41 protein-coding genes and 2 pseudogenes (1 of these 43 running past the window's edge) are annotated in these 57,671 nt (G+C 69.7%); 10 read left to right on the forward strand and 33 right to left on the reverse strand.

Features of this window, described 5'->3' with window-relative positions; genetic code table 11:
- From COA07_RS14285 to COA07_RS18725, 4 genes and pseudogenes are all read left to right on the forward strand, one after another.
- Positions 1 to 524, forward strand: a pseudogene (locus tag COA07_RS14285) (IS3 family transposase); the annotation flags it as partial.
- A gap of 10 nt (positions 525 to 534) precedes the next feature.
- A protein-coding gene (locus COA07_RS14290; protein WP_425442609.1) for an IS5 family transposase occupies positions 535 to 1,289 on the forward strand; the annotation gives its coding sequence in 2 pieces (ribosomal slippage) (positions 535 to 849 and positions 852 to 1,289; 753 coding nt in all).
- Between the two features lie 329 nt (positions 1,290 to 1,618).
- Positions 1,619 to 2,229: pseudogene (locus COA07_RS14295) on the forward strand (VWA domain-containing protein); the annotation flags it as partial.
- Positions 2,230 to 2,235: 6 nt separating this feature from the next.
- Entirely contained in the window at positions 2,236 to 2,361 is a 126-nt protein-coding gene (locus tag COA07_RS18725; RefSeq protein ID WP_281254095.1) for a hypothetical protein, read from the forward strand.
- A 43-nt stretch (positions 2,362 to 2,404) separates the two neighbouring features.
- Here COA07_RS18725 and COA07_RS14300 read toward each other — a convergent pair whose 3' ends face one another.
- The 16 genes from COA07_RS14300 to COA07_RS14370 all read right to left on the reverse strand — a co-directional run bounded on the left by COA07_RS14300 (position 2,405) and on the right by COA07_RS14370 (position 18,465).
- A complete protein-coding gene (locus COA07_RS14300; RefSeq protein ID WP_066712341.1) occupies positions 2,405 to 3,118 on the reverse strand; it encodes a hypothetical protein in 714 nt (237 codons plus the stop codon).
- On the reverse strand, positions 3,115 to 4,944 hold the full coding sequence (locus COA07_RS14305) for a hypothetical protein (RefSeq protein WP_066712339.1): 1,830 nt from the start codon (positions 4,942 to 4,944) through the stop codon (positions 3,115 to 3,117). The genes COA07_RS14300 and COA07_RS14305 overlap by 4 nt, the downstream gene beginning before the upstream one ends.
- Positions 4,941 to 5,720, reverse strand: a complete 780-nt coding sequence (locus COA07_RS14310) for a DUF4123 domain-containing protein (protein WP_169803569.1) — start codon at positions 5,718 to 5,720, stop codon at positions 4,941 to 4,943. Before COA07_RS14310 ends, COA07_RS14305 begins: the two co-directional genes overlap by 4 nt.
- Before the next feature lie 10 nt (positions 5,721 to 5,730).
- Complete coding sequence (locus COA07_RS14315) at positions 5,731 to 6,267, reverse strand: PAAR domain-containing protein (protein WP_096641272.1); 537 nt, start codon at positions 6,265 to 6,267, stop codon at positions 5,731 to 5,733.
- Positions 6,267 to 6,746, reverse strand: a complete 480-nt coding sequence (locus tag COA07_RS14320; RefSeq protein WP_096641274.1) for a hypothetical protein — start codon at positions 6,744 to 6,746, stop codon at positions 6,267 to 6,269. Before COA07_RS14320 ends, COA07_RS14315 begins: the two co-directional genes overlap by 1 nt.
- A gap of 19 nt (positions 6,747 to 6,765) precedes the next feature.
- Positions 6,766 to 7,059: a hypothetical protein gene (locus tag COA07_RS18010; RefSeq protein ID WP_141396545.1), complete on the reverse strand. Its 294-nt coding sequence runs from the start codon at positions 7,057 to 7,059 to the stop codon at positions 6,766 to 6,768.
- Positions 7,060 to 7,134: 75 nt separating this feature from the next.
- A complete protein-coding gene (gene tssH / locus COA07_RS14325; RefSeq protein WP_066711669.1) occupies positions 7,135 to 9,783 on the reverse strand; it encodes a type VI secretion system ATPase TssH in 2,649 nt (882 codons plus the stop codon).
- Positions 9,780 to 10,802, reverse strand: coding sequence for a type VI secretion system baseplate subunit TssG (gene tssG, locus COA07_RS14330; protein ID WP_083956917.1), 1,023 nt, complete (start codon positions 10,800 to 10,802; stop codon positions 9,780 to 9,782). Before tssG ends, tssH begins: the two co-directional genes overlap by 4 nt.
- Positions 10,766 to 12,631, reverse strand: coding sequence for a type VI secretion system baseplate subunit TssF (gene tssF, locus COA07_RS14335; RefSeq protein ID WP_066711670.1), 1,866 nt, complete (start codon positions 12,629 to 12,631; stop codon positions 10,766 to 10,768). Before tssF ends, tssG begins: the two co-directional genes overlap by 37 nt.
- Before the next feature lie 7 nt (positions 12,632 to 12,638).
- Positions 12,639 to 13,142, reverse strand: a complete 504-nt coding sequence (tssE, locus tag COA07_RS14340; protein WP_066711671.1) for a type VI secretion system baseplate subunit TssE — start codon at positions 13,140 to 13,142, stop codon at positions 12,639 to 12,641.
- A gap of 2 nt (positions 13,143 to 13,144) precedes the next feature.
- Entirely contained in the window at positions 13,145 to 13,963 is an 819-nt protein-coding gene (locus COA07_RS14345; protein WP_096641278.1) for a type VI secretion system accessory protein TagJ, read from the reverse strand.
- Positions 13,964 to 14,039: 76 nt separating this feature from the next.
- On the reverse strand, positions 14,040 to 14,507 hold the full coding sequence (locus COA07_RS14350; protein ID WP_211280972.1) for an Hcp family type VI secretion system effector: 468 nt from the start codon (positions 14,505 to 14,507) through the stop codon (positions 14,040 to 14,042).
- A 74-nt stretch (positions 14,508 to 14,581) separates the two neighbouring features.
- The gene (tssC, locus tag COA07_RS14355) at positions 14,582 to 16,072 is read right to left on the reverse strand and encodes a type VI secretion system contractile sheath large subunit (protein WP_211280973.1); all 1,491 of its coding nucleotides are present in this window, start codon (positions 16,070 to 16,072) and stop codon (positions 14,582 to 14,584) included.
- A gap of 26 nt (positions 16,073 to 16,098) precedes the next feature.
- Positions 16,099 to 16,635 (reverse strand): type VI secretion system contractile sheath small subunit, encoded by a 537-nt coding sequence (gene tssB / locus COA07_RS14360; RefSeq protein WP_066712629.1) that lies wholly within the window; start codon positions 16,633 to 16,635, stop codon positions 16,099 to 16,101.
- Between the two features lie 44 nt (positions 16,636 to 16,679).
- Positions 16,680 to 17,696, reverse strand: coding sequence for a type VI secretion system protein TssA (locus tag COA07_RS14365; RefSeq protein ID WP_066712632.1), 1,017 nt, complete (start codon positions 17,694 to 17,696; stop codon positions 16,680 to 16,682).
- A 61-nt stretch (positions 17,697 to 17,757) separates the two neighbouring features.
- Positions 17,758 to 18,465 carry an OmpA family protein gene (locus COA07_RS14370; protein WP_096641280.1) on the reverse strand — a complete coding sequence of 236 codons (708 nt, stop codon included), beginning with the start codon at positions 18,463 to 18,465 and terminating at the stop codon, positions 17,758 to 17,760.
- Between the two features lie 322 nt (positions 18,466 to 18,787).
- Here COA07_RS14370 and COA07_RS14375 point away from each other — a divergent pair, with 322 nt between their 5' ends.
- Genes COA07_RS14375 through COA07_RS14390 form a run of 4 tightly spaced genes read left to right on the forward strand, consistent with a single transcriptional unit; the run spans position 18,788 to position 23,009 of the window.
- The gene (locus COA07_RS14375) at positions 18,788 to 20,728 is read left to right on the forward strand and encodes a type VI secretion system Vgr family protein (RefSeq protein WP_169803587.1); all 1,941 of its coding nucleotides are present in this window, start codon (positions 18,788 to 18,790) and stop codon (positions 20,726 to 20,728) included.
- Positions 20,725 to 21,294, forward strand: coding sequence for a DUF6931 family protein (locus COA07_RS14380; protein WP_066712965.1), 570 nt, complete (start codon positions 20,725 to 20,727; stop codon positions 21,292 to 21,294). Before COA07_RS14375 ends, COA07_RS14380 begins: the two co-directional genes overlap by 4 nt.
- 4 nt (positions 21,295 to 21,298) lie before the next feature.
- Positions 21,299 to 22,657: a type VI secretion system-associated FHA domain protein TagH gene (gene tagH, locus COA07_RS14385; RefSeq protein ID WP_096641281.1), complete on the forward strand. Its 1,359-nt coding sequence runs from the start codon at positions 21,299 to 21,301 to the stop codon at positions 22,655 to 22,657.
- A 19-nt stretch (positions 22,658 to 22,676) separates the two neighbouring features.
- Positions 22,677 to 23,009, forward strand: a complete 333-nt coding sequence (locus COA07_RS14390; RefSeq protein ID WP_141396546.1) for a hypothetical protein — start codon at positions 22,677 to 22,679, stop codon at positions 23,007 to 23,009.
- Positions 23,010 to 23,015: 6 nt separating this feature from the next.
- Here COA07_RS14390 and COA07_RS14395 read toward each other — a convergent pair whose 3' ends face one another.
- From COA07_RS14395 to tssK, 6 genes are read right to left on the reverse strand one after another with little or no spacing between them, the layout of a single operon-like run.
- On the reverse strand, positions 23,016 to 25,004 hold the full coding sequence (locus COA07_RS14395; RefSeq protein WP_096641283.1) for a serine/threonine-protein kinase: 1,989 nt from the start codon (positions 25,002 to 25,004) through the stop codon (positions 23,016 to 23,018).
- Positions 25,001 to 25,753 (reverse strand): PP2C family protein-serine/threonine phosphatase, encoded by a 753-nt coding sequence (locus tag COA07_RS14400; protein WP_211280974.1) that lies wholly within the window; start codon positions 25,751 to 25,753, stop codon positions 25,001 to 25,003. Before COA07_RS14400 ends, COA07_RS14395 begins: the two co-directional genes overlap by 4 nt.
- Entirely contained in the window at positions 25,750 to 26,283 is a 534-nt protein-coding gene (gene tagF, locus COA07_RS14405) for a type VI secretion system-associated protein TagF (protein ID WP_066712705.1), read from the reverse strand. The genes COA07_RS14400 and tagF overlap by 4 nt, the downstream gene beginning before the upstream one ends.
- Positions 26,265 to 29,732 (reverse strand): type VI secretion system membrane subunit TssM, encoded by a 3,468-nt coding sequence (gene tssM, locus COA07_RS14410; protein WP_245842172.1) that lies wholly within the window; start codon positions 29,730 to 29,732, stop codon positions 26,265 to 26,267. Before tssM ends, tagF begins: the two co-directional genes overlap by 19 nt.
- Positions 29,733 to 29,746: 14 nt before the next feature.
- On the reverse strand, positions 29,747 to 31,087 hold the full coding sequence (gene icmH, locus COA07_RS14415) for a type IVB secretion system protein IcmH/DotU (protein WP_066709549.1): 1,341 nt from the start codon (positions 31,085 to 31,087) through the stop codon (positions 29,747 to 29,749).
- Positions 31,084 to 32,358, reverse strand: coding sequence for a type VI secretion system baseplate subunit TssK (tssK, locus tag COA07_RS14420; protein ID WP_245842173.1), 1,275 nt, complete (start codon positions 32,356 to 32,358; stop codon positions 31,084 to 31,086). The genes icmH and tssK overlap by 4 nt, the downstream gene beginning before the upstream one ends.
- 180 nt (positions 32,359 to 32,538) lie before the next feature.
- Between tssK and COA07_RS14425 the strand changes: the two genes are divergently transcribed.
- A complete protein-coding gene (locus COA07_RS14425; RefSeq protein ID WP_066709555.1) occupies positions 32,539 to 33,879 on the forward strand; it encodes a peptidoglycan DD-metalloendopeptidase family protein in 1,341 nt (446 codons plus the stop codon).
- Between the two features lie 20 nt (positions 33,880 to 33,899).
- Here COA07_RS14425 and COA07_RS14430 read toward each other — a convergent pair whose 3' ends face one another.
- Genes COA07_RS14430 through COA07_RS14445 form a run of 4 tightly spaced genes read right to left on the reverse strand, consistent with a single transcriptional unit; the run spans position 33,900 to position 49,611 of the window.
- Positions 33,900 to 34,781: a CPBP family intramembrane glutamic endopeptidase gene (locus tag COA07_RS14430; RefSeq protein WP_066709558.1), complete on the reverse strand. Its 882-nt coding sequence runs from the start codon at positions 34,779 to 34,781 to the stop codon at positions 33,900 to 33,902.
- Between the two features lie 15 nt (positions 34,782 to 34,796).
- Complete coding sequence (locus COA07_RS14435) at positions 34,797 to 37,925, reverse strand: CHAT domain-containing protein (protein WP_066709561.1); 3,129 nt, start codon at positions 37,923 to 37,925, stop codon at positions 34,797 to 34,799.
- Positions 37,922 to 47,989, reverse strand: a complete 10,068-nt coding sequence (locus tag COA07_RS14440; RefSeq protein WP_096641285.1) for a filamentous hemagglutinin N-terminal domain-containing protein — start codon at positions 47,987 to 47,989, stop codon at positions 37,922 to 37,924. The genes COA07_RS14435 and COA07_RS14440 overlap by 4 nt, the downstream gene beginning before the upstream one ends.
- Positions 47,986 to 49,611, reverse strand: coding sequence for a ShlB/FhaC/HecB family hemolysin secretion/activation protein (locus tag COA07_RS14445; RefSeq protein ID WP_066711540.1), 1,626 nt, complete (start codon positions 49,609 to 49,611; stop codon positions 47,986 to 47,988). Before COA07_RS14445 ends, COA07_RS14440 begins: the two co-directional genes overlap by 4 nt.
- Positions 49,612 to 49,938: 327 nt before the next feature.
- On the opposite strand from COA07_RS14445, the gene COA07_RS14450 reads away from it, so the two are divergent.
- Complete coding sequence (locus COA07_RS14450) at positions 49,939 to 51,279, forward strand: helix-turn-helix transcriptional regulator (RefSeq protein ID WP_083956906.1); 1,341 nt, start codon at positions 49,939 to 49,941, stop codon at positions 51,277 to 51,279.
- Positions 51,280 to 51,370: 91 nt separating this feature from the next.
- On the opposite strand, the gene COA07_RS18785 is transcribed toward COA07_RS14450, so the two are convergent.
- The 7 genes from COA07_RS18785 to COA07_RS14480 form a co-directional block, all read right to left on the reverse strand.
- Complete coding sequence (locus COA07_RS18785) at positions 51,371 to 51,730, reverse strand: hypothetical protein (protein WP_211280976.1); 360 nt, start codon at positions 51,728 to 51,730, stop codon at positions 51,371 to 51,373.
- A gap of 49 nt (positions 51,731 to 51,779) precedes the next feature.
- Positions 51,780 to 52,952, reverse strand: coding sequence for a copper resistance protein B (locus COA07_RS14455; protein ID WP_096641287.1), 1,173 nt, complete (start codon positions 52,950 to 52,952; stop codon positions 51,780 to 51,782).
- Positions 52,949 to 54,688 (reverse strand): copper resistance system multicopper oxidase, encoded by a 1,740-nt coding sequence (locus COA07_RS14460; RefSeq protein ID WP_066711301.1) that lies wholly within the window; start codon positions 54,686 to 54,688, stop codon positions 52,949 to 52,951. Before COA07_RS14460 ends, COA07_RS14455 begins: the two co-directional genes overlap by 4 nt.
- Before the next feature lie 169 nt (positions 54,689 to 54,857).
- Positions 54,858 to 55,493 carry a 3-oxoacid CoA-transferase subunit B gene (locus COA07_RS14465; RefSeq protein ID WP_066711302.1) on the reverse strand — a complete coding sequence of 212 codons (636 nt, stop codon included), beginning with the start codon at positions 55,491 to 55,493 and terminating at the stop codon, positions 54,858 to 54,860.
- Positions 55,493 to 56,464 (reverse strand): 5'-nucleotidase, lipoprotein e(P4) family, encoded by a 972-nt coding sequence (locus tag COA07_RS14470; RefSeq protein WP_066711303.1) that lies wholly within the window; start codon positions 56,462 to 56,464, stop codon positions 55,493 to 55,495. Before COA07_RS14470 ends, COA07_RS14465 begins: the two co-directional genes overlap by 1 nt.
- Positions 56,464 to 57,174, reverse strand: a complete 711-nt coding sequence (locus COA07_RS14475; protein ID WP_066711304.1) for a CoA transferase subunit A — start codon at positions 57,172 to 57,174, stop codon at positions 56,464 to 56,466. Before COA07_RS14475 ends, COA07_RS14470 begins: the two co-directional genes overlap by 1 nt.
- Positions 57,175 to 57,258: 84 nt before the next feature.
- Positions 57,259 to 57,671 carry the 3' portion of an HAD-IA family hydrolase gene (locus COA07_RS14480; RefSeq protein ID WP_066711305.1) on the reverse strand. The gene runs 238 nt beyond the window's last position, so only the last 413 of its 651 coding nucleotides appear in the window; its start codon lies beyond the right edge, outside the window — the gene reads right to left on this strand; its stop codon occupies positions 57,259 to 57,261.

Below are 57,671 nucleotides of genomic sequence, written 5' to 3' on the forward strand. Positions count from 1 at the left end.
GGCGCCGAACATGCTGTGGGTGTCGGACTTTACCTACGTGACGACCTGGGCGGGGTTCGTCTACGTGGCGTTCGTCATCGACACCTATGCGCGTCGGATCGTCGGCTGGCGTGTCAGCCGGAGCGCCCATGCCGGCTTCGTCCCTTAATGCGCTCGAGCAGGCGTTGCACGATCGTCGTCCTGCGCGAGGTGCTGGCCTTGTCCACCACTCGGACCGCGGCAGCCAGTACGTCTCCATCAAATACACCGAACGCCTCGCACAAGCAGGCATCGAGCCCTCGGTCGGCAGCGTCGGAGACAGCTATGACAATGCCTTGGCCGAGACGATCAACGGCCTGTACAAGGCTGAAGTCATCCATCGACGCGGGCCATGGCGTAGCTTCGAAGCCGTCAAATACGCCACTCTCGAATGGGTCGACTGGTTCAACCATCGCCGGCTCCTCGAGCCCATCGGCAACATCCCGCCTGCCGAAGCCGAAGCGAACTACTATGCTGCCGCCGAGCAGATCGATATGGCGGCGTGACTAACATCCAATGGCCTCCGGCAAACCCGGCACGGTTCAGATTGAGCGGCTGCGGCCGTTCTTTCCCAAGAGCCATGGGAAGCCACGGGTGAACGATCAGCGGGTGCTGAGCGGCATCGTGTTCGTCAACAAGAACGGGCTGCGCTGGCGTGATGCACCGAGCGCCTACGGCCCGCACAAGACGCTATACAATCGGTGGAAGCGTTGGGGCGAGGCCGGCGTGTTCACACGCATGATGGAGGGGTTGGAGACCGCAAGCGCGGAGCCGGGAACGGTAATGATCGACGCTACCTACTTGAAGGCGCACCGGACGGCATCGAGCCTGCGGGTTGCAAAGGGGGTTTTGGCCGCCTGATTGGCCGCACCAAAGGCGCCATGAACACCAAGCTCCATGCCGTCGCCGATGCGAACGGACGCCCGCTGAGCTTCTTCATGACCGCAGGCCAGGTCAGCGACTACACCGGCCCGGCAGCGTTGCTCGATGACCTACCCAAAGCACAATGGCTGCTTGGCGACCGAGGCTATGACGCGGATTGGTTCAGGGACGCTCTCCAGGCCAAAGGCATCCAGCCCTGCATCCCAGGCCGCAAATCGCGCAACGAACCAATCCGCTACGACAAGCGCCGCTATCGGCGCCGCAGTCGCATCGAGATCATGTTCGGCCGTCTGAAGGACTGGCGTCGCGTCGCTACGCGCTACGACCGCTGCCCCACCGCCTTCTTCTCCGCCATCGCCCTCGCAGCCACCGTCATCCTCTGGCTGTAATCAACGAGTCCTGACCCTAAGCAGGACTGCCAGCCGGCGATGGCGAGCCGGAGAAGAAGGGCCGGGGCGGGCTCGGCCAGTCCGCGCCGCGCGTCGCCAAATGGCTGGGCGATATCCGCGATTTCTTTCCCGCGCCCGTGGTGCAGGTGATCCAGAAGGACGCCTTCGAGCGCAAGGGGCTGCGCCAGATGCTGCTGGAGCCCGAGTTCCTGGCGACGATCGAGGCGGACGTGAACCTGGTCGCCGATCTGGTCGCGCTGCACGGGGTAATGCCGGAGGAGACCAGGGACACCGCGCGGGCGGTGATCGCCAGGGTCGTCGCCGAGTTGATGGCGCGGCTGGAGGTGCGGACGGCGGATGCGATCCGGTGGGCGCTCGACCGCTCGCGACGGACCAGCCGGCCGCCGTTCGCCGATATCGACTGGCCCCGCACGATCCGCGCGAACCTTGCCCATTACCAGCCCGCGCACCGCACCATCGTCCCCGAACGGTTGATCGGCTTCCTGCGTCAGCAGCGCCGCATCGTCGATCTGGACGAGGTGATCCTGTGCATCGACCAGTCGGGATCGATGGCCACTTCGGCCCTCTATGCCTCGATCTTCACGGCCGTCGTGGCGTCGCTTCCGGTCGTCGCGACGAAACTCGTCTGCTTCGACACCGTGATCGTCGACCTGACCGAGGAGTTGGCCGATCCGGTCGAGGTGCTGTTCGGCATCCAGCCGGATGGCGGCACCGATATCGACCATGCCGTCGCCTATTGCGAGGATCGGATCAACGGCCAGGCAAGGCGCATCTGGTGCTCATCATCGACTTTTACGAAGGCGGAGATGCAGAGGCGTTGGTCGACCGGCTTGCACGGCTGGAGGTGCCGGGCGTCAACGTGATAGTGCTGCTCGCGCTAACCGATACGGGGCACCCATCCTATGATCCGGATCTTGCGGGGCCGATGTCGGCGCTGGGCATCCTCGTGTTCGCCTGCACCCCAGACCTGATGGCGGCCGCGCTTCGCCGCGAGGACGTCCATGGCTGGGCCGCCGATCGCGACATCAGGCTGGTTCGTTCGGATGCGTAAGCCCGCAGGAGCCGAGGCGAAGCGGACGTCACGCCGCCCCCGATCAGCGGATCACCGTCCAGCGTCCATCGATTTCCCCGATCAGAGCGCGCCAACTGAACGGTCCGTCCTGATCCTGGCCGCGAATCAGGTCGTTGCCGTCGCCCGCCAGCAAGTGCAGCAAGCGACCATCGGCGCACAGCACCGAACCGTCCGGACGCAATGGCAGCAGCGTTGCGCGCTGCGATAGATGCTCCATCATCTGCTGCGCGTAGAACCCCGCTGGCCGGTTCGGAAATGCCGACGCCAGATCGGCGAGATAGGGTGCGCACGCCGCGACGATCGTTGCCGCATCGCCGCGCGTGAATGCGGCAGTCAGCGTCGCGACGAACGGCGCGGCCGACGCCAGAGCCTCTGCTGCGCTTGCCCAGCGGCGACACGAATGCCACGCCCACGCCGCCGGTCCGATCGGGCAATCGAATGTCACCTGCACCCGCCCGGTTGTGGGGGGAGCGTCGATGCGCGCGAGCGTACGACCAGCCCCGGTGAAGAATTCCTCCCCATCGTCAAACAGCGCGACGCGTGCCGACAGCCGGGCTTCCGGCGCATTCGCACGCACCTGCGCCGACAGGCTGTTGGCGCCGCGCACCAACAGCGCAGGCACCGGGACGTAGGCGCGCATCCCCTCCGCGATCAACGCGACCACAGGCAGGTCGTTGATCCTGATCGCTCCCGTCACGCCGGCGCCATCGACCTCCAGATAGGTCAGCGGCGTCATTCCGGATTGCTCCCGTCAGCGGGGTCGCTGCCCTTCCACAACACGAACGAGCCGGTACGGCGCTTCATCAGCGGGATGTCGTAATAATAGCTGCCCGCGATCGGATCGCCGAGAAGCCGATTCTTCCATCCGCCGTCCAGCATCTCCGACGCCGCGCAGGTCGCCAGGAAACGCACGCCACCGGAGACCGAACCGCCACCGGTGGCGACGTCGTAGTAAAGGAAGCTGGCGCGCCCGATCAGCGCGCTGCTCAGCGTCAGCACGCCGATTCCCTTGACTTCATTTTCCGACGTGCTGTTCGACAGTATGTCTCCGCCGCGTCCCTTGCGCTCGAATTCCGCACTGACCGCCCCGGTCGTTGACACGATCAATTCGACCGTCGCGCCTGTCCCGATCAAGCTTTTGCCTACCGTCACGCCCAGGCTGCCGGTGATCTCCAGGATCTTGGCCGCGATTTCGATATCCCAATACGGCTCCAGCGCGCGCCAGCGCGGCCCGTCCAGCCCATTGCCGCTGGTCAGCTTGCGTCCGGCGAACAGGTCCAGCGCCAGCGCCTCGATCCCGATCGACGCGGACGGACGCACCAGTGACGGCGAATAAATGGCGATGAAATCCAACGCGAGCATCAGCTTGTCCTTGATGCTCTCCGCGCTCGCCAGGAGGCTGCGGACGCAGGACAGGAAGTGTTTCGCCTGCCGCCCGTTCTGCGACACCTCCTCCCACGACAATTGCCGGTCGTTCAGGATGACGGTGATGTCGAGGCCGTCGTCGTCGTCGTCATTGCCCCAATAGTCACCCGCGAGCCGTGACGTCGGCGGCGGGCGCAGTCCCTTGAGCGCCGCGCGCGCCCCATCGCGCGCCTTGTTGGCATCCGCCCGCGCCTGTTTGAAGCGCGCCCGCACTGCGCGACTGGCCCCCTTGCCGGGCTTGCGCGGGCGCGATCCGGCACCCGTTCCGTCCGCGATCGCGGCGAGCCGGGCGCGCTCCGCTTCGTCCGCCTCGATCGCCGTCGTGCGCGCGTCGCCCGCGGCATGATAGCCCCAGCCAATGTCCCATCCCCATGGACCCAGCCCCAGTTCAAGGCCGGTCGTCCCCGGGGTCAGCGCGATGACCAGCACCTTGAGGTCGGTGGTCGCCGCGCCGCTGGCGGGATACCCACAGCTTTCGCCCGCCACGATATAGCAATTGCCCTGCCGGTGCGGGTCCAGCACGCTGTCGTAGATGCCCTTCAGATCCAGCGCATTCCGCGTCGCGGGCAGGGAAAACAGCGACTGACGGATGGCCTTGCCCATAACCGGCCAGTCACCGCTCAGTTCATGGTGAACGGTATCGGTGCACGTCAGCGACAGCCGGTCGTGCGCCGGATCGCCGCACGCCGCCTTTCCCTGATGCTCCAGCCGCAACAAAGTGGTTGGCTGCGCGTCCATCCCGGGTAGCTCGTCGCGATCCTTCTTGCGGGTCGTCCAGTCGTTCGCCCGTGCCGTTACCGCTCCCGCGGGCCGCCCTGCCTCGGGCGCCAGCACTTCGATCACCAGGTCGTAGTACGCCAACAATTTGCGGATGCGCTGGGGCGGATTCCCGTAAACCCCCACGTCGCGCGGTCGCAGGCTTGGCGCGGTGCCCGCAGCCTTGATGGTCGAAAGGGCGATGACCGCCTGCGATCCTCCCTCTACCTCGTTGAAGCGCAGCGCGATATTCCTGATGTCGCAGGGCCGCGCATCGGGCGGCGGGGCCGCACCCGCGTCACAGGCGAGTGTTTGGTTGGCAAGGCTCGCGGTCGGCGCTGGCGACATCGGCGCGGCCGGCGTGAACAGCGGCTCGCTCATCGCCCAGCCTCCTCCAGCGCGTGGCGCACCTGGAACACCTTCAGCGCGCCCGGCACGGCGCGATCGGCCAGCAGCCCCTCTACGGCCGCCGGGCGGCCGCGACGATCGGCCGCCGCCAACAGCAGCGACAGCGCGGCCGCATCGCGCTCCATCGTCACCCCAGCCTGGATCGCCTCCGCGATATAGCCGGCGAAACGATCCGCGCGGGTCTGCCCCCCGGTCTCCGCCTCCAGCCGCGCGGCCAGCGCCTGTTGCTGGCGGCGCGCCAGCGCCGCCTGTTGTGCCGGCGTGACGGTCAGGATGCCGCGCGTACGGTGGCGCCCGTGCGCGGGCTGCGCGGCGGGCCAGCGGACCATCTGCGCCCCCTCCTCGATCCAGTAAGCGGCGACATCGCGGAACAGTGCGTCGCGCCACACGCCATCCGCCTGCTCCAGCATCGGGTGCAGCACGCGCGGATCCCACAGCCGCAACAGCACCGGGCCGGAGCCGTCGGGCAGCCTCACCTGCAACAGCCGCCGGACATGCCGACGCGCCAGATGCGCCGGCAACGCGCTGTCGAACATCACGCCCCAGGCGCCCCCCCTGCCCTCGTCACGCCAGTGCACGCGAAGCTCGGGCGCCGCTGCCATGTCGACGATATGGGGGGACACCTGCCGGAGCGCCGGATCGAGCGGCCCCTCGAACAGGCAATGCGCAACTCCGCTGCGCGCCAGTTGCGCGACCAGGGGCACCAGCGGCGCGGCCGCCGCCAGATCGATCAGGCCCCAACTGCGCACGCCCGCCGCCTCAGCCATAGCGGCGTCCGATCCCCTGCGCGGCGTCCTCGCTCAGTCCGCGCGCCTTGGCCTTGCGATAGCACAGTTCGCAGAAGGGCGTGCCGTGGCGCGCGGCGGCGATCAGGTTCTGCGTCATGCGCGACACCTCGGTCGATGCGATCGAGGCGAAGCCGTGCCATTCGCTCATGTCCGCGCTGGCAGTACGCCCGGCCCCGCCCCCGCCGCCCCCGCCGCCGCCGGACGCATCGCCGACGATCACGGTGGGGCAGCCCGCAACGATCTTGCCGCCATGGGCGCAGGTGTCGGAAATACGCGCCTGCGGCATCCCGCTGGTGATGACGGTCGCCGATCCCATCGCGATCGTATCCGGCGGACCGACGCACACCGCCATGTCCCCCACCCGCGCCGCCGGCAGCCCGCCGATGATGACGGTGGGCGCACAGAGACCCGAAATCGGCCCGCCGACATGCGGGATCGGCGGTGTGCCCGGGGTGACCATTGGGCAGACGTGCATGTCGGTCAAGCGCGCGGCGGGGGTGGCGGGCATCAGTCCAATCCCTCGAATACCGAACGAGGAATACCACCCAGGCCATGCCGAAAGGCATTCGGGCTGGAGTAGATGATCGGGTCATCTAAATCCAACGTTGCATGCCAATCAAAGACGTAGCGGCTGGACCCAAATTGCAGCAGCGTGGCAGTATGGGCCACGCCGCGCAGGTTCCGATCGATTGCGCCCGCATCTCCAAGCTGCATGAGCGCCGCACGACATCCGATCTGTCGACGCAATGCCCTAGCGGTCTGCTCGGCGATCCCGACACAGACCATCGCCGTGCCCTCCGGGCTGGTCACGTCGAACAACCGGGTGGCGCTGCCTAACTCCAAGGCGACGTAACCGACATTACGGATGCTTCCGGCGACGCCCCAGCTCGACGGGATGAAGGACAGCAGCGAAGATATTCTGCGTCGACACTCTGGATCGGCCGCAACGACGGCACAGACATCGTCAGCCTCCGCACGAGTCAACATGTCGCAATACGCCGGTCCATTAGCGGCCCGGCACCTCTGCTTCGTCACGACCAATCTCACGGATCGTATCGCGGGCGGCATAACTCAGGCCAATGCAGGTCGCGGTGCCCGTGATGAAGCCCGAAAGAAAGCCGGCGACTGCACCGGGAGCCATCGCTGGCGCGCCTAGAACCATCCATCCAGTTCCTGTTATCACGCCGGTCTTCGCACACCGCCGCGCAACATGAATAACCCGATCTTGCTCCTCTATCTCGACGATCCCAATACCGTGCAACTGGCGCCGTAGTCCAGTGATGAACTCCAAATCACTCATCGCTCAACCTCAATCGCTCGTATAATTCTACCGTCCCAAAACAAGCACGCCTACTTGCTGTTGATTTTCATCTTTTCAATCTATTTTGTATTGAAAGTTGGTATCGACGATAGTCACAGCAATTCCCGCCACCTCTTCCCCGCGCATCTGCCGTTCCAGCAGCGCGATTGACATGTCGGGCAGCATCGTGTTGGTCAGGATCGCGTCGATCATGCGCCCGCCGCTCGCCACTTCGGTGCACCGCGCGACGATATGGTCGACGACGTCCTGGCCATAGGTCAGCGTGAGCGCGTGGTTCTCGCGCACGCGCTTCACCACGCGGTTCAGTTGCAGGCGGACGATACCCTGCAACATCGTCGGCGACAGCGGGTAATAAGGCAGCACCAGCAACCGCCCCAGCAATGCGGGCGGGAAGACCTTGAGCAGCTCGGGGCGCAGCGCGCCTGCCAGCCCCTCCGGCTCGGGCGCCAGTTCCTCGTCCTCGGTCAGGCTCATCACCATGTCGGTGCCGACGTTGCTGGTCAGAAGGATGAGGGTGTTCTTGAAATCGATGAACCGCCCCTCGCTGTCGTTCATGAATCCCTTGTCGAACACCTGGAAGAACATCTCATGGACGTCGGGGTGCGCCTTTTCCACTTCGTCCAGCAGCACCACCGAATAGGGCCGCCGCCGCACCGCCTCGGTCAGCACGCCGCCCTGGCCGTAGCCGACATAGCCAGCCGGCGCGCCTTTCAGCGTGGAGACGGTGTGCGCCTCCTGAAATTCGCTCATGTTGATGACGATCAGGCTGTCGTCGCCTGAATAGAGCAGCTCCGCCAGCGCGTGCGCGGTTTCGGTCTTGCCGACGCCCGACGGGCCGCACAGCATGAACACGCCGACCGGCTTGTTGGGATTGTCGAGCTTCGCGCGGCTGGTCTGAATCCGCTTGGCGATCGCATCCATCGCGTGATCCTGCCCGATCACGCGCGCCTTCAGCTGGTCGGCGATCGTCAGGACGCTGGCGATCTCATCCTTGACCATCCGGCCGACGGGTATGCCGGTCCAGTCGCCGACGACGCTGGCCACCGCATCGGCATCGGCGACGCCGAACACCATCGGCGCATCGCCGCCCGCCTCGCGCATCGCCGCCACCGCCAGCGCCAGCGCCGTCTCGGCACCCTGCGCGGCGGTCGCCTCATCCGCTTCGCGCGCGGCTACCAGCGCGTCGCGTGCTTCGCGCACCGTGACGAACGCAGCCATTTCCGCCCGCCATTTCGCCTCCACCCCGGCCAGCGTCTCGCGCGCGGCGGCGATCTCGCCGTCCAGCTTCGCGATCCGGTCGGCGCCGGCATATTGGTTCGCGGCCTCGCGCGTGGCGATATCGCGCTCCACCTCCAGCAGTTCGACGCGGCGCCGGCGGTCCTCCACCGGCGCGGGCACCGCGTGCTGCGACACCGCGACACGCGCGCACGCGGTATCGAGAAGGCTGACCGCCTTGTCCGGCAGCTGCCGCGCCGGGATGTAGCGCTGCGACAGTCTCACCGCCGCGTCCACCGCCTCGTCCAGCACGACGACGGCGTGATGCGCCTCCATCATCGGCGCGACCGAGCGGATCATCGCCACCGCCACCTCGGTTTCCGGCTCGCCCACGTCCACCGTCTGGAACCGCCGGGTCAGCGCCGGATCCTTCTCGAAATACTGGCGATATTCGGCATAGGTGGTCGCCGCGATCGTACGCAGCCGCCCGCGCGCGAGCGCCGGCTTGAGCAGGTTGGCGGCATCGCCCGTCCCCGCCTGTCCGCCGGCGCCGACCAGCGTATGCGCCTCGTCGATGAACAGGATGATCGGCTCGGGCAATTGCTCGACCGCGTCGATCACGTCGCGCAACCGCTTCTCGAACTCACCCTTCACGCTCGCGCCGGCCTGGAGCAGCCCGATGTCGAGCGCGCGCAGCGTGACATTGCGCAGCGACGGCGGCACGTCGCCATCCGCGACGCGGCGTGCGAAGCCCTCCACTACCGCGGTCTTGCCGACACCCGCCTCACCCACAAGGATCGGGTTGTTCTGCCGCCGGCGCAGCAGGATGTCGACGACCTGCCGGATTTCCGCATCGCGCCCGACGATGCGGTCGATCTCGCCGGACTTCGCCTTGGCGGTGAGGTCGATCGAAAAACGCTCCAGCGCGTCGTTGCCGGTGACGCCGGTGCTACCCGGCCCCGGCTCCTCTCCCGCACTGCGCGCCACCGCGGCGGCGGCAGTTTCGGTCGTCTCGCTGGAGGCATGGCATACGGTCTCCAGTCCGTCGCCCAGCTTGTCAGCGTTGACCTTGCGCCATTCGGGCGAGATCGCGAACAGCGCGTTGCGCAGCGTTGACGTCTTCAGCATGGCATAGATCAGATGCGCGCCGCGCACCTTCGCCGCGCCGAATTGCAGCGACGCGAACAGCCAGCCCTTTTCCACCGCTTCCTCGACCTGTGGCGAGAAGTCCGACACCGCGGTCGCCCCGCGCGGCAGCGCGTCCAGTGCGGCCAGCACATCCTTGGCCAGCCGCGCCTCGTCCAGGCCAAACGCGATGCGCAGGCGGCCCACGTCATTGCCCGGATCCTGCAACAGTACGTGCAGCCAGTGAACCAGCTCGACATAGGGATTGCCGCGCATCCGGCAGAAGCCGGTCGCGGTTTCCACCGCCTTCAACGCTGTCGTGTTCAGGCGGCCGAACAGGCTCGCACGGCTGATCTCGCTCATGATCGCTTACTCCAGGAAGAGGTGCGGCGCAGATGCGCGTCGTTGCGGCGGGGACGGCCGCGTGCCGGATCGATCCAACTGGTCCAGCCCAGCTGCGTGCGCCCGTCGAGCCGCGCGGGCGGTGCCGCCTCGCGTGCGATGTCCAGCGCCACGTCCCATTCCAGATGCGAAGGTGCGAACGCGTCCAGCGCCTCCGCCAGCACGCCGTGGCGTGCGCCGCCGGGCAACAGGGCACGGTAAGCGGCGGCGGCTTCCACGCGAATGACAACGCGGAACGCGTCGGTGACGGTGCGCACGCGGTACCCCAGCATCGCCTCGCCACCCAGCCGGGCGTAACCGCGGCCCAGCCGGCTGCGGTCGGACGGCTCCAGCTCGCGGTGGCGCGGCTGATATTCCAGCAGCCCGACCGGCGCGCCCAGCAGATGCGTCAGCGCATCCTCGATCGCGCCCGCGCTGCGTCGCGACGCGAACAGTGCGGCATAGGCCAGCCTCGCCTGTGCCGGGAACGACGCCGCGGCGCCTTCCGCAGCCCCGGTCAGCTGAGCAATATAGCCTGCGAAGCGATCGTCGCCCGGCCGGTCCGCCTGCGCCGCCGGTTCCGCCTCCGCCCAGGCGCGATAGAACAGCTGCTGCATTCGCCGCGCCAGCAGGTCGAGGAAGCGCGTGAAGGGTCGCGACTTGGCATAGCGCGCCTCCCACGCGGCATATTCCGACAGGTGCAGCGGCATCGGCCCCATCGAGCCCAGCAGCCCCAGCCACCGCCCGATGACGCGCCAGGCGCCGCCCGCGCGTCCGGGCTGGATCGCGCTGATCGCCGCCGGGGCGAAGCCGGGGGCAGGATCCTGCGCGATCTCCACCAGGTCTTCCGAGGGCAGTCGTGCGCACCCGATCCGCGGTCGATCGGGCGCGCGCGCCTCGATTCCGCGCAGCAGCGCGAACGGCTCCCATCGCTGCGGCGCCTCGCCCGCCGCGGCCAGGAAGGTCAAATGGTCGGACGACGGCCGATGCGCGCTGGCCATGCGGCGATCTCCCCTTCGTCGGCGGAATGGAAACAGGTTTCGGTAAAGGCGTTGACGGTCGCGAATTCCGCCAGGAATCGCTCGATCACCGCGCCGAACAGGAACATGCGGCCGCGATCGAACGCGCCGTCGTCCAGCCGGACGCTGATCTGCCGCCCGCGCGCCACCGCATGGCGATCGAGCCAGCCCACGCGGCGCGTGATCGGGCGCGATCGGATGCCCAGCACGCCGTTCACTTGCCGGCGAGCCGCGGGGTCGTCGGTGCGGCCGTACAGCGCCAGGTGATCGCGCAGCGTCGTCGGATCGTCATCGTCCTGCGGCGCCAGCGTCAGGTGGTTGGGCGTCAGGTGCGCGATCACTTCCCACGCCGCGTTCGACAGCCCCATGGGCGGGCGCGGGCGCGTCGGCGCCCGTACCACCGCGATGGCGCGTGCGGGCACCCCGCTGGCCACCAGATGATGCTCGCCCGAAAACGCCAGCAATTCGGGCAGTTCGCGGTTGGTCACCAGCGCGCGCACCGCCAGTTCGCGCACGCCGTCCAGCCGCGCCGGGTCACCTGGCGCGGTCAGGCTCAGCCACGTCTCGGTCCCCGCATAATCGGTGCGCCGGCGACTGCGCTGCTCGCGCGTCGACAGCCGCCGCTGCGTCAGCCGGACGCTGTAGAACAGCGCGTCACGCCAGTCGTGCAGCTGCGCGCCCAGCGCGTACATCGGCGCCACCTCGCGCGGGTCGCGATTGTCGGCGCCATAGGCACGCACGTCGAGCAGGCGGAATATCTCGAAATCGAGCGGCCGGGTGCGATCGGGGACGACATGATGCTCGTGCGCCTGCGGCTTCACCGCGACGCGCCCCAGCTGCTTTTCGAACAGGTTGATCGCGGGCGTGGCGAACAGCCGGAACGCCGCCGGCGCCACCGCGCCGGCCAGCGCCGGCACCGCGCGGCGGAACAGCAGCACCACGTCGCACCCGCCCTGAACCGTCGCGAAGGCGCGGTACAGATCGCGCAGCGCCACGAACAGGAAACGCTCCGGACAGGCGAAATACTCGGTCAGCAGCCGATAGCCGCGAAAGCTGCGCTGGTCCGCAGGCAACAGCGCCTCGTCATCCGCGAAGCCCAGCTGTTCCGGCAGCGGCAGCGCGGTCCACCCGTTCGCGCCATCGGGGGCCGCCGGATCGCGCGCGATCACCGCGACCGCATCGCCGATCATCTGGCGGTACAGTTCGCCGGGCGTCGCCTCCCCGCCCGACAGGTACAACGGCAGGCGATCGATCGGCAGCTGCGCCAGCGATGCGCCCGCGGTCGCCTCGAACCGCAGCCGCAGCCCGGCTTCGGCCGGCACGCCCGCCGCTGCCGTGAAGGTGGCCACCGCCGCGCGCGTCGCCAGATACTCCGCCTGAACGATCTTCAGCGGCCACAATGTCACGTCATGACCGGTGCGGAACGTCACGCTGGCATCGCCATGCCCGGTGGCGACCGCGGTCAGCGGGGTCAGCCGCGGCACCGCGCATCCCTGCACCAGCGCCGGATCGCCCTCGTGCGGCTCGAATGCGGCGATGCAGATCGACGGCGTCGGCGCCAGATATTGCGGCTGGATCGCCTGCAGCAGCGCCTTGGTGAAATCCGGAAACCGATCCTGCAGCTTTAGCTGGACCCGCGCACCCAGGAACGCCACGCCTTCCAGCAACCGTTCCACATAGGGATCGGGATCGGTCGGGGTATTCAGACCGAGCCGCCCCGCCACCGCCTCATGCTCCGCGGCGAACTCGCGCGATGCCTCGCGCAGATAGGTCAGCTCGTCATTATAGGCGGACAGCAAACGCGGATCCACGACGGCGCTACTCCCGCATCGCGACGCTGCCGCCATCCGCCTCGATATCGGTCTTCAGCCGTACCGGCACCGGATGCACGGCGCTGCGGATATCGGCGTGGATGATGAAGGTGGCGGCATTCTCGCGCTCCACCCCCTCCACGGGCTCCACCGTCAGCGTCTGCGGATCCAGCCGCGGCTCGAACGTGCGTAGCGCACCGCGCACGTCACGCGCACGCGCCAGCACGACGCGATGCGACACCGCCTTGCCGCTCAGGTCCGCAACGCCGAAGTTGAGCACGCTGTCCTGCACCTGCGGCAGCGGATCGAGGTCGACGATCGCGCCGAACTGCGTGGTGTTCAGAATCCACCCGATCTCGCGTCGTACCGTGTCACGCAGCGCACGTTCCGAAAAGTGCGCCGGATCGACCGCGGCGAACCGCGCCGCCTCCTCCCCGTGCAGTTCCAGTCCGGCCGGCACGTGCCCTGCGACCAGCTTGTCGAACAGCGGCGCGGTCAGGCGGGACCGCATCGTCACGCCTGCGCACCGAAGTGCAGGCGACGCACCGCCATCAGGCCGACTTCCTCGCCGCCCGACATCATCAGCACGCGCTGGCCGATCCCGTTTCCAGCCGCGTCCCAATCGGTCCGCTTGCCGATCCGCTGCGCCACGTCCGGCGCGGCATGACTGCCGGGATAGCGTGCGGGCAACATCGCCGCGATCGATCCGCCCGCACGCAGCCGCACCTCGGCAGGGAACCAGATCGTGTCGCGCAGGTCTACGGGCCCGTCGCTCGTCAGCGTCTCGATCGCGTCAAAGGGCAACAAGCCCCAGCGCCCACCGACGATCGCCTCCAGAGCGGGGCCAAAGCGCGGATCGGCATCCGCGATCCAGTCGAACGCCACCGGCTGGTCCAGCCCCGCGGCGCGCAGCGTGCCGGCCGTATCGGGCGCCGCATCGAGCGCGGCATCGCGCCGCGCGATCGCCGCTGCCCGCTCGCCGCGCGCGCCCAGCGTCAGCGCCGCCGCCAGATCGTCGATCCAGTCGCCGCCGCGCGCCAGCACCGGCACCTCGCCCTCGCCCTCGCCCTCGCCCGCCAACGCGGCGGCACGCTGCCTTTCGGCATCGATCGCCTGGCCATAGGCGACCGCCAGCATCTGCGCCGCGGGCGACAGTCGCGCCAGCGTGTCGAGTTGGGTGCGCGCCTTGTCCCAGTCGCCGGCCAGCGCCATCAGCTGGAACAGAAACATGCGGGTGGGAATATCCGCGGGCGCTGCCTTGAGCCGCGCGACCAGCGCGGCACGTGCGCCATCGATATCCCCGTCGCGCCACCGCGCGTCGGCATCGTTCACGATCGCCGCTCCTTCCGGGATGGCAAATATCTTTGAATGCCCGCCCGACCCGCGCGGGTCGGGCGGGCGATGACGATCAGATCTTCTTGTTCGCCTTGATGTCGTAACCGGCGGTGGACACGCCGCCGAGCGTGCCGTCGGCCTTCTGCGGCTTGTAGTCGAACTTCACCTTGGAATAGTTCATCGTCAGCATCTCGGTCGGATTGTCGCTGCCGGTGCCGGTGTTCTGCATGCTCGACACGATCAGGTCGCTCAACGTGACGATGTAGAATTCCTCCTGCTGGCCGCCCGCCTTACGCACCGTGATCTTGGCTTCCTTGATGTGCTGGCCGGTGGCGCAGGCCAGCATCAGATTGGGGCTGGCGAGGTCCGCGGCCTTGGAAATCTGAATGTCGTCGAAATGCGCCTTGCCCGCGCCCGATCCGCCGCCCGCAGAAGAGGCACCGGTCTGGTGCACCCCGAAGGTGAAGCTGTGGATGTTGATCTCATCCTTGTGCTTCGAGTCGGTCGACTCACCCTTGATCCCGTCAAGCTTCAGGAACATGTCAACGGCCATGATACAATCCTCCTAGCTGCAGCGCGTATCGCGCCATATTGTCTGTCGATGTGAGATGACGATCACGCCGCCTTGGGCAGGCGCGACACCATGGAGAGCGACACGTCCATGCCCTCCAGTTGGTAATGCGGGACGAACAGGAACTTGCCCTTGTAGTAACCGGGATTTTCCTCGTCCGGAACGATCTCGATCTGCGCATCCTTCAGCGGTAATCGCGCCTTGGTTTCTTCGGATGAACTTTCCGGCTGCGCATCGACATATTGCGATATCCAGCGGTTCAGCTCGTAATTCAGCTGCGACGCCTCCTTGTTGCCGCCCACCCAGTCGCGCACCATGCACTTCAGGTAATGCGCGAAGCGGCAGCTGGCGAAGATGTACGGCAGACGCGCCGACAGGTTCGCGTTCGCGGTCGCCGCGGGATCGTCATATTGCTTCGGGCTGTGCACCGTCTGCGCGCCGATAAAGGTCGCCTGGTCGGTGTTCTTGCGATGGATCAGCGCCAGCAGCCCCGATTTCGACAGCTCCGCCTCGCGCCGGTCGGAAATGGCGATCTCGGTCGGGCACTTCATGTCCACCCCGCCGTCGTCGGTGGGGAAGCAGGCGGTCGGCAGTGCCTCGACGGTGCCGCCCGATTGCACGCCGCGGATCCGCGTGCACCAGCCCCAGGTCGCGAACGCTTCGGTGATCCGGGACGCCATCGCATAGGCCGAATTGACCCACAGATGCTGGTCATGCGTGCCGCCGTTATCCTCTTCGAAATCGAATTCGTCGACCGGATCAGATTTCGCGCCGTACGTGGCACGGCCCAGGAACCGCGGCATCGTCAGCGCCACATACCGGCTGTCGCTGCTTTCGCGGAACGACCGCCACGCGGCATAATCGGTCGCGTCGAACAGCTTGCCCAGATCGCGCGGGTTGGCCAATTCCTGCCAGCTATCCATCCCCATCAGCCCCGGATCGGCGGCGCTGATGAACGGCGCGTGCGCCGCCGCGCCGATCTTCGCGAAGCCCTTCAGCACCTCCAGGTCAGGCGCCGAATGATCGAAATAGTAATCGCATACGAACGCGCCATAGGGCTGCCCGCCCAGCTGTCCGAACTCGCTTTCATAAATCTTCTTGAACAACGGGCTCTGGTCCCAGGCCGCATCCTTGTACTGCTTGAACATCTTGCGGCATTCGTCCTTGCCGATGTTCAGGACGCGGATCTTCATGTCCTTTCCGGTGGAGGTGTTGAAGACGAGGTAGTTGAGCCCGCGCCACGCCGATTCCAGCTGCTGAAAATCGGGATGATGAAGGATAAGATTGACCTGTTCGGACAATTTGCGGTCCAGCGCAGCGCGCATCGCATCCATCGTCTCGAACACGTCGTCGCCGATCACCGCGGCATCGGCCAGCGCCTGTTGCGCCAGCGTCTGCACCGCACTTTCGATCCGCGTCGCGCGCGTGTCGTCGTTCGGCTTGAACTCCTTTTGCAGGAGCATCGAAAAATCGTCGTACTGGATCGTTTCGCCCTTCCCGTCGGGGGCGGCGGCGGTCGCCATCGGCTGTGCCATGTCGTGCTACTCCTTAACGCGCGAGATCAGGATGCGGGCTGCTCGTCGACCGCAGCGGCGGGGCCAGCGCCCTCGCCGGGACGCGTCGCGGCCAGCGCCTTCAGCAGGTCCGGATCGCGCAGCACCTTGTCGAGCAGGTCCTGCGCCCCGTCCTTGCCGTCCATGTAAAGCATCAGGTCGTTCAGCTGCTCACGCGCCTCCAGCAGCTTGGCGAGCGCGGGTACGTTGCGGGCGATCGCTCCGGGCGAGAAATCCTCCATCTTGGAGAACGTCAGGTCGACCGACATCTGCCCTTCGCCGGTCAGCGAATTGTCGACCTGGAACGCGGCGCGCGGCGCGATCGCGGCCATGCGGCTTTCGAAATTGTCCATGTCGATGTCGAGGAAGTCGCGCTTGTCGAGCGTCTTCTTCTCGACATGGCTCTTGCCCGACAGGTCGCTCATCACGCCCATCACGAAAGGCAGCGAAACCTTCTCCTTGGCGCCGAACGTCTCCACCTCATATTCGATGTGGACGCGCGGTGCGCGGTTTTCCTTGATGAAGCGCTGTCCGCTCTTCGACATCGGCCGGTCTCCTGCTCAAATCGGTGAAAGGTGAACGCGGCGGCTCATTCCAGCCCAGCCTCCGCCATCATGCTCTGCGACATCAGGACGCGGCGCGCGTCCTCCATGCTGGCGGGTGCGATATCGGCCAGCACCTCGATGAAGGTCTTGGGCACCCATTCGCGCGCACGGCGCAGCGCCAGCGGCACCGCGCTCCCGGGTTCGCGCCGGCGATAGTAGTCGGCCACCGCGTCGAGCGCGCGCAGCACATCGTCGCGCGTCTCGATCCGCCCGGCGATGAAGCCACCGGCGGCGGAATCGCCGCGGGCCGTGTCCGTCTGCGCGGCGGCACCCTCGCCCGCCGTCCCCGCATCCGTCCCGCTCGCCGTGGCGGTGTGCGAATGGCGCGCCAGCCCCGCACGCATCTGTGCCAGCACCTGATAGGTCGGCGCGAAATCGGTGCCGGTGTCCTCCCCGGCATTGTCGGTCAGCACGCGGTCCACGCGGCGGATCGCATCCCGGATCGTGTCCAGCGTATCGATCGCCGCGTCGATCGCCTCGGCATCCAGCTGCTCCAGCGCGGCGCGGAACATGCCATATCCTTCGGCCGCGTCGCCTTCCTGCTCGAACCGCTCCAGGTCGGCGGCGCTGTACGACCCCAGCCGGGGATGCGCGATCAGCGCGACCCGGCGCAGCGGCTGGATGAACTCGGCGTGGCGCGCCAACCCGTCACACGCGCTCTTACGGCCCAGGAACCCCACCTCGTCGAGCTGAGGGTGGACCATATCCCAATGCGTCTCGATCAGCGCCGCGAGCAACTGGACGCCGTCGGCCACCGCGTCCAACGCGCCCGCCATCGCACCCGCCCGCGCCCAATATATGCCCAGCCACAGGTCACGCGTGCGCGCCGCCTGCGCCTGCACCCGTGCAATCACGTCCCGCCAGTTGACGTCTTCTGCCCGCTCGCCGCTGGCCGACGTCGCGAACACGTCCTCGATCGCGACGCGCTCCGCATCGTAGGACAGATCCGGTCCCACCGGATCGCCGTCCAGCGGCTCGACGAGACCGGCCCAATCGACCACGCGCGCTATCCCCCTTTCGATGGCATCCCTGCGCCCCGGCCCCCGCCGCGGCGCCACGACGTTATTTCTTCACGATTTCCACGCGGCGGTTCGCCGGATCCTGCGGACGCGTGCCCGACAATGGCGTATCGAACCCATGCCCCTCCGCCTGCAGCCGGTCGCGCGACACGCCCAGCGAGGCGAGGTAGTCCACCACCGCCTGCGCGCGGCGGCGCGACAGATCCTGGTTCGCCTGCCGCGTTCCGACCGAATTGGTGTGTCCGTCGATGCGGAAGCTGGCACTGCCCAGCGATCCGCTGGTCAACACGCGCGCGAAGGTGGCGATCCGCGTCTGGGCATCGGCCGACAGATCCGCGGAATTGTTGGCGAAGGTCAGCGCCATGTCCGCGGTGCCGATCGGGCGATGCGCGCCCGTCGCCGGCATCGGTGCCGCGGCGCGCACGGCGCGATAGCCGCGGTCCATGGCGCGGCCGCGCCCCGGCGACAGGTCGGGGCGCAGCCCGGCGGTCACGGCGCGCTGCACCGGCCGCACCGGCGGCGGCGCACCGCGCGCACAGGCCATGCCGGGAAGGCAGAACGGGCGCTGTCCGCCGTCCACCACCATGCTGCCGTCATCCTCCGCGTCCGCAGCGGGCCGCGCCGCAGGCGTCGCACACTCCGCCGCGCCCAACTGGCAGGCGATGTCGCGCTCGCTGGGGCGCGACTGTCCCGCGGCGACGCCGACCACCACCAGCGGCATCGCCACCACGATCGACAAGATGAACCGCATCACCCAACTCCCCTGTATCTGACGAAGACGCAGGAACCCGATGCGCGAAAACGTCTGCGCAGCATCATGATCCCGACATCATCGAATCGGCCCCGCCAAACCCCTCGGAACCGCCCTTAATACTTTGGCAATTCTTGAAACTCCGCGGCTGCTGACGCATCACCCAAATGGGTGATGCCCTCCAACCCTTGTTGACCCACACATCATATCTGTCGCGACCTGGCCGATTTCGGCACAGGCGCGTGACGTCGCGGCACAAAGATGGCAGCCGGATCATCCGGTCACCCGTCCGCGCCGCCGTGGCGAGCGGGGGACGACAGGGTTGGAACGTCAGACGCGCCTTGCGATCGACATCGGCGGGGAGCAGGTGCACCTGCGGCGGCTTGAGGCGCAGGAAGGATTGGGCACGCCCTTTACCGCGCTGGTCGACGTGGTCGCACCGCTCGGCGAGGTCGATCTGCTGCCGCATCTGGGCAAGCCGGTGGCAATCGAGATCGTGCAGGACGGGGTGCGGCAGCGCCATTTCCACGGCCTGATGGTGGCGGGCGAATATCTGCACGAAGATGGCGCCGGCTTTCACTATCGGCTGACATTGCGTCCGTGGACGCAACTGCTCGCCGGCAACCGCCGCCACGCGATCTATCAGGACCGCACCGTCGTCGACATCATCAAGGCGGTTCTGGACGACAGCGGCGTCGCCAAGGCGGACTATGGCCGGCTGGCGCAGCCGCGCACGCCGCGTCCCTATTGCGTGCAATATGGCGAAAGCGACTTCGCCTTCATCTCGCGTTTGATGGAGGAAGAGGGCATCTACTATTTCTTCCGTCACGAACGCGACGAGCATGTGATGGTGCTGTGCGACGATCCCGGCGCGCATCAGAAAGGCAATCCGGCCGCGCTGGTGTTCAACCCGCAGAGCGGCTCGATGAGCAATGCGAACACGCGCAATCTGGCGGTTAACGATCTGCACAGCTGGCACGAGCGTGTCGCCACCACCGCCCAGGCGCGCGTCACGATGCGCGACTGGAATTTCACCAAGGCCGATCGCCCGCTGGAAATCGCCGAGACCGACGAGGCCCGGCACCCCTCGGACGATGGCGAGGTCTATGTGTGGCCCGGCCGCTATGCGCAGGAATCGGCGGGCCGTCCGCTGGGGAAGGTCGCGCTGCAGGCGGAGCGCGCCGAACGGGTCCTCTATACGGGCGAGAGCCAGGCGATGGGGGTGGGCACGGGATCACTGCTGTCGGTGACGCAGCATCCCAACGATCGCTTCAACGATGCCTATCTGGTGGTGCGCACGCACCATGTCGTCGCGGCGGAGGCGCATCGGTCGGGCGGCGGCGGCGGCGACAGCCGCGTGACGTTCGAGGCGATCCCCGCGGCCACGCCCTTTCGTTCGCCGCTGCGCAGCCCGCGCCCTGTCGTCAGCGGCCCCGAAACCGCGGTGGTCACCGGCCCGTCGGGGGAGGAAATCTACACCGACGAATATGCGCGGGTGAAGGTGCGCTTCCACTGGGATCGCGCCGACACGCCCGGCGAGCGTGCGACGTGCTGGATCCGCGTGTCGCAGACCGGCGGGCTGGGCAACCTGATCCTGCCACGGGTCGGGCATGAGGTGATCGTCGATTTCCTTCACGGCGATCCCGATCGCCCGATCGTGACGGGGCGTGTGTTCAACAGCCTCAACATGCCGGTCTATCCGCTCCCCCAGCACAAGACGCGCGCGCTGTGGCGCACGAAGCGCTACGGCAAGGCGGGGGACAGCGGCGGCGCGATGGCGCTCGACACCGGCGCGCCCGGCGCCAACGAACTGCGTTTCGAGGACAAGGGCGGGGCCGAGGAAGTCTTCCTTCACGCCGAACGCGACATGAACCTGCGCGTGCGCCGTTCCGAATCGCACCACGTCGGGCTGGATCGCGAAATACGCGTCGGTCACGACCATAGCGAGGAGGTGAAGAACAACCAGAAGGGGAAAATCGGCGCGTCGCGCACCGTACATGTGGCGAAGGACGACACGCTGGAGGTTGGCCAGGCACTGAAGATCAAGGCAGGCACCACGATCGATATCGAGGCGGGGACGAAGATCACCCTCAAGGTGGGCGACACGCGGATCGTCGTCGATCCCACCGCGATCGACATGAAGGCAGCGCTCAAGGCGCTGCTGAAGGCGGGGCTTCAGATCGAGGTGAAAAGCACGCTCACCACCGTGAAGGGCGACGGCATGCTGACGCTGAAGGGCGGCATGACGATGATCAACACATGAGCGAGGCGCCCCTTCGCCCGCCCGCGCCGCCGGCCTGGAACCGCGTGAAATGGACCGAGGCAGGGCAGATCGCGGCCCAACTGGACGATGTGGCGATCCCGCCCGAGGATGCGACCGCCGCGCCGCGCGACTGGTGGGCCGCGCAGGTGGCGGCGGGCGAACTGGGGCTGGCGATCCGCTTCCTCGCGATGGCGCTGCCGCGGCTGGAAGCGGTGGCGTGGGCCGCACAGGCGGTCGAACGCGCCGAGGTCCGCGGCGATGCCGACCGAGCGGCGATGGCGGCGGTGTCGCGCTGGATCGCCGCCCCCGACGACGCGCTGCGCCGCGCCGCCTGGGCGCATTGCGAGCCGATCGACGGGCCTATCCGCTTCCTTGGCGCCGCGTTGTTCTTTTCCGGCGGATCGATCGCCCCCGCCGATCTGGAGGCGGTCCATCCGGCACCGACGCTGTGCGGCACGGCGGCCGCAGGTGCGGTTCTGGCCGCCGCGCACCGCAGCACCGATCCGCACGCCGCGCTGGCCGAGGCGCTGGCGGCGGGGGATCGCATCGCGGCGGGGGCGGAATGACACGATGGGGCTGACGCTCACCCTGGAAGACCCGTTCGCTGCGGGCGGCGGGGCGGTGCCCTCGCTGGTGCTGGAGCGGCGCGGCGCGGTGATCGGCCGCGCGCCGACCGTCGACTGGAGCCTGCCCGATCCGGAGAAGGTCATCTCCTCACGCCATTGCGAGATCGATTTCCGCGGCAACGCCTACCTGCTGGTGGACACCAGCACCAACGGGACCACGATCAACGGCGCGCGGTTCGCCGATCCGCAAGTCCTGCGCACCGGCGACGTGATCGGCATTGGCCGCTATCGCGTGGCGGTGACGATCAACTCCCCCACGGGCGGCGATGTCGGCACCGCCGCAGCGCCTGCCGCCGCATCGGGCTGGGGCGGCTGGGATTCGCACGTCGGCCCCGATCCGGTCGGTGTCGATCCCGCCAGCTGGGATCGGCCTGCGCCGGTGGCGGAAATCAGCGGGCGCGGCGCACTGTCCGCGCGCTGGGCTCCGCCCCCCGCACCACCCTCCGCACCCGCACCCTCGGCAAGCGGCGCCGATTGGGGCAACTGGTCGGAACCGGTGGCGCCGACGGCGCCGGCGTCGGGCTGGTCCAGCGCGCCCGCGCCGCCCACACCGCCCGCGGCGGCGGACATTTGGGGCGATCTGGCCGCCAGCAATACCGTCGACTGGGCGCGCGGCGGCTTCGGCACCGCCCCGTCGCCTTCTCCCGTTGCCGCGCCGGCGCCGGTCGTCGGGGCGCCCCCGCCGCGGGGCACGCCCGATGCACCACCGCGCGCAGGTTCCGATGCGGCGTCCGGCGCGCTGAGCACGCTGCTGGCGCAGGCGGCGGGGGTCGATCGCCAGATGCTGCCGGACGATGCCGCGCTGGCGCGAACGGCCGGCGCGCTGTTGCGACGGCTCGTCGCGGGGCTGGTGGTGATGCTGGAGGCGCGCACCCGCGCCAAGGCGCAGATGGGCGCGACGCGCACCGCCCTGCAGTTTGACGGCAACAATCCGCTGAAGTTCGCGCGCACCCCCGAACAGGCGGTGACGCAGTTGCTGTGCCCCCCGGAGCGCGGCTTCATGACCGCGGAACGCGCGGTGGAGGACGCATTCGTCGATCTCCAGGCACATCAGGTCGCCACGCTGAAGGCGATGCAGGGCGCACTGAAGTCGACGCTCGACCGCTTCTCGCCCGCCGCGATCCGCGGCCGCGCGGAAACGCGCGGGCTGTTGTCGCGCATCTTGCCCGGCGCGCGCGATGCGGCCTTGTGGCAGGCCTATGAGCGCGAGTTCTCCGGGGTCGCCAAAGGCTCCGACGAAGCCTTCATGGACGTCTTCGCCGCCGAATTCCGCAAGGCGTATGACGAGGCGGCGCGGCGGTAGAACCAGGGGAGCGATGACGATGGCGTGGAAGAATGCCGGGCTGGTCTTTCGGGGCGGCACAAAGGAGGCCAGGGAACTGGCAGGAAAGCGTGTCCGCGCCACCCGCGACCTCAGCGGCGCCTTGACCTACACCGCCGGACGCGAGACGCCGGGTACCTTCGACATTCCGAAACTGGCAGAGGGGCTGATCGGTTATGACGTTCCGCCCGGCCAGCTTGACGCGATCCTCCTTGTGTTTCCCACCGTCGCGGGAACGAAGCTCACATCGCTGACCCAGGCGGCGCGCATGGAAACCACCAGCGTCGTTGTCAACTGGCCCACCTTCCGCACCGCCTTCGAAATCGACGCCTGACCCGCCTCAATTCGGCGTCAGGTCCTGCGTCTGGAACCACAACATCTCTACCGTCCATCCCTTCCCACGCGCCGCCGCCAGGAAGCGCGTGCGCCAGTCCGCTGCCAGCGGCAACGCGGGCGCGACCAGATCGGGCGGGAACGGCCCGCGGCCGCGGATCAGCGCATAGCCCTTCACCCCGGTGCCGGTGATGTCGCCGCCCTTCATCATGTAGCGCCCGTCCGGCGTCGCCGCGAACACCACGTCGAGCAACTGCGTGCGCGTCATCGCGGTCGCGGTCGCGGAACCGTCCTCCCAGCCGACCAGCGTGAAGTCATCCCCGCTGGCGCGCGGATCGAGATAGACCGCCACGCGCGCCACCTTCTGATCGCCCTGCGTACTGTCGACGCGCCGGTCCATCTCCCACCGCTGCTTCTCCACCGACAACAGCGCCGGCCCGTGTGCACGCACCTGCGCGAAGGTCTCCACCGCGCCGCACAGGTTTCGCGGCAGCGTCATCACGTCGGCGTTCAGCGTGCGTATCGGCGCCGCCGCGCCCAGCGCCGCCTGCAACGCCCCCTGCGCCGCCACCGGATCGCCCGCGACACCCGACAGCGTGAACGACACGCCGTCGCCCTCACGCCGCAGGTCACGCACGTCGAGCCAGGAACAGGCGATCCCCGGCAGTGCCCGCGCGATCGCCGCCTTGGCCGCCGCCACGGGATCGCCCGGGGCCGCGGGCGCCGCGGGCGCGGCCCCCGATGCCGTCACCGGCGGCGATGCGACGTCCGGCGCCCGTCCCGCGATCAGCCAGCCGCCCCCGGCCAGCATCGCGGCCAGCACGGCGCCGCCGCCGATCCACATCCCCCGCCCGCCACCACGCCGCCCGCTACCGGCGGTGGCGGGCTTCGGCACCGACGGCGCGACAGCGGCGACAGGCGGGCTTGCGGCCGGCGCAGCGGGCGCGGCCGACGCCGGCGCGGCGGGCACGCCATGGTCGATCGCCTCGATCACCTCATCCATGCTGCGCAGCCGCCGCGCCGGGTCCGCCGCGAGCATCGCCGCGAGGATCGGGCGCAGCGCCTCCGGCGCGGCGGACAGGTCCGCACCGGCGCGCCGCTTGTCCACCGCCTCGACCAGCGTCACGCCCATCGCCGGCGCGCGCGCCCCCGCGACCGCCAGCACCACCAGCGCCAGCCCGTACACATCGGTCCACGGCCCGACCTCGCGTCCGAAATCGCCCAGCTGTTCGGGTGCGACATACCCCAGCTTGCCGGCGAAGCCGTCGCCCACGATCGTCCCCTTGTGCGGGTCCAGATCCTTGGCGATGCCGAAATCGATGATCCGCGCGCAGTCCAGCCGCCCACCCTCCAGCAGGACGTTGTCGGGCGACATGTCGCGGTGGATCGCCCCCAGCGCATGCGCCGCGCGCAGCCCCTCCGCCAGCCGCCGCATGAACACCCGCAAGCTGTCGGCGTCGCGCGGCACCTTGCCCAGCACATCCTGCAGGTTCGTCCCGTCGACATATTCGGTGACGATGTACAGGATGCCCAGCGACGGTTCGATCGCCAGCACGCGATAGGCGACCAGCGCGGGGTGCGACAGCCGCGTCAGCGTGCGCGCTTCCTTGCGGAACATCGCCTGCACATTGGGGTCCGCGGCCAGTTGCGGCAGCATCACCTTGATCGCCACGCGCTCGTCGGTGTGCGTGTTCACCCCCTCCCACACCTCGCCCATGCCACCGGCGGTGATGTAGCGGCGCACCTCGAAGATATGGTTCAGCACGTCGCCCGGCTGCAGTCGCCGGGGCGCATCCAGCCCCGCCGCCGCCGTCGCGGGGACCGGCGGAACCGACCCGGCGGGTGGCGGTATGGTCGCCGGCGCATCGGGGGACGCCGCCGCCCAGCCGCTCGCGGTCGGAGCTGCATCCGTCGCGGCGTCCGCGCCGGATCCCGCGGCGGGGACGAAGATCGTCCGGCCCTCATCCTCGTCGCCGGCGCCATTGCCGCCCGTCATGCCTGCGCCCCCACCATCAGCAACGTCGTCTCGCTCAGGCCCACGGCGACCGCGGTCAGATTGTCGTTCGAACCATTGGCCAGCCCGCGTTCCACCAGCGCCGCGGGCGCTGCCGTCACCGTCGCCTGCATGACCGTGCGGGCGATCTCCCCATCGGGCACCACGCCGTGCACGCCATCGCTGGTCAGCACGAACAGGTCGTCGGGCAGCAGCGTGTCCGCCACCACGTCCAGCGTCAGCGTCGGCTCCACCCCCACCGCGCGCGCCAGCACATGCCCCATCGGATGGCCCGCGCCATCCTCTTCGGTCAACAGGCCGCGATCGATCAGCGCCTGCACCTGGCTGTGATCGCGCGTCAGCCGCAGCAATCGGCCGTCGCGCACCAGATAGGCGCGGCTGTCCCCCGCCCACAGCACCGCGAAGCGTCCGTCGCGGATCAGCAGCGCCACCACCGTCGATCCCATCTGCGCACCACGCGCCTGCGCCTCCTGCCAGATCGTGGCATTGGCGGCGTGGATCGCACCTGCGCAGCGTTCCACCGCCTCGTCGAAACTGCCCGCGGCATCGGCCGCCGCAATGGTCGCGGTCAGCCGTGTCGACGCCCAGTCCCCCCCGGCATGGCCGCCCATTCCGTCCGCCACCACCCACAGCCCACGGTCGGGCAGGCCGACGAAACTGTCCTCGTTGATCTGGCGCACGCGGCCCACGTCGCTGGCGCCGCGCCAGTCGATCCGCAGCGGCCGCGTCACTCCTCGTCCTCCGCGCCCGCCGCCGCGGGATCGACCGTCGGCAGCATCAGCGGCAACGCCGCGGCGGGGTCCACCTGCAGCAGCGGCTCGGCATCGGCGCTGGCGCACCACCAGCCCGTCGTCACCGGCGCATCGTCCGCATCAGACTGCGCCCCCACCGCCGCGACGATCGCATCCGCGTCCAGCCGCTCGGCCAGGCCACGCCGCAGCGCCGCCTCGCACGCGGCGCCACCCTGTGCGTCGCGCCGCGCCACGATCACCGGGAAGCGCCGTCCGGAACGGTCGATCGACAGGGCGATGGCGCCACTGATCATCTGCATCCCTGGGCGCAGGCGGAACCGCCACGGCGGTATGATGTCGCAAGTCGCCTCGAACCCCTCGTCGGTCAGCGCGCGTATCCGCGCGATACCGATCGACAGCCGCTCGTCCCACCATTCGCGCTCCGCCGCTGTCATCCCGCGCGCCACGAAGTCGCCGTGCACGGGCAGCTTCCCGAACAGCAGCACCCCGGTCACAGCGCGCTCGGGCATCGGAACGTCCACAGGCCGCCATGGCCGAACGGGTTGCGATCGTCGGGCAGGATGATGCGCAGCGTCGCGGTCGCGTCGCCCGACCCGAAGGTCGCCAGGAACGCGGTCTGCCCGTCGTTGCGCCGCCGCGCCTTGTCGAACAGGCGGAAGATCGCCCACGGTCCCGCGGTCGCGATCTCGTCCACCTTCTGCCCGCCCTTGAACAGCGTAACATGCGCTTCGGGCAGGCCGCCCTGCAGCGACCATTGATATTGCCGCGCGTCACGCGTGCCCGCGTCCAGGCGATAGGTGCTGCCCGCGGACAGTTCCACTGCGTCCACCCCGGGCCCGGTCGTCGCCAGTTGCGCCTTGAACGGCTGGCCCGCGATCAACAGGTCGCGGATCTGCATCGTCTTGGCCAGCGCGTCCGCGCTGCCCGGATCGAATGCCGCCGCGGCGGGATCGTCGCTGCGCCACCGCCATACCGGCCCGGAGGTGTCGAGCACCGGCTTCAGGTTTGCGTCGACGAACCCGGGCAGCCCGCCGGGGCCGAACAACTGCACCGTCTCGCTTACCGATGCGTCGGCGGTGGAGGCGGCGAAGAACGGATATTTGTCCTGCGTCGCGGCGCGGCATGACGGCAGCATCGTCTGTGCCCAGGCCTGTTGCAGATTGCCCTGCGCCACCGCAGACTTCGCGGTGGCGCCCCCCTGCGCCAGGTCCGCGGCGAAGGACTTGAGCGCGCCGGGCGCCTGCTGCGCCTGCAACGCGATCGTCGCGTTCGCCTGATCGAGCGCCACCTGCAACGCCGGCCCGCCCGCCGCACCGCCCGCGCGCGCCGCCAGCACCGCCTGCCCGCCGGTCTTCACCGCATCCACGAACTGGTCGAGCGGCGATGGCTGCTTGCCGTCGCCGACATAGGTGTTGAGCTCCGCGAAATGCGTCGCGATCATCGCACCGGCATCGGCACTGTTGCCGCCGGCCGGCGTCAGCATCGCGCCGGCCACCGGCGCCGCGGCACCCAGCTTCGACGTCGCGCGCACCATCAGGCCACCCGCCACCATGTCGGCGGCATCGGGATTGCCCAGCTGCGTTTGCGCCCGCACCTCGCGCAACAGCTTGGCAAAAGGCGATGGCAGCCGCGTGAACGCGCCGAGCGCCGCCGGATCGGCGAACAGCGCCCCCGGCTTCAGCGCCGCGACCACCGCATCCCACGCCCCGGCGTAATCGGCCGCATAGCGCTGCGCGATTTGCGGGCGCAGCGCGGTCAGTTCGCCCAGCCCCGCCCCGCCGTCGCTGCCCAGCACCCAGGCGTCACGGCGCAGTTGCTCCGCGATCGTCAACAGCCCGCTGCGATACGCCTTCGCATATCCGTCGCGAGTGAGAAAATAGGGCACCGACAGCGCCCCCACCGCCGCGGGATCGGCAAACGCCGCAGCGTCCGCAGAGGCGATCACCCGCGCGGCCTGCCAGTCGCGTCCGGCGGTCGCCGCGGTGCCGTAGCGCAGCATCGCATAGGCGCGATCGGCGGGCGGCATCGACTGCACCGTGGCGCGCGCGGCGGTCACGATGCCCGCGTCCAGCGGCACCTGCCGGTTCGCCCACACACGCTCCACATCGCCCGCCGCGATCAGCGCATCCAGATGCGCGGCCAGCCGCCGCCGCAGCTCGGCACGGTCCGCCCCCGCCAGCGCGCCGCGTTCCCAGTCGGCGGTGACGAACGCGCGCAGCGGCCGCGCATCGATCCCACCCGGACGCTGCCCGCCGATCATCAGATACGCCTTCAGCGGCTCGTACACCGCCAGCGGATCGCCCTGCACGCCCGCCAGCACCGCTTCCATCCGCAGCATCACGCGCGGCAACAGGATGCGGCGCAGCGCCTGTTCATACGCCTGCACCGCCTGATCGCTCAGCCCGCGCTGCCACAGTCCGAACCGCATCGTCAGCGGCGGATAGCCGGCGACGCGATCGGCATAGCCGCCAGGCAGCTGACGTAGCTGATCCAGCGCCGCCGCGACTTCCTCCAGCCCTGCGTCGTTCGCGTTTACCTGCACCATGTCGATGCCGCGCTGTCGGATGCTCTCCTCCGCCGCGCGCGCCGCACTCGCCAGCGCGTCCTGCTCATGTCGGTTGCGCAGGAAACTGACCGTCCACAACGCGGTCACCAGCAGCGCCGCCGCCGCCACCGCTGCCACCGCACCGCCCGCCCGTGCCGCGCGCGATCGCCGCGCCGCACCACGCAGCCGCGCCAGCCCCGCCTCCGGGAACACCACCTCGCTCAGCAGGCGGTTGAGGAAATAGGCGCGCCCGCCGCTGCCGCCCGGCGCGGCCTGCGGCCGGTCGAACACCTGCGCCACGCCGGCCAGCAACCGGTCCAGCGGCGTTCCCTCCTGGGTGCCACTGGTCAGATAGAAGCCGCGCAGCGTCACCGACGTGCCGCCCGCCGGCGCCGTAGGGAACGCCCCTTCCAGGAACCGCACCATCCGAGCGCGCAACCCGCCCAGCTGCGTCGGGAATCCCAGGATCAACCCGCGCCGCTCGACATCCGGCTCCGCCGCCAGCCGCGCCGGCTGGCGATCCGCCACCGCCTGCACCACCGTGTCGAAGCCGCCCGCCAGCGCGGCGGCATCGGGCGCCTGCTCCACGGCGAAACTGTGCCCCAGCACCGAACGCCGCCCCTCGACGTCCAGATCCGCGAAATAGTCGGTGAAGCCGGCCAGCAGATCGGCCTTCGTGAACAGGCAGTACACCGGCAGGTCCACCCCCAGCGTGTCCGACAGTTCGGCCAGCCGCCGCCGCACCGCCGCGGCATGATCGTCGATCGCCCGCACGTCGCCGGTCGCGATATCGTCCAGGCCGATCGCCACCAGCACGCCGTTGATGGGGCGCGCAGGCCGATGCCGCCGCAGCGCGTCAAGGAACCCGCGCCAGCCCGCCGCATCCTCCGCCGCGTCCGAATCCTGGGTGGTGTAGCGGCCCGCCGTGTCCACCAGCACCGCTTCATCGGCAAACCAGAAATCCAGGTTGCGCGTACCGCCCACCCCCTTCATCGCCTGATCGACCACGGGAAAGCGCAGCCCGGAGGCGCGCAGCGCGGTGGTCTTGCCCGCCCCCGGCGGGCCGATGATGACGTACCATGGCCGCGCATACAGGTAATCGCGTCCGCCCCCGCCCGCGCTGCGCAGCTGCGCCAATGCGCCGCGCAGTCGCCCCGCGGCGACATCGCCCTCGTCCTCGGTCGCGACCGCCGCCTCCAGCTGCGCGGCCGCGCGCGCAGCACGACGCGCGCGCCACCACGCCGCCGCACCCCAGGCCACCGCGACGACGAACGCCAGCAGCAACCGTACCCACCACGGGCGCAGCGCCAGCACGAACAGCGGCAGCCCCAGGCACAGCAGAAGCGCCACCAGTACCGCCGCCGTGATCGTCACCACATGCCAGTTGCGCAGCGCGCGCTTGATGAAGGCCATCGCGCCTCTCCCCCTCAATCCTGCCGCTGCAGCACGATTTCGACGCGCCGGTTCAGCGCCTTGCCCGCCGCATCCGCGTTGGACGCGATCGGCTCGCTGTCGCCATGCCCCTGCGCGGTCACGCGCGCCGGATCGGCCAGCCCCGCGCGGACGATCCCCGCCACCGTCGTCGCCCGCGCCGCGGACAGCGCATTATTGTCGGGGAAGGTCAGCCCGTTCGGCTGGTCGCTGTCGGCGTGCCCTTCCACCCGCACCGGTCCGGGTTCCTTGTCCACCGCGGCTGCGATCCGCTGGAACAGCGCCTCGCGTCCCGGCTCCAGCGTGTCGGAGCCGGATCGGAACAACTGCCCGATCGTGGTACGCACCCGCACGGTCCCCGCATCGCGGTCGACCGTCACCAGCCCCTGCGCGATCTCGGGCGCCAGGAACGTCTCCAATCGCGCCGCTTGGCCGCTGTCGCTCGCCGGCAATCCCCCGCCGCCGCGCGACAGGTGCAACGGCTCGCTGGGGTTCAGCGCCGCCAGCGCCTCCCACGCCGGGCGGCCCGACTGCATCAGCATCAGGCGGAATCCGATGAAGAGCAGCAGCAGCAGGACCGCCGCCACCGCCGCCGTGATCGCGGCCCGGCTCCACCGCCCCACCTGCGCCACCGGCGCCGACACCCCGCGCCAGTGCGGCACCAACTCGCGATCGGACAGGCCGCGCGCCGTGGGCAGCGCGGCGAACAACCGCTTCATGATCTCGTCCAGCCGCCGCGTGCCGTCGGGCATCACGCGGAACCGACCCTCGAACCCGGCGGCCAGACAGCCATGCAGCAGTTCGATCAGGTCGTCGTTGCCCGTCGGGTTGGCCAGCAGCTCATCGACGATCTGCCAGAACCGATCGCCGCCGATACTCTCACGGAACATCTGCACCACCAGGCTGCGGCGCGCCCATTCGCTCGCCTCGATCCCGACGCCCGGCAGGTTCTGCGCGATATCGTCGACAGTCGAACACAGTGCATAGGTCGCGCGGCGGCAGGTTTCGGGCGGATAATGCGCCGCGATCGCGCGGTCGAACGCGGTCACCGCCGCGCTGGCACGCGCATGGAATTGCGACAGCGGCTGGCGCGCGCGACCCGATCGGATCGCCGCCGCCAGCGCCAGCAGCGGTGCCGCCTGCGCCATCATCGGGTTGCGGCGCTGCGGCGGGGTGGCGGGTTCCGGCACGTCGTCCCCCGCCGGCATAGCGGAGGGATAGGCCGGCGGCGGTGACGGCGGCGTGGGCGGCACCGGCGCAGCCCCGGCGCCCGCACCGCCGCCCTGCAACGGCGACGGCTGAAAGATCGTGCGATTGCCGCTGTCAGACCCGGTCATTGCTCGGCCCTCTTCACGCACCACAATTCCATCTTCAGCGCCGGCCATTCACCGGCCAGATGCAGCCCCAGCGCGGGCGCGGTCGCGAAATCGCGCCAGTCGGGCACGCCGCGATCCAGCTCGAAATACAGATAGCCCGGCAGTACGCGCAGCTGTGGGGGCGGGGTCGGCGCATGGCGCAGCGGAACGCCGGGCAGTGCGCTTTCCACGATCGCGCGCATCTTCTGCACCGCGCCGATCTTCGCCATCGCGGGGAAGCGCTGGCGGATCTCATCCAGCGGCGCCGCGGCATTGACCGCCAGATAGAAATAGCCGGTCCGGTAAAGCTGGTGATCGGTGATCGTCGACACATACGCCCCCGGTCCTGCGGCCTCCAGCGGCAGCTGGATCGCAGAGCGGTCGAACACAGCGGACAACATCGCGCGCAGCAGGTCGAACACCGGCTCGAACGTCGCCTGCAGATTTTCGTGGTCGTACACCGGCAGCGGCGGCGGACGTCGGTCGGCACGCGTCAGCGTCGCCAGTTCCCCGGTCATCGCCGCCAGCTGCTCGAACAATCGCTCCGGATGGACGTCGGGCATCGACTGGAGATGCCCCAGCACCGGGCACCAGCGGTTCAGGCATTGCAGCAGCAGGAAACTGGCGAACGTCTCCGCGCCGCCGTCGGTGGCCTCCACCGCGCGCAGCGCCAGTTCCTCCACGCGCTGGGTCGCGCGCCCCAATATGTCGCTCAGCCCTCCGCGCAGCCGTGGACTGGCGCGAAGGTCCTGCGCGGGCGGGACGAACCGGTCGTCGAACATCGCCCGCCGGTTCTGCAACTCGCGCACCCGCGCCAGACCCAGGCAGACGCGGCCGTAAATATCGTCGCGCGTCACGCCGAACCGCAGGTGGGGGCGCGCCACCTCGACCGGCTCACGCGTGCGGTCGGCCGAAAAGACATCCGCGACCTCGCTCTCGCTGACCAGGAAGCGGCTTGCGGGTCCGGCCGCCTCCTCGTCCTCGAACATCACCGCGCCAGGTTGCGCCGCGGGCAGCGTCAAGTGGATGACCGCGTCGCTCACCTCGGCGGGCAGGTCCAGGGGCGGCGGCGGCGGCATATCGTCGGGAATGGCGAAGCGCGTTCCATCGGGCAGCACGCCGGCCAGCCGGATGACCCCGAACTTGCCGAGCGTCGCCAGATCCTCATCAATCACCAGTTCGGTCACACCCCAGGCATAAGGCCGCGTGGCGGAAACCCGACGATCAAGCTCAGCCGACAGAAAACGATCCATCTGCTGAAAGTGCTGAGGCCGAAGGAAGGCACCTTCTCTCCAGGCTATTCTACTACGATCAGACACAACCTATGCCCCTACCGTGTGCTGTCTTGATCCTTTCGACCGATCAATTTTCTTTGATTGGCGATCTATTCGGATATATTGCCCACCGACTCTTGCAGGCGGGATTGAAACAGCATGACCACCGACGGCAGCGCCCTCGACTTCGATCCGCGTCGCTGGTCGATCGCACCCGACCGTGCGGCGTCGGCGCAACGCGATGCGACGCCGCCGATCCGCTGGCCGCTGCTCGCGGGCGCGGCGCTGCTGCTCGCCGCGGGGCCGGTGGCGGGTCTGCTCGATCGGCAACCCGTGGTGGACCGGCATAGCGACCCACAACCGACCGCCCGCGCGGGGACGGCCCGCGTGGTGCGCCCCGACGTGATTCAGCGGACCACCACCCTGCCCGCCGCCACCGATCTCGCCGCACTGCTGCGCGCGCAGGGGCTGCCGCAGGAACTGGCGACCGCCGCCCAGGCGCTCGCGCTGCCGCACATCGGCGGGGGCGGCGCGATCACCGCCGTCGTCTCGCTGCGGCTGGGCGGGGATGGCGCGAGCGATCAGGTCCTTCGCGTCCGCGCCGCGCGCGCCGACAGTTCGGGCGTCGCGCTGATCCGCGATGCCACCGCCCCGCAGGGTTGGCGCACCGAACCACTCGCGCGCTCGGTTGAAGCCAGGCTGACGGTCGCACGCGGCGAAATGAACGCCGACAGCCTTTATTCCTCCGCGGTCGCGGCGGGCGTGGACGAAAGCCTGATACCCGATTTCGCCAAGGCGTTTGTCTATGATTTCGACTTCCAGCGCGAAATTCACCCCGGCGACGTGTTCGAGATGGCCGCGGAACAGACCGTCAATGCCGATGGCCAGCCGGTCGGCGTGCCCACTCTCGTCTATGCCGCCTTTATCACCGCGGACAAATCGCGCGCGCTCTACCGCTTCGCGCCGCCGGGAGCGCAGCCGGGCTGGTACGACGGCAACGGACGCAGCATCGTCCGCTCGCTGATGCGTACGCCCGTGGAGGGCGCGCGCGTCTCCTCCACCTTCGGCTGGCGTGTCCATCCCGTGCTGGGCTTCCGCAAACTGCACAACGGCATCGATTTCGCGGTCCCCTCCGGCACCCCGGTCTATGCCGCCGGCGCCGGGACGGTCGACACCGCGCATTTCAGTGCGACCGCGGGCAACATGGTCATCCTGCGCCACGACAAGGGTTATCTGACCAAATACTTCCACTTCACCAGCTTCGCGCCGGGCGTGACACAGGGCGCACACGTGGCGCAGGGCCAGGAAATCGGCCTGTCGGGCACGACCGGCCGTTCCACCGGCCCGCACCTCCATTACGAGGTTCACCTGAACGGCGAGGCGATCGATCCGATGGCGGTGAAGACCGAGGATGGCCTGGCGCTGACCGAAACAGCGCTCGACGCCTTTCACCGCGAACGCGACCGCATCGACGCGGCCCGCGCCGCGCATGCTCGATAGGGCGCGCGCGCCCGCCAGCGTCATATCTCGGCCCGCCGACGGACCGCCAGCAGCGCCAGCGTCATCGCGCCCAGTACCATCGTCGCCAGGAAGCTGGCGTTCAGCCCCTCCTGCCCCCCGCCCCACACCGCGTCGGCGACGATGTCATGCCCCCACAGCGCGCCCCACGGACCCGTGCCGGGGTTGGGGAACAGCCCCAGCACGGTCAGTTCGCCGGCATTCCACCCCCAATGCGCGGCGACGGGAGCGATCAACCCGCGGCTGCGCTCCGCCAGCAGGCCCAGCCAGCACCCCGCCAGGAAAACGTTCAGCGCGGTCAGCGGGGCGTCCCATGCTCCCGCCAGGTGCAGCAGTGCGAAGGCCGCCGCCGTTCCGGCGATCGCCGCCAGCGGCGGCGCGATGCGGCCGATCGCCGGCTGGATCGCGCCGCGGAACAGCATCTCTTCCGCGCCCACCTGCGCCAGCGTGACCGGCATGCCCCCCAGCGTGACAGTCCCAGCAAATTCCTGGGTTTCGGTCAGCCGGCCGCCCAGTGCCAGCGACAGCGCGCACCATGCGATGGCGCCCAGCCCCATCGCCGCACCGACCAACGACCAGTGCCGCCACCGCACGCCGAAACCCATAAGGCCGGTGCCCGCCACTCGCCCAGCTACGGCCGCGAGCACGATGACGGCGGCGCTCATCGCCAGCGTCTGCGCAGCGGGCGACCAGGCGCCTTCGATCTGCCCCATCGCCCAGCCCACTGCCAGCAACCCGGCCAGCGCCGCCGTCACCGCCGCCGCCACCCGCCAACCGGCCAGCGTCGATGGGCGGGGTGCTGCCAGCGCAGGCGCAGCGGGGTTCGACCGTGCGCCCAGCATTTGCGCCAGCAGCGCGGCCTCATCGGCGGGTGGGGCGGGCATCCTTGCGGGTTCCGGTCAACGACTGGCCAGCGCCCGCGGCGTCAACATCGTCTTCGCACCGTCACCGACCAAAAAGAACGCGCCCCAAAAGTACGGGTGCGATGTCGCCGGACGGTTCAACACCGCCAGTTGCGCCTCACGCAGTGCCTTGCCCATGCCGCTGGCGGCGCCCGCCTTGTAGAAGGTCTCGATCAACTGCTCGGTGCCCTGGCGCGCCGGCACGCTCCAGTAGGTGGCCATCACCGCGCGCGCCTGCGCAACGATGAACGCCCGCACCAGCCCGTCCAGCGTCGGCGCGGATTCGTCCTGGCCCGCCAGACGCCCCGCCTCCGTACTGACGCTCGCCGCGGTGTCGCACGCCGACAGGATCACCAGATTGGCGTCCAGCCGCAGCCGCGCGACGTCGATATAGCTCAGCAGCCCGTTCGACCGGTTCGGAATATTTGGTTGCGGAGCCTCCACCGACGTCAGCAGCGCGGGCGGCAGCGGTGTCTCGCACATGCCGGGGATCGGCGTGGCGGGCAGGCCATGCGTCGCGAAATGGACGACCTGGTAATTGGCCAGCTTGCCCTGTTCGCTGTCCGCCATGATCGCGGCGTTGGTAAAGCCCTCGCCGGTCACGATCGGGGCACCGGGATCGCCGATCGCGGCGGCGCCGGCGCGGATCTCGTCGATCGGGATCGGCGCGTTGAACCGCATCGCCTCTGCCCAGCGCGCATACGGCATGACGCAGGCGGGGGCGAGCGCGACCGGCGTGTCCGCGACCGCCGGGGTGGCGGGCGCGGGCGGGAGCGCATTGGCCCCAAAGCCGATCAGCTTGTCGGGCGCGCGCGACGGTGCCAGCGCCGTGCGCACGCGCAGAAACGATCGCGGCGACAGCGCATTGGCGACCGCGGCCTTGCGCACGAGGAACGGGACCGTGCCGTAATCGACGCGCGCGGTACGGGCGGTGTCCACGGGCGCGGTTACCAGCACCGCGGCAGGCAGCGCGCCCAGCGTGGCACCACTATCCACGATCACCGCATCTGCGGCGCGCAACCGCTCGATGCCGGCCCCGGCCACGCGGCGGAACAGGTCGTAGGAAGCGCCGGTCGCGAACGGCCGGATGCGCACCCGTCCGTCCTCGCCCGCCGTCGCGCGCGCCGTCTTCAGCACCGCGTCCGACAGTTCCGCCACCGTCGCGGCGTCACCGTCCACGGCATAGACGACCGGACCGTCAGTGGTCACCACCGTACCGAACAATTGCGCGCCGACCGGGGACAGCTTCCAATATGCCTCGCCGGGCTTCAACGCGGCGCGCAGCTGCGCGATCGTCACTGCCGAATCCTCGACCGCGGCAGTCGCGCCCGATCGGGCCAGCTGGGCGTTCACGTCGTCCAGCCGCGCCGATACCGCCGCCGCCTCACCACGCGCATCGTTCAGCCGCGGCGCATCGGGAGACAGGCCGGCGATTTCGTAGCGCAATTGCCCGCGCCGCCGCTCCAGCTCGCGCCGCTCTCGCACCAGCCCGCCCTCGGCACCGCTGCCGACCTGCGCCTGCAACGTCGCCAGTTCGCGCGCGATGCCCGGCTCGCGCACCGTCTGCAGCGCCGCGAAGAAGCGTTCCGCCGCGCTGGCGTCGCCACGCCCGGCATCCTCCACCAGCATCCGCAGATAGGGCGCCAGCAAGGGCGACGCGACGAAGCCGCCGTCCGACTGGCTTGCCAGCGTCGTCACCGCCTGTTGATATTGCGCCAGGATCGCAGCACGATTGGCACCCGGCTGCCGCGCCAGGATCGCAGTGCGTTCCAGTTCCGCATCAGCGATCGCCGGGCCGGCCAACGCGCTGCCGCGCCGCGCCGGATTGTCCGTGAACAGGCACCCGCCCGCCGGCAAAGCCACGGCATGCATCGTCGCAAGCGCGCAGCCGAAGCTGGCGAGCGCGCCTGCGATGTCGCCACGGGCGTAGCGGATACGCGCCCGCTGGCGCTCCAGCCGCGCGCGCAGCCAGTTCAGCCGGCCGGCTGCGTCGCTGCTGCCCAGCGCGCTCTCCACCACGTCCACGCCCTGCACCTTGGCGTCGCGCAGCGCCTGCTCCGCCTCAACGGGCCGGCCCAGCCGCAACAACGCGGTGGAGCGCGCAACGTGCTGCTGCGCCAACAGCACGATCTGGTTCAACCGGTCGGTGTCCAACCCCAATTGCAAGTCGCCGCCGCGCCCGCCGTTGATCTGCGCCAGTGTCGCCGCATCCGTCAGCGGCGCCGCACTGGCGCGCGCGACGGACAACTGGTCCAGCACCGCCTGCCACTTACCCTGGTTATTGTAGTGAAGCGCGCGATAGGCGCTGGCCTGCGCCGTCAGCCCGGCGCGCCCGGGGGATGGCGGCTCGATCGCCATCAGCGCCTCGGCAGCAGCGAAATGCGCGTCCGCCGCACCGAATTCACGGATGTTGGAATCCGCAAGCCCCGCGTTCAGGCGCAGTTCGGCCCGCTGCAGCGGCGTCGCGGTGGCGAACAGCGCCACCGCGTCGTTCAGCAGCCGCGAAGCCTCCACGTTGCGCCCAGCGTAGATCGCCTGCAGCCCCTGCGCCACCGCGCCCGACACGTCCAGCCCGGTCGCCGCCACCGCCGTGGGGCGCTGCCCGCGCGGTGCCGCCGCCAGCGAGGCGATAAGCTGCGGGCCGACCGCCACCGCCTGCGCGACCGGATCGCCATTGTGCAACGCCCGCAGCGCGGTCAGCGCCGGGGCTAGCGCGCCCTGCATCGCGCTCACACGCAGTCTCGGCGTCTCGATGACGACCGCCTCGCCCGCCAGCCGTGCGTCGGTACAGCGCCGCAGCGTGACCGGCCCGATGCCGTCCAGCGTCGCCTGCTGCGCCGCGCCGCACGCATCGGCCGCCAGCGCAGGCTTTTCGGCCGCAACGTCAATCCACGCGCGCTGCTCGGCCGAACCGCGACATGTCACGACGAACGGCTGGTCGCCCTCGTTCAGCAACGCCTTGCCATAGCTCCACGATCGCGTCGCAACGCACGGATCCCGGTTCACGTCGTTTCCCACCGCGATCCGCCCGGGCAATGCGCGCGGCGCGGCCAGGGCGGGGAAGGACATGGCGGTCAGCGCGCTGCCGGCCAGCAGCGCGGCGATACGGGGCAGCGTACGGATCACGGCTTCACCTCCTGTTGCGCGGCGGGACAGGCACCATCCTGCCCCGCGGGACATTCCGCCGCGACGCTGGCGGTCGCCAGATCGCCGATCAGCCCTTCGTTGTTGGTGCCGATGAGCGGTTCGAACTGCAGCTCGGGATTGCTGCCGGTGCCGAACAGCTGGATCTGGCGTTCGTCGAACAGTGACAGGGCTGGCGGTGGCGGCGTGCCGGCCAGGCAGCCGGCGGTCGCCACGCCGATCCCGCATCCGTTGACCCGCGCATTGGCCAGCGTGATCCGCACGGTGCGCGGCGTGCCGTCGGCGAAATCGATCACCGTTTCGGGCTGCAACGCCGCCGCGCTGGACACGAAACCATTGATCGCGCCGAACAGCGCGAAGCTGTCGCTGCCATTGTCGCCCAGCGCGGTCAGCCGCAGCGCCAGCGACTGCGGCGTCGAGGGCGACCCCAGTACCGCTCCGAAGGTGGAGGCCGATCCCGCGCCGCTGTTCTGGAAGAGCGCATAATCGCGATAGGTGACCGACAGCGTGCCCGCGGTCAGATACGGCGCATTACTGCCCGTACCCCGGTACAGCGCGGACGACGGGTCGGAGACGAGCCGGCTGATCGCGCCCGCACTGCCCCCGCTTGCCGCATCGCGCAGCGCGGCGTTGCCCGCGACGATCCGCTGCCCGGCCAAGGCGAGCGTCCCGCCGGCCCAGCTGATCGATCCGCCGCGATCGAGCGCGACGTTGATCGACGACGCGAGATTGGCGGGCGTCGCCGGCGTGCCGCTGGTCGGCAAGGCGGCGTCGGTGCCGCCGATCTGCAGCGAGCGGCCGGTGCCATTGCCCGTCACTGCGCCGACCACGTCGACCATCCCCGTGCCCAGCATGCGCAGCGCGGTGTTCGGCACGTTCCCGGCGGCGTTGGTGCCGATCGTCAGCGTACCGATCGTCATCGCATTGGCGCGGCTGTCCAAGATGATCGTCGCCGCGCCCAGCCGGTTCACCTCCGCTTCGTTGAGCGAGAAAACGCTGTTGTCGGCGGTCGTCGCCGCGCCGCCGAGCGCGGTCGCGTTGGTGCCGGTGTTGGTGACGCGCACCACCCCGGCCGCCGCACCGGAACGGATCGCGCCGGCCGTATCCAGGTCGGTCGTCGATGCGATCGCCACGTTGCCGCCCGCGGTCATCCCACCGGCCCCGATGCGCATCTTGTCGCCGCCGCCCTGCTTCGTCAGCACCGCGTTCGTCGCGGCGCTACCGCCGCCCAGCCACAGGCCGCCCTGCGTCGCCGTCAGCGCCAGCGCGCCGTTGTTCGCCGTGGCGCCGACCGCGTCGATCGCACGCGCCGAGACATCGATCGTCGTTTCGGCACCCGTGCCGGCTCCCTGGCCAGCGCTCACTGCGCCCAGTTGCACCCCGCCGTTCGCCGCCTGGATCAGGACGCGCCGGCCCGCCGCGGCGGCAGTGACGTCGGCCCGGCCGAACAGCGGCAGCAGCCGTCCGTCCGTGGCGCTCCCGATGCCCGGCGCGAATGCCAGCCCCGCGACGTCGCCATTGGCGCTGGTAATCCGCACGTTGCCGGTCGCGGCGTTCACCGTGCCAAGCTGCGCCGTCCCCGCCGCGCGAACACCCGCCGCATAGGTGTCGGTGCCCAGATACTCCTCTACACCGCCACCGGCGCGCAGCGTGCCCACTGCGGCGCCGCCGACGCGCGCATCGATCACCGCATTGGCGTTCGTGGCCGTTGCGGACACGATGTCCACCGCTCCACCCCGCACATCGATCTGGTTCGCGACGTGGTTCTTCGTCGCGCCGGCGCCGGCGATCACCGCACCGAGCTGCGCCACATTGGCCGTGGTCGATGCGTCGGGCGCTCCCGCCAACACCGTGACGGTGCGATCCGCCGCCAGCGCGCCGATGTCCGCCCGGCCATACCCCGCCAGCAACCGGCCGTCGTTCGGCACGGCCCCGCCCGGAAGATCGGACAGGCCGCTGATGCGCCCATCGCGCGCGACCATGCGCACGTCCTGCGCCCGCGCGACCAGGCGTGCGGCCTCGATGCTGCCCTGAGTGGTCGCAACGATACCCGTAGCGGCATCCACCACGCCGGCGCGCAGCCGGCCGGTCGCGGTCAGCGCCACCCCGCCGGCACCCGCCGTCAGCGCCTGTCGCAGGTCGGCATTATCCGTCCCGCGCCGCGTGGCCACGTCGATCGTGCCCGCCGTGACCGTGATCTGCGGCGCCGTGCCCGCGGCCGGGACGCTGCCCGCAGCCGTGACATCGCCCAGTTGCGCCAGGCCGGCGGCGGTCACCACGATCCGCGCACCCTCTGCGCTCGCCGTCAGCTGCGCACGACCATATCCGTCGTCGACGCGTCCGTCCGCCGCACTGCCCGCAAAGATCGGGGTGCCACCCGCCACCGCGTTCAGACCGCTGATCGCCCCGGTGCCCGCGCGCAGGTCGATATCCGCAACGTCATCGGTGCGGCGACCGGTCGCCTCCACGGCGCCCAGCCGGATCGCGGTGGCGCTGTCCAGCGTGACGCTGGTGGCACGTAGCGCGCCGATGCGCATTTCATCGCCCGCGCCGGCTTTCGTCACCGTCGCGCGTCCTGCCACGGTCGCGCTTTCCAGGTAGAGCGCGCCGCGGAGGCTGGTTAGCGTGGCATCGCCGGTCACTGCCAAGGCGGCGTCAGGTGCGGCATCACGGCTGCGCAGCGTGATCGCCTCCGCCGTGATCGTGGCGTCGCTGCCCGTGGTCCGGCCCAATTGTGCCACACCTGCGGCGCTGGTCACGCGCAGCGGACCACGCGCCAGCAGCAGGGCATCGCCGAAGCCCGCTGCCAGCTGCTCTTCATCGAACCCCGCGGCGGCATCGGCGACGCCGATCACGAACGGGTCGGCCGCGCCGTTGTCCTGCGCGGTCGCCGCGGAGAAGACGCCGGCGACCACGCGCGACACGTCGATCGCGCGCCCCGCCTGCAGCGTTGCCGCCCCCCCGCCCGCATCGATCGTACCGGCGGTAATCTGTGCCGCGGCAATCCTGACGGCATCGGGCAGTTGCGCGCCCGTCTCCAGCGTGACCGGCGCACGCGCAGTCACGTCGCCCAACGCTGCCATGGCCAGGTCCACGCCGCCGCTTCCGCGCACGTCCACACCGCGCGCGGCGGTCAGCATCACGCCCGTCGCCCCCGCACCATCCACCAGCCCCGTGATCGATCCGCGCGCGGAGGCATCCAGCGCGCCGGTGGTCCGCACCTGCCCGATCCGCATCGTCCCCGCGCTGGACAGCGTGACACTTTCTGCGTCGACGACGCCGATCACGAAATCCCCGCGCACGCCAGCCGTACCGCTACGCCCAGTGACGCCGTCGACAGCGCGCAACAGGATATCGCCCGTCAGCGATCGGATCGCGCCGCCGCGGATCGCGGTGCTGCTGTCGATCAGCGTCGCGCCGCCACGCCATCCCGGCGCACCAGCAACTCCGGCCGGCATGATGCCGTCCGATCCCGGCTGCGTCCCGCTGGTCAGCGTGCCGACATCAATGTCGCCCGATGCTCCCGCTTTGCGCAGCCGTATCCACGCCCCGCTGCCCGCCACGCCCAATCCCAGATCGCCGTCACTGGCCGCCAGATCGATCGCGCCGCCGAATGCTTCCGCCGTCCCGATCCGCATCGCCCTGGCCCTGACCGCAATCTGCGGCACCGCGATCAAAGCGTCGTCCGCTGCGGTACCCGCGATCACCGTGCCCAGCTGGGCGACGTTGCCGGCGTCGACCGAAATGATGCCCGTCGTCGCGCCCGTGGTGCGCGCGGTCAGGTTCGCCGCGCCGTAACCGACGGCCAGCGCGCCACCCGTCGGCACCCCATTGTCCGCATCGCCCGCGCCCGCCGCCGCGGTCGTTGCCGTCACCGCTCCGCCGGCATCGAGCGATCCGGCGGCCAGTGCGGTGCCCGCGGCCAGTCGGGTCGCCCCGCCGCTGACGACGCGATCCACCGCGATCGCGCCCGCGCCGACCGAAGCGGTGGCACCTGCCTGCACGTCGGCGATGCTCGCCAGCGCCAGCGCACCATCCGACGCCACTCCGCCGACCGACACGCTGCCACCCGCGCTCAACAGTGTCACCGCGTTCGCAGCGACGTCGACGGTGCCCGGCAGCCCCGTGACGGAGCGTGCCGCGCCGACGCTCAGCGCGCCCGTCGCGGTCACCTCCCCCAGCCGCGCATTGCCAGCGGAGGTGATGGTCACATCGCGTCCGGCAACCACCGACACCATCCGCAGCCCCTCCGCGGCCATGCCCGGCGCCACGCCCGCGTCCAGCCAGCCGGTCACCCCGTCCGTCGCGCGTACGGCAAGGTCGCCCGCCGTCGCGGTCAGCGATCCGATCTGCGCGCTCGCCGCGGCGGCCGATCCTGCCACCAGCGCGGCATCCCCGGCTGCGACACCGGTGCCAAGCCGCAGCCGGCCAGTCGTGGTGGTCAGCGCCAGGTCGCCATTGCGGGCGGTCGCCCGATCCACATCCAGCGCGCCCGCCAGTATGCGGATCTGGTTCGCCCCCGCGATCCGATCGCCCCTTGCGCCAGCCAGGACGCTGCCAAGCTTGGCTGCCCCTGTGACGTTGACGACGACCCGCTGGACCGGCTCGCCCACCAGCGCCGCCGACGCGGCGGCGGAAAGGTTGGCGCCATCATAGCCAGGCAACATCTGTCCGTCCGCACCGTTGGCGGCAGTTTCGCGCAGCAGCCCGGTGACGATCGCCGCGCCGGGCACCGTGTCGTCGCCGATCCGGACGCTGCCCGTCGCGGAGGACACCATGCCGAGCCGCATGGCGCTGCTGCTAGACAAGGTCACATCGCCGCGCGCCGTGCCCGTCGCGCCGGTGGTGCCCGCGGTCAGCGCGCCGATCCGCATCTCGTCGCCGTCGCCAATCGTGCCCGGCGCCCCACTCTTCGTGACGATGGCCGCGGTTCCCGCCGCGATGGCGCCGGCATAAAGTCCGCCATTGCTTGCGGTCAGCCGCGCCACGCCGTTCTTGGCCGTCGCACTGGACAGCGTGATCGCAGAGGCATTGACGATCAATTGGTCACGCGGATTGCCTGCGCCATCCCGCAGCGGCGCCGCGCCGGCACCGGCGGTGACGTTGCCCAGTTGCGCGACGCGGCCCGCGTTGACCGCGATCGTACCTGCGATGCCCCCGGTCGAGCCGGGGTTGGTGACGTTCAGGTCGGCCGCACCATATCCGCCTGCGAGCACTTCGCTGGCGATATTCCAGACGTCCGCCGCATAAGAGGCGGGCGTGCTGTCTGCGGTCGCCGTGCCGCCCCGGACCGTCAAACCGCCCGTCAGCGTCGCGCTGTCCAGGCGCACGGCGTCGCCGGTCAGTGTCGTGAAACCGCCGGCCTGGACCGAACCGATCGCGATCGCCCCCGCCTGGACCGTCACGTCGCTGCCCGCCACGATCGATCCGATCGCCGCGACGTCCAGCGCCTCGGCCGGCACGCCGCCGATCGACACCGCGCGATCCGCACGCACCGCCAGCGTGTGATACCCCGTCCCCGTAGTCCCGCTCGCCGTGGCCAGTCCGGTGACCGATCCCGCCGCCGCCAGATCGATCGCCGTCGCGCTTTGCGCGCTGCCGATCCGGATATCGCCCGCGCTCACCGACAGGATGCCGTCAAGGCTGACCGCGCCCAACGTCACTTCACCCGCGATCCCCAGGACAGGCCCCGCCCCGCCGCTGCCCGCATTGATGGCGGTCAGCCCACCGACGACCCCTGCGGCCGACAGGCGCACGTCACCGGTCGCACTGGCGATCCGCCGCGCACCGATGTCGGTGGCGCTGGTCAGTTGTGCCACGCCATCGTCGCCCGCGCCGGATCCGGCGATGCCCCCCGCCCCGGCCTGCAAGGTGCCCGCAATGGTAAGGCGGCCGGCACTGCCGTTCTTCGTCACTATCGCCCGGTCGCGCGCCGCTGCCACCCCCACGGGGGTCACCGCGTCGACCAGCACGGGGCTTCCCAGGTACAGATCGCCCGCCCCCGCGCTCAGCAGCAGCGATCCGTTGCGCGCGGTCACCGATTGTGCGCTGATCGCCGCGGCATCGATGCGTACCTGCGCATTGCCTCCGGCAACGGTGGGCACCAGCGTGCTGCCCGCCCCCGCCGCGATCGCGCCCGCCTGGACCGCATTGCCCGCGGTCAGCGTGATCGTCGCCCCCGCGCCATTGGTCGCGATATTGGCGAAGCCGAAGCCGCCGCGAAGCGCCCCGGCGCCATCGACGGTCAGCGTATTGGTATCCGCCGCGATCACACCATTGCCGCTCAATCTCGCGGTCGCCGCGTTGACGCTGCCCACCACGGCATTGCCAGCCGCGACATCGACGGTCGCTCCCGCCACGATCGACTGGGCGGACAGCTGTCCGGCCGCCAGCGCGACGGCCGTGCCCGCCCGGACATTGCCCAGCACCGCCACCGTCGGCGTCCCCGCGCCGGCCGGCGTCGGCAGGCGCACCGAGCCGACGTTCGCGATCAGGTTCGCGCCCGGCGCGGCGGCGGCGATGCTGCCCAACCCGGTGATCGAGCCGCCAGCCGTGACCCCCAATGTCCCCGTCGCCGTCAGATCACCGATGCGCACACTCGCACCGGCGTTGATCGCCGCACCGCCGACGTTACCGCTGCCCAGCACGATGTCGCCCGTACCGCCCAGCGTCAGCGCGCCGACCACCGCATCGCCCACCGTCAGGCCAGCGCCGACGCCGGGCACCGGCTGCGCCGCGGTGCGAAGCGCGGTCAGCGTCCCCGACACGCGGATCAGGATATCGCCGCCAGTGGCGGTCAACGTCCCGATCTGCGCATCCCCGCCCGAGACGATGCCTGCGTCATAGGTGCCGCCCAGGCTGTCATAGCCGCTCGCACCCCATGCAGCGCTGCCCGTGCCCAGCCGCAGTCCGGCATTGCCGGCGGTCAGCACCATATTGCCGTTGCGCGCCGCCGCTCCGGTGATGTCGACGCCGGTGCCGGTGACCCGGAGCTGGTTCGCCTGCGCGTCGACCGCGCCTGCGGCATCGCCGGCGACCACGTCGCCCAATTGCGCGATGCCCGCCAGCGCATCGACCAGAACGGTCGCGCCGGCCGCACCCGCGGTGATCGCGGCCCGGTCGTAACCTGCCGCAAGCCTTCCGTCGCCGGACACGGCACCCTGGCGCAGCCCGGTCACCGCTCGCGCGGCCTGCACCGCAACATTGCCCGCGCTCGTGGCGATCTGTGTGGTGCGGATATCGGTGGCGCTGGTCAGCGTCGTGGTGCCGCCCGTGGTCAGGCTGGTGAGGACGCGCACTTCGTCGGCATCGACCGGTCCTGCCGTGCCGCCCTTCGTCAGCGTCGCCGCGCCGGTCGCGGTAGCGGCATCGACGTACAGCCCACCGCTGCGCGCGGTGATCGACAGCACGCCCGCGCGCGACTCGGCCGTGCCCAGCGTCACGCCTTCGCCGCTGATCGCCACGGCGGTGCCGTTCGCGCGCGCCAGTTGCGCGATCCCTTGCGCGCCTGCCGTCAACGGCGCCACGCCCGCCGCGATGGCGATCGTTCCCGTGGCATCCGCCAGCGTCGCACCGAACGCCGGCGACAGCGTCGCGCCGGTCGACCAGCGCGCTGCCGCGCCGTCTTCGCCGCCAGCCAGTGCGATCGTCTGCCTGAAAGTGGCGGCGCCGGTGCGCACGTTCGCGCCGAGCGCGTCGACCGACAGGCCGCTCGCCGCTCGCAGCGTGACGGTACCCGCCGTGTCGATCGCCCCCGCCGAAATCCCCCCGGCATCAATCGTCACCGCCCCGCCCGTCGCACCCAGGCTGACCGCGCCCAGCGCCACTCGCGCGGCGGGTGCCAATGTGCTGCCGATCGTCAGCGTGCCGCCGCCGGTGATGTCGATCCCCGGCCCCGCGGCGACATCGGCGGCAAGCGACAGGCCGGTGACCGATCCGTTCGCATCGATCGTCAGGTCGCCGGCCGCATCCAATGTTCCGACGCGCGCATGGTTGGCGGTATCGATATCGATCGTCCCCGCGCGCGCGCTGCCGATGCGGATGCCGTTGCCCAGCACCGCCGCGGCGGTCTGCCCGCGCACATCGCCGTTCGCGGCAATGGCCACGTTGCCCAGCGGCGCCGCCAGCGTCGCGGCACGGATCGTTCCCGCCGCACCCGCGCCGGTCGCCGTCAATGCGAGGTTGCCCGTCGCGGCGCGCGCGGTCAGCAGGTCCATCGCCGCCGCGTTCACCGACATCTGCGTCGCGCCCGACGCGGTGCCGGTGCCGACCGTCCCGGCACGCAGGTCGCCCAGCTGCGCGATCCCGCCGGCCTGGACCGTCACCGTACGCCCGGTGGTACCGGCGGTCAGCGTCGTGCGACCGAATCCGGCCAACAGGCCGCCCGCCCCCGCGCGCCCGCTTATTTCGCCGACCGCGTTGAGCGCAATCGAGCCGTTCAGCGACGTCGCGCTGTCCAGTCGCAACGCTCCACCCGCGTTCAGCGCCACGTCGCCCGCCAGGCCGATCCGTCCGACATTGATCGCGCCCAGCGTCCCGCTGACCGTCAACTGCGCGGCGTCCACCGCCTCCAGGGTCAGCGGTACTGCGGACGGGCTGTTCGATCGCAGCAACACCGATCCGCGATAGCCGACACCCGCACTCGCCTCCGTCCCTGCACGGATCGACGTGCCGTCCAGCGCGAAGCCGGCTCCCCCACCGATCTCGATCGTCACCCCGCCGGTGTCGTTCGTCCGCCCGGATTCGATCACGTAGTTGCCGCTGGTGCTCACGCCCCCGGCGATCGCACGCGCCTGCACCGACTGTCCGGCGAGCAGCGACCGCGTCTGTCCGCCGGTGCCCAGTTGCAGCGCATTGGCGCCGGTCAGCGAGATGCCGCCGGCCGTCGCGGTCAGGCTGCCGCCAAGCGACAACGTGCCGCCATTCGACGCGATCGTCAGTCCGTCGGCGGCGGTGATGGCGTTCGCCAGCGTGACATTGCCCGCCGCCGCGATGTTGATCGACCGACCGGCGATCGTGCCCGGCGTCGCGGCGGTGCCGGTGATCGCGCCCGCGGAGTTGACGTTGACCAAACCCGCCGTGCTGATCGCCCCCGACGGATCGATCGTCACCGCGCCCGATGCCGAGGGATTGACCGTGACGACGTTCGATCCGGCCGTCGCCTCGGTCGAACTGGCCCCGGCGGCCAGAATCACGCGGCCGCCGACCGCGGTCGCGGAAAGCGTCGCGGACGAATCGATACCAAGCAGGAAATTGGTGGCATTCCCGGCCGCCCCGGCCAACGCGATACCGCCGCCCGCGTCGATCGCCCCGTTCGCGCCAACGACGACGCGGCCCTGCGCCACCGTCGTGCCTTCGTTGATCGTCACTCTGACGTTGCTGCCCAGTGCGACCGGCACATCGACCGACCGTGCCGCTACGAGTGCCACGTCGCCCGTCGCAGAGATACGCCCGGTGACGTCGATCGCTTGCGCCGCGACGATCAGGCTACCGGTTACGTTCAACCCGGTGATGCCGTTGTTGGCGGTGTTGCTCGCGATGGTGATCGCGCTGGAACCCATGTTGCCCAGCGTCGCGTTGCCCGTCGTGGGAACGGCCGTCAGCGCCGCGGTGGTCAGCACCAGGCTGCCGCCGGAAAACGCACCCGACGATCCGTAGACGATGCCGTTGGGGTTCGAGAGCCAGACCGAGATGTTCGACTGCGACGTCACCCGGCCGTAGATCTCGGACAGCGTGCCACCGGTGACGCGGTTCAGCACGGTGAAGCCGGTACCGGTGTCGGCGGTGCTGAAGGCGACCGACGAATCGCTCGCCACGCTGAACGAATTCCACTCCATCGTCCGGCTGGCGTCGTTCAGGTTCACCGACATCGCGGTGCCGGCGGTGGATACCGTGGCACCACCCGCATTCGCCAGATCGGGCAACGTCCCCGCCGCCGGCCCGGTCTGCGCCATCGCCGTGCTGATCGGAGCCAGCAGCCCCAGCGCGACCCCACCCAGCAGCGCGGTACGCCGGCGTCGGACGGACACGTTCATCACCTTGTTCATCGTCCGAACCTCCACGGGGCCAATTGGGTGGTGATCGACACCAGCAGCCGATCAGTGGGGCGCCGCGCGTCGATCGTCAGCGCGCGGTCCAGCGGCTTGGCGTAGCTGACGTCCACAGCCAGCCGATCCGCCATCGTAAGGCGAAGCCCGCCGCCCACGGATTGCAGCAGCCGGTCGTTCTCGCTGGTGCCGCGATCCAGGTTCCACAGCCGCACCGCATCGTAGAAGCCGGTCGCCTCTACCTGTATCTGGCTGCCCGGTGCGGTCAGCCGCAGGCGCGGCGCGACCCGCAGTGCGACGACGCGGTCGGCGGCGTTCGCTCCCGGATCGTACCCGCGCCCATAGGTCAGGTTGCCGATCGAGAATTCCTCCAGGTTCAGCAGCGGCCGGTTGGCCCATTGCCCGAACGCCGCCAGATCGAACGCCAACCGGTCGAAGCCCGAAAACGGGCGCAGCGTCTGGTTGGCGGTGCCGCGGATTACGAAGGCCTCGGGATCGCCGTCGAGCCGTGACGGCTGGAAACCCGATCCGTCGATCCCGCGCCGCGTCGCGTCCAGGATCGACATGCCCTTGCGCGCCTCTACCAGCAGATCGGTATCGACCCGCGTCACGCCAAAGGCATCGCGGCTGATGACGCGCGCGCCGATCCGCGCATAGGCGACCCGCAAACGGTCGCGCGAATAGGGCAGGTCGCTGCGGCCCGATCGGATGATCGACCGCTGGTTGATCAGCTCCGCGCCGGCCCCGGCGTAGATATTGATGTCGTCGACGCTCCGCCCAGTACGCTCGAACCCGCGCAGCAGCGGCGCCGACAGGTCAAGCCCCGCGATCAGCGACCGGCTGCGCAGGTCGAGGCCCGGGATTTCGGGGTTCGACCATGCCTGGCTGGCACGGACGCCGATCCGTGCGCCCCCGGCGCCAAGTCCCATCGAATGGCCGCCCTGGATCACGTGCACCTCGTCCCAGGTGCTCGATTGCGACACGCCGATGTACGTCGTGTCGGCCAGACCGGTCAGGTCGTAGAATTCGCCCCGCAGCGAAAACAGCGATCGGCCCAGCTGGCGCGATCCGCTGTTCTGGTAATTGGCCAGGACCAGCGCCTTGCGCTGTTGCACGTCGATCACCGCGATCACGTCACCCGGCTCGCGTCCGGCGGGTTGCAGCGTCAGCGTCAGCGTGAGGCCCGGCACGTCGTTGGCCAGCAACAGCAGCCGCTCCACCTCCTGCCGGTTGAGCGGGTCGACGCCGCGGATCGCCTGTACTCGCGCGGCAATCCCGGCGGGCAAGGGGCCGTCATAGCCCGTGATGCGCGTCTCCACGATCCGCGCCGCCACCACTGCCAGCCGCAGCGTACCGTCGGCGACCTCCTGCGCAGGGATTTGCACCGATGCCACGAAACCGGCGGCGTATAGCGCACGGTCCGCCGCATCGCGGATGTCGCACACCACGCGGATCGGGCGCGTTCCCGCGGCGACCGCGGTCAGCGGTGCCAGTACCCGCGCGATGGCCGCCGGCAGGCCGCCGCCGCGCGCCGACACGAAGCTGACCGTCGACAGATTGACCGGCACCGTGCCGCCCTCCAGCGGGCACGGCCCGGCATCGGGAAGGCGTCGGACGTTCAATACCGGGCGGCGAACCGCGGCATCACTATCAGGGCGGTTACCCTGGATCTGCTCGCGGGTCGGGACGACTCGTGATTGCTGGACTGGCACTTGCGGCGCCGGATTCGGCCCGATCTGCGCCGATGCGCCGCTGGATGTCACGACAGCACCCGCCATCGCGCAAGTAACGCGTAGAAAGCATCGCCGCCGTTTCCGGCCCAATGAAAAATCTTGTGCCACGACGAATCCATTCCCCTCTGCCGGGGAAGACCAATTCCACTTCTGCGAAACAGCCGGCTGCCAGTTTTCATCTCACCCGAATGATTGCAGACGCAATACCGGCACGCGATGCAGGAGATGCATTACGTGTCCATGCAAACATTCCGATCAGAGATTTTCTTACAATTCAGCCCGCACTTGGCCTTACCCCCAACCAATTACGTTGCGGTGATGACGGGACAAATTTATGCGGACATCACCCAATTGGGTGAGAAGACAATTATGTCGCTTCCCTTAGTCCAAACCGACCGCGGCGCGGAGCCGTCCCACGTGACTGCACGATCCTGTCGCGATCGCGCCAACGCTCGCGCCATTCGGGAGGATCGCCGTATGCCTGATGACGATCTGGTTGGCCGGATCTACGAAGCGGCCCTGATGCCGGAACGCTGGCCGATGCTGCTGGAAGCGCTCGCGCTTCATGTCGGCGCGCGTGGCGGAACGCTGGGTCGCCATTCGGACGGCGACCCCCACCTCATCACATCACCGGGTATCGCATCGATGGTGGAGGCCTTCGTCGCCGGCGGCTACCATGCCGACAACGTGCGCTCGGCCCCGCTGCTTCGGATCGACCGCCCGGGATTTGTCTCGGAATACGAAGTGCATGACGAAGAAGCGCGCCTTACCCTTCCGGTGTATCGCGACTTCCTGACGCCGAACAATTTCGACAAGGCCGCCGGCACCGTCATCCTTGGCGCGAGCAGCGATCGGCTGGTGCTGACCGTCGAGGGGTTCTGGGACCGCGAAGGGCTGGAGCGCGCCGTCCCGCAGCTTGACGTGTTGCGGCCGCATCTGGCGCGCGCCGCCATCCTTGCGGCCGAACTTCAGCTGCGCGAGTGCCGCTCGATCGTGGAGGCGTTCGGGCGCATCGGCGCTGGGGCCGCGATCCTCGGCCGGCGTGGGGAAGTGATCGCCCACAATGATCGCTTCGGCACGCAACTCGCGGAAGGGTTGCTGGAGCAGCGCGAACGGCTGCGCTTCTCGCATCGCGCCTCCGATGCGGCCTTCCTGACCGCGCTTGGCGGCGTGCAGACATCGGGACGGGGCGCATCCGTGGCGATCCGCGACGATCTGGGGATCGGCGTCGCGGCGCTGCATCTGGTGCCGGTCCGCCGCAGCGCGCAGGAGGTGTTCGCGGGCGCCACGACGATTGCGGTTGTCGCTCGCCCGGCCGTCGATGCGGCACCTGACGCGCGGCTGATCCAAGCATTGTTCGATCTCACCCCGACGGAGGCCACCGTCGCCCGTGCGATCGCCAGCGGCAGCACGCTTGAGGACATCGCGCGCACCAGTGGAAAGTCGATCGAAACCGTCCGCTCTCACCTGAAGCGGGTCTATTCGAAGACGGCGACGGGGCGGCAGAACGAACTGGCGGTGCTGCTGCGCGGGTTCGGCAGCCCGGCGGACGATTGAACCGACGATGCCATAACCCGGGGCGATGGATGCGGGAGAAGCTCCGGCCGCCCCGCCTCTCCCTCACGTGGCGCCCTGCGACGACGCTGCGCTACGCCAGCGGGTAGGGCCCCTTGCCTCTATCCGCGATGAAGCGGTCGGCGCGCTGATCGATCATCGGCAGCGGCACCGATCCCAGGGCGAGCATCGCGTCGTGGAAGGCGCGATAGTCCAAACCGGGCGCCCAGCGCCGTGCGCGCCTTCTCGCGCGCCCCGAAGCGATTGATGACGTCGGTGGAGCGCCGCGGATCGGGTGCGCTTTCCTTGATGGCGACGATGTTGCGGATCGGCGAAGCCGCGCGGTGGCCACCAAGTCCGGAAACTGATCGGGCGGAGACGCGAAGCCGGGCATGCCAAGCCCCGCCGCAATAATCGCGCGGTGCGACGGTGCCGCCCCCGAACCTTCGATCAACGGGACGATAGAGCGGGATCGTGACGCCTCAGCGTTCCGCGGCGTCGCGTCAGAACCAGGTCCGCACCCCGGCCACCACGCCGAACCCGCCGGTCCCGTCGCCGCGGCCCCGCGCCAGATCGGCGGTGCGGCCGAACCGCCGCTCCCACGACAGACCGAAGTAGGGGGCGAATTCGCGGACGCGCTCGTACCGCAGCCGCAATCCCAATTCCGCGTCGCTCAGCCCCGATCCGATGCCTTGCGCGGGCATGTCCTGCGCGGCGACATTGGCCTCCAGCCGCGGCTGGAGCACCCAATATTGCGTGATCCGCTGATCGTACCAGGCAGTGACGCGGGCCAGGACATCGCCCTTGTCGGACAGGAACGCCGCCGCCTCGACGTCGAACCAATATGGCGCCAGCCCCTCGACGCCGATCGTGGCGTAGCTGCGCGACGGGCCGGGGCGGATATCGTGGCGGATGCCCGCCTGCAGGTTCCAATAGGGATCGAGCGCGCGGCTGTAGAGCGCCTGCACCTCCGCCGTGTCGAGCGAGCCGCCGGCCGCGCCCTCCCCTTCGCTCTTGATCGTCAGCCGGTCGAGATCGCCGCCGATCCACGCCTCGCCGTCCCAGCGGTAGCCGTCGCGACCGCGGCGCGCCTGATATTCGGCCAGGTTCACGATCACCTGAGCGAACGTCATCCCGCCGTGTTCGCGGCGCATCGCCCGGTCGGCGTCGCGCATCGCCGCCGCGTCATAGACGCGCTCGGCCAGCAGCCCCGGCTGCGCGACGGGCGCGGCGGCCTGCCCGGCCGGCAGGTCGGTTCCCGATGCCGCTCCATGGCTGCCATGCGGCGCGGCGCCCATCGCCATGCCCGGCATCGCCGACATGTCGTGTCCCGCATGGGGATCGGCGGAAGGCGCCATTTCCGGCATGGCCGACACGTCATGCCCGGCATGGGGATCGGCCGGCCGCGCCGTCGCCGGCATCATCGACATGTCGTGTCCGGCGTGAGGATCGGGGGCCGTCGCCGGACGAGCCGGCGCGGCGCGGCGCGGCCGGGGCGCCGGTCGCGCCGGGGCACGGCGGGGGATGGCCTTAGCCGCCGGCTTCTTCTGCGCCGGCATCGTCATGCCGGGCATCGCCATACCCGGCATCATGCGATGGTCCATGGTCTGCGCACTCGCCGGAAGCGCCGGCATCAGCGCGAGGGTCGCGGCAGCCCTTGCCAGGCGCACCGTCATGCCCCCGCCTCCGCCGGGGCGCGGACCTGCACCACCTGCATCATCCCGGCGTGCATGTGGTACAGCATGTGGCAGTGGAACGCCCAGTCGCCTTCGTTGGCGGTCACGTCCCAGCTGACCTTGCCGCCCGGCTGGACGATCACCGTATGCTTGCGCGGCGCATGGTCGCCATGCCCGGTGACCAGTTCGAAGAAATGGCCGTGCAGGTGGATCGGGTGCCCCATCATCGTGTCGTTGACCAACGTCACGCGCACCCGCTCGCCCGCGACGAAGGGAATCGGCGCGGTCACTTCCGACAGCTTGCGGCCATCGAACGACCACATGTAGCGTTCCATATTGCCGGTCAGGTGGATTTCCAGCGAGCGCGACGGCGCGCGTACGTCGGGGTTGCGGTCCAGCGCGATCAGGTCGAGATAGGTCAGGACGCGGTGCCCCGCATCCTCCAGCCCCTGTCCCGGATCGCCGGTACGATCGACCGGCATCGGGGAGATGGTCTGCACCCCCGGCCCCTGGCGTACCCCCGGCGCATTCGCGAAGTCGCGCATGTCGTGCGTCATCGCGCCCGCCGCCGGGGGTGCGCCATGGTCCATCCCCGGCATCGCCCCATGTGCCGACATGTCCATTCCCATGTCGCGCATCGTCGCCACCGGCCGCCGCCGGAGCGCGGGGACCGGCGCGACCATCCCCGCGCGCGGCGCCAGCGTGGCGCGCGCCATGCCCGATCGGTCGACGCTTTCCCCCACCAGCGTATAGGCGCGATCCGCGTCGGGCGTGACGATCAGGTCATAGGTTTCGGCGACGCCGATCTGCAGTTCGTCGACCTCCACCGGGCGCACGTTCATCCCGTCCGCCTGCACCACCGTCAGCGTCAGTCCCGGGATCCGCACGTTGAAGGTCGTCATCGCCGAAGCGTTGATGACGCGCAGCCGCACCCGCTCGCCGACGCGGAACAGCCCGGTCCAATTGTCGCGCGGGCCGTGGCCGTTGACCAGATAGGTGTAGGTGGAGCCGGTCACGTCGGCGATGTCGGTCGGGTCCATCCGCATCGCGCCCCACGCCAGCCGATCGGCCAGCGTCTGGTCGCGGCCCGCCACCAGCCCCGCCAGCGTCTGCTGCTGGCGATTGAAGTAGCCGGCCTGCTTCTTCAGCTTCGCGAACAGGCGGTGCGGGTGGAGCGGGCTGTGATCGGACAGCATGACGACATGCTCGCGATCCGCGCGCACCGGATCGTCGCCCTTCGGATCGATGACGATCGGCCCGTACAGGCCCGATTGCTCCTGCAGCCCCGAATGGCTGTGGTACCAATAGGTGCCCGCCTGAACGACCGGGAATTCATAGGTGAAGCGGCGCCCCTTCGCGATCCCGGGAAAGGAGACGCCCGGCACTCCGTCCATGTGCGAGGGCACCAGCAGCCCGTGCCAGTGAAGCGACGTATCCTCGTCCAGTGCGTTTTCGACATGCAGCCGCACCGTCTGCCCTTCGCGCAGCCGGATCAGCGGCGCAGGCGCGCTACCGTTGATGCCGATCGCGTGGCCGGTGCGGCCGTCGACCGTCATCATCTGATGCGAGATGCGCAGGCGTATGTCGTCGCCCGATACCGTCGGCAGCGTGGCGGTGGTACCGACGCCTTCCGACACGCGCTGCGCCCAGCCCGGCCACCCTGCCAGCAGCGCCGCCCCGCCCCCGACCACGCCCGCGCGGCGCAGCAGCTGGCGACGATCGAGAACCTGCGGCATCTGTGACTTTCCCGAAAAACGCCCCGCCATCGCAGGCAGCGACGCGCATGTAGGATGACGGGAAGATGACGGCCAGAGGCGTCGCATCAGGCCGGATGCGACGGTCTCACCGGACCACTAACCCTTCGCCCCTCTCACGAAGGATCGGAGGCGGTCGGGCGAACCGGCGTCACGCCTGATAATCGGCAGTGGTCTTGGCGCGCACCTCGTCGGCGGTGACCCCGGGCGCCAGCTCGATCAATCGAAACTTCGACTGGTGATCGGGCCGCTGGAATACCGCCAGGTCGGTGACGATCATGTCGACCACGTTGCGCCCGGTCAGCGGCAGCGTGCAGTGCGGGATGAATTTCGGGCTGCCGTCCTTGGCCTTATGCTCCATCACGACGATGATCTTTTTGACGCCGGCGACCAGGTCCATCGCGCCGCCCATGCCCTTGATCATCTTGCCGGGGATCATCCAGTTGGCGATGTCGCCGTTCTGCGCCACCTCCATCGCGCCCAGCACGGTCAGGTCGATATGCCCGCCGCGGATCATCGCAAAGCTCTGCTCCGATCCGAAATAGGCCGACTGCGGCAGCTCGCTGATCGTCTGCTTGCCCGCGTTGATCAAATCCGCGTCGACCTCGTCGTCATAAGGGAACGGGCCGATCCCCAGCATCCCGTTCTCCGACTGGAGCGTCACCGTCATCCCCTCGGGGATGTTATTGGCTACCAGCGTCGGAATGCCGATCCCCAGGTTGACGTAATAGCCGTCGCGCAGCTCCTTCGCCGCGCGTGCCGCCATGCCGTTGCGATCCCAGCCCATCACTTCGCTCCTCCGGCGGGAACGGCATCGTCCCAGCGCCTGTCCTTCGGAAATGTCTCGTCCCAGCCGGTGCCCAGCCCGGTGCCGTAGACGGGGTTGGGCAGCACGAACCAGCCCGCGCCCCATTTTGCCCTGATCGCATCGACGCTGGCCAGTGCGCGGCGCCCCAGTGCGGGCGCCGGGCCGGGCGGATTGAACAGGTCGGCGAAATCGCCCAGCTGGTCCCCCGCCATCGCCACCACGCAATAACGCGCCGCGATCGCCTGTCGCCGCCCGTCCTTGCCCGATCCACCGTCGACGTCGCCCTTCAGGAACAAGGTTTCACCGTGCACGAAGTCGCCCAGCCCGGCATTCTTCAGCGCGCGGGCGGTATCGGCGGCATGGGCGGCGGAACGGTTGGTGTTGATGACCATCGTGACGCCCAGCGCGCGCAGCGCGCGGAACGCGGAAATCGCGCCGGGCAGCGGCGACACCCGTTCCGCGCCGCCCTGTTCCCAGCGATCCCAGCGCTTGGGGTCATAGCCCTGCCCCGTCCGCGCATCGTGATATTCGTAGCCCAGGTTCAGGACGACGGTTTCGTCCATGTCCAGCACCACGGCGGGCGGCAGCGTGCCGCACGGCAGCATGTCCACCATCCCCGCGGTCGCTCCCGGCGCCAGTACCACCGATCGCGGCCAGCGCGGCAAGGTTCCCGCCGCACGCTGGCTGGGCAGGCGTCCGCGCGCATCGCGGGCGGTGTCCAGCACCCCGCGCACATAGGCGACCATGCCGTTATAGGCCTGTTCCGAAAGCGCCGCCGCCTCGGCCGATCCGTACAGATACGCCATTCCCGGCGGCACCAGGTCGCCCGGCTTCTGCGTCTGGGTCAGGATCGTCACCGACGGCGGCATGGGGTCGGCCGGCGGCAGCGCGCGCGTCGCGCATCCGGCCAGCAGCGCCGCGGCGCCGATCAGTCCCGCGGCCGTGCGCATCACGCCGCCTCGGGCCGGGGGCGCGTCATGCGGAACTCGATCTTCTTGTCGTAGGGCGCGCCGACGATCATCCGCTTCACGTAAATGCCGGGCAGATGGATGTGATCGGGGTCCAGGCTGCCGACCGGCACCACTTCCTCCACCTCGGCGACGCAGACCTTGCCCGCGGTCGCCATCGGCTGGTTGAAGTTGCGCGCGGTCTTGCGGAAGATCAGGTTCCCGCTCTCGTCCGCCTTCCAGCCCTTGATGATCGACAGGTCGGCGCGGATGCCGCGCTCCAGGATATATTCCTCCCCGTCGAACTCCTTCACTTCCTTGCCCTCGGCCACCAGCGTGCCGACGCCGGTCTTCGTGTAGAAGCCGGGAATGCCCGCGCCGCCCGCGCGGCACCGTTCCGCCAGCGTCCCCTGGGGGCAGAACTCCACCTCCAGCTCGCCCGACAGATACTGGCGCTCGAACTCCTTGTTCTCGCCGACGTAGCTGGAGATCATCTTGGCGACCTGCCGCGTCCGCAACAGCTTGCCCAGCCCCTCGCCGTCGATGCCGGCATTGTTGCTGGCAATCGTCAGCCCCGTGGTACCCGCCGCCTGGATCGCGTCGATCAGCCGTTCCGGGATGCCGCATAGCCCGAACCCGCCGGCGCAGATCGTCATCCCGTCGAACAGCAGGCCGTCGAGCGCCGCCGCGGCATCCGGATAGAGCTTCTTCACGCGCCTCATCCTCCCTAACTGCCGGGCACGACTAGCGGCGCGCCGCGCCGGTCGCAAGCGAAGTTGAACGAGCTTTCAAGTTTGTCAGAAATGACCGGGTGCGATCTCCAGCGCGGCGCACAGCGCGTCCAGCGCCTGCCCTTCACCGGTTACCTTGATCGCGATCATCCCCAGTTCGGCGGCGGGTTTGCAGTTGATGCCCAGGTCGTCCAGATACACGCACCGGTCCGGCGCGACGTTCAGCGTCTGGCACATCATCGTGTAGATGCGCGGGTCGGGCTTGCGGATGCCGACCTTGCTCGATTCGATCACATGGTCGAACCGTGCCAGCACCGCCGCCACCGCAGCGGCCTTTTCCGTCGTCCGCGCCATCCCCGCGCCCTCGCCCGCGGGGACGTTGTTGGTGATGCAGCCGATCCGGTAGCCCTCGCGCTTCAGCCAGTCGAGCGCATGGACCATCCGCGGGCGGATGTCCCCCGCCAGCAACGCCAGCACAT

Origin of the sequence: Sphingomonas adhaesiva (assembly GCF_002374855.1) — a bacterium.
In the GTDB taxonomy this organism is placed as follows: domain Bacteria; phylum Pseudomonadota; class Alphaproteobacteria; order Sphingomonadales; family Sphingomonadaceae; genus Sphingomonas; species Sphingomonas adhaesiva.

Bases quoted from the DNA above. Each gene is read 5' to 3' on its own strand.
- COA07_RS18725 (WP_281254095.1), top strand. From the start codon at position 2,236: ATGTCGGCGCTGGGCATCCTCGTGTTCGCCTGCACCCCAGACCTGATG.
- COA07_RS14300 (WP_066712341.1), bottom strand. From the start codon at position 3,118: ATGACGCCGCTGACCTATCTGGAGGTCGATGGCGCCGGCGTGACGGGA.
- COA07_RS14305 (WP_066712339.1), bottom strand. From the start codon at position 4,944: ATGAGCGAGCCGCTGTTCACGCCGGCCGCGCCGATGTCGCCAGCGCCG.
- COA07_RS14315 (WP_096641272.1), bottom strand. From the start codon at position 6,267: ATGCCCGCCACCCCCGCCGCGCGCTTGACCGACATGCACGTCTGCCCA.
- COA07_RS14320 (WP_096641274.1), bottom strand. From the start codon at position 6,746: ATGTTGACTCGTGCGGAGGCTGACGATGTCTGTGCCGTCGTTGCGGCC.
- COA07_RS18010 (WP_141396545.1), bottom strand. From the start codon at position 7,059: ATGAGTGATTTGGAGTTCATCACTGGACTACGGCGCCAGTTGCACGGT.
- tssH (WP_066711669.1), bottom strand. From the start codon at position 9,783: ATGAGCGAGATCAGCCGTGCGAGCCTGTTCGGCCGCCTGAACACGACA.
- tssG (WP_083956917.1), bottom strand. From the start codon at position 10,802: ATGGCCAGCGCGCATCGGCCGTCGTCCGACCATTTGACCTTCCTGGCC.
- tssE (WP_066711671.1), bottom strand. From the start codon at position 13,142: ATGCGGTCCCGCCTGACCGCGCCGCTGTTCGACAAGCTGGTCGCAGGG.
- COA07_RS14350 (WP_211280972.1), bottom strand. From the start codon at position 14,507: ATGTTCCTGAAGCTTGACGGGATCAAGGGTGAGTCGACCGACTCGAAG.
- tssC (WP_211280973.1), bottom strand. From the start codon at position 16,072: ATGGCACAGCCGATGGCGACCGCCGCCGCCCCCGACGGGAAGGGCGAA.
- tssB (WP_066712629.1), bottom strand. From the start codon at position 16,635: ATGTCGAAGAGCGGACAGCGCTTCATCAAGGAAAACCGCGCACCGCGC.
- COA07_RS14370 (WP_096641280.1), bottom strand. From the start codon at position 18,465: ATGCGGTTCATCTTGTCGATCGTGGTGGCGATGCCGCTGGTGGTGGTC.
- COA07_RS14380 (WP_066712965.1), top strand. From the start codon at position 20,725: ATGAGCGAGGCGCCCCTTCGCCCGCCCGCGCCGCCGGCCTGGAACCGC.
- tagH (WP_096641281.1), top strand. From the start codon at position 21,299: ATGGGGCTGACGCTCACCCTGGAAGACCCGTTCGCTGCGGGCGGCGGG.
- COA07_RS14390 (WP_141396546.1), top strand. From the start codon at position 22,677: ATGGCGTGGAAGAATGCCGGGCTGGTCTTTCGGGGCGGCACAAAGGAG.
- COA07_RS14395 (WP_096641283.1), bottom strand. From the start codon at position 25,004: ATGACGGGCGGCAATGGCGCCGGCGACGAGGATGAGGGCCGGACGATC.
- tagF (WP_066712705.1), bottom strand. From the start codon at position 26,283: ATGCCCGAGCGCGCTGTGACCGGGGTGCTGCTGTTCGGGAAGCTGCCC.
- tssM (WP_245842172.1), bottom strand. From the start codon at position 29,732: ATGGCCTTCATCAAGCGCGCGCTGCGCAACTGGCATGTGGTGACGATC.
- icmH (WP_066709549.1), bottom strand. From the start codon at position 31,087: ATGACCGGGTCTGACAGCGGCAATCGCACGATCTTTCAGCCGTCGCCG.
- tssK (WP_245842173.1), bottom strand. From the start codon at position 32,358: ATGGATCGTTTTCTGTCGGCTGAGCTTGATCGTCGGGTTTCCGCCACG.
- COA07_RS14425 (WP_066709555.1), top strand. From the start codon at position 32,539: ATGACCACCGACGGCAGCGCCCTCGACTTCGATCCGCGTCGCTGGTCG.
- COA07_RS14430 (WP_066709558.1), bottom strand. From the start codon at position 34,781: ATGCCCGCCCCACCCGCCGATGAGGCCGCGCTGCTGGCGCAAATGCTG.
- COA07_RS14440 (WP_096641285.1), bottom strand. From the start codon at position 47,989: ATGAACAAGGTGATGAACGTGTCCGTCCGACGCCGGCGTACCGCGCTG.
- COA07_RS14450 (WP_083956906.1), top strand. From the start codon at position 49,939: ATGCAGGAGATGCATTACGTGTCCATGCAAACATTCCGATCAGAGATT.
- COA07_RS14455 (WP_096641287.1), bottom strand. From the start codon at position 52,952: ATGACGGTGCGCCTGGCAAGGGCTGCCGCGACCCTCGCGCTGATGCCG.
- COA07_RS14460 (WP_066711301.1), bottom strand. From the start codon at position 54,688: ATGCCGCAGGTTCTCGATCGTCGCCAGCTGCTGCGCCGCGCGGGCGTG.
- COA07_RS14465 (WP_066711302.1), bottom strand. From the start codon at position 55,493: ATGGGCTGGGATCGCAACGGCATGGCGGCACGCGCGGCGAAGGAGCTG.
- COA07_RS14470 (WP_066711303.1), bottom strand. From the start codon at position 56,464: ATGCGCACGGCCGCGGGACTGATCGGCGCCGCGGCGCTGCTGGCCGGA.